At 72.1% G+C, this 54,032-nt stretch carries 49 protein-coding genes and 4 pseudogenes; 25 read left to right on the forward strand and 28 right to left on the reverse strand.

Features of this window, described 5'->3' with window-relative positions; all coding sequences use genetic code 11:
• Positions 1-386: 386 nt before the first annotated feature.
• Positions 387-791, reverse strand: a complete 405-nt coding sequence (locus tag ABTZ54_RS33100; RefSeq protein ID WP_351670660.1) for a hypothetical protein — start codon at positions 789-791, stop codon at positions 387-389.
• 643 nt (positions 792-1,434) lie between these two features.
• On the opposite strand from ABTZ54_RS33100, the gene fxsT reads away from it, so the two are divergent.
• Positions 1,435-4,104 (forward strand): FxSxx-COOH system tetratricopeptide repeat protein, encoded by a 2,670-nt coding sequence (gene fxsT, locus ABTZ54_RS33105; RefSeq protein WP_351670663.1) that lies wholly within the window; start codon positions 1,435-1,437, stop codon positions 4,102-4,104.
• 335 nt (positions 4,105-4,439) lie between these two features.
• Positions 4,440-4,934 carry a hypothetical protein gene (locus ABTZ54_RS33110; protein WP_351670666.1) on the forward strand — a complete coding sequence of 165 codons (495 nt, stop codon included), beginning with the start codon at positions 4,440-4,442 and terminating at the stop codon, positions 4,932-4,934.
• 576 nt (positions 4,935-5,510) lie between these two features.
• Here the strand turns inward: ABTZ54_RS33110 and ABTZ54_RS33115 are convergent.
• A pseudogene (locus tag ABTZ54_RS33115) lies at positions 5,511-5,732 on the reverse strand (AAA family ATPase); the annotation flags it as partial.
• Positions 5,733-5,942: 210 nt separating this feature from the next.
• On the opposite strand from ABTZ54_RS33115, the gene ABTZ54_RS33120 reads away from it, so the two are divergent.
• A complete protein-coding gene (locus ABTZ54_RS33120) occupies positions 5,943-6,662 on the forward strand; it encodes a hypothetical protein (RefSeq protein WP_351670669.1) in 720 nt (239 codons plus the stop codon).
• 8 nt (positions 6,663-6,670) lie between these two features.
• Here the strand turns inward: ABTZ54_RS33120 and ABTZ54_RS33125 are convergent, their stop codons facing one another.
• Together ABTZ54_RS33125 and ABTZ54_RS33130 are read right to left on the reverse strand one after the other, a co-directional pair.
• Positions 6,671-7,051, reverse strand: coding sequence for a hypothetical protein (locus ABTZ54_RS33125; protein WP_351670672.1), 381 nt, complete (start codon positions 7,049-7,051; stop codon positions 6,671-6,673).
• Positions 7,048-7,230 carry a hypothetical protein gene (locus ABTZ54_RS33130; RefSeq protein ID WP_351670675.1) on the reverse strand — a complete coding sequence of 61 codons (183 nt, stop codon included), beginning with the start codon at positions 7,228-7,230 and terminating at the stop codon, positions 7,048-7,050. Before ABTZ54_RS33130 ends, ABTZ54_RS33125 begins: the two co-directional genes overlap by 4 nt.
• 120 nt (positions 7,231-7,350) lie before the next feature.
• Here ABTZ54_RS33130 and ABTZ54_RS33135 point away from each other — a divergent pair, with 120 nt between their 5' ends.
• On the forward strand, positions 7,351-7,707 hold the full coding sequence (locus ABTZ54_RS33135) for a cold-shock protein (RefSeq protein WP_351670678.1): 357 nt from the start codon (positions 7,351-7,353) through the stop codon (positions 7,705-7,707).
• Between the two features lie 383 nt (positions 7,708-8,090).
• Here ABTZ54_RS33135 and ABTZ54_RS35765 read toward each other — a convergent pair whose 3' ends face one another.
• The 3 genes from ABTZ54_RS35765 to ABTZ54_RS33145 all read right to left on the reverse strand — a co-directional run bounded on the left by ABTZ54_RS35765 (position 8,091) and on the right by ABTZ54_RS33145 (position 9,360).
• On the reverse strand, positions 8,091-8,318 hold the full coding sequence (locus ABTZ54_RS35765) for a transposase (RefSeq protein ID WP_502997359.1): 228 nt from the start codon (positions 8,316-8,318) through the stop codon (positions 8,091-8,093).
• Positions 8,285-8,692: a transposase gene (locus ABTZ54_RS35770; protein ID WP_502997357.1), complete on the reverse strand. Its 408-nt coding sequence runs from the start codon at positions 8,690-8,692 to the stop codon at positions 8,285-8,287. The genes ABTZ54_RS35765 and ABTZ54_RS35770 overlap by 34 nt, the downstream gene beginning before the upstream one ends.
• A 461-nt stretch (positions 8,693-9,153) precedes the next feature.
• On the reverse strand, positions 9,154-9,360 hold the full coding sequence (locus tag ABTZ54_RS33145; RefSeq protein ID WP_351670681.1) for a hypothetical protein: 207 nt from the start codon (positions 9,358-9,360) through the stop codon (positions 9,154-9,156).
• A gap of 20 nt (positions 9,361-9,380) precedes the next feature.
• Here ABTZ54_RS33145 and ABTZ54_RS33150 point away from each other — a divergent pair, with 20 nt between their 5' ends.
• The gene (locus tag ABTZ54_RS33150; RefSeq protein ID WP_351670684.1) at positions 9,381-10,037 is read left to right on the forward strand and encodes a hypothetical protein; all 657 of its coding nucleotides are present in this window, start codon (positions 9,381-9,383) and stop codon (positions 10,035-10,037) included.
• A 247-nt stretch (positions 10,038-10,284) separates the two neighbouring features.
• On the opposite strand, the gene ABTZ54_RS33155 is transcribed toward ABTZ54_RS33150, so the two are convergent.
• On the reverse strand, positions 10,285-10,854 hold the full coding sequence (locus ABTZ54_RS33155) for a hypothetical protein (RefSeq protein WP_351670687.1): 570 nt from the start codon (positions 10,852-10,854) through the stop codon (positions 10,285-10,287).
• A gap of 635 nt (positions 10,855-11,489) precedes the next feature.
• Between ABTZ54_RS33155 and ABTZ54_RS33160 the strand changes: the two are divergent.
• The 3 genes and pseudogenes from ABTZ54_RS33160 to ABTZ54_RS33170 all read left to right on the forward strand — a co-directional run.
• A pseudogene (locus tag ABTZ54_RS33160) lies at positions 11,490-11,685 on the forward strand (transposase); the annotation flags it as partial.
• A gap of 43 nt (positions 11,686-11,728) precedes the next feature.
• Positions 11,729-12,232: pseudogene (locus ABTZ54_RS33165) on the forward strand (transposase family protein); the annotation flags it as partial.
• Positions 12,233-12,391: 159 nt separating this feature from the next.
• A complete protein-coding gene (locus tag ABTZ54_RS33170) occupies positions 12,392-12,796 on the forward strand; it encodes a type II toxin-antitoxin system PemK/MazF family toxin (protein ID WP_351670784.1) in 405 nt (134 codons plus the stop codon).
• Positions 12,797-12,894: 98 nt separating this feature from the next.
• Here the strand turns inward: ABTZ54_RS33170 and ABTZ54_RS33175 are convergent, their stop codons facing one another.
• The 3 genes and pseudogenes from ABTZ54_RS33175 to ABTZ54_RS33185 all read right to left on the reverse strand — a co-directional run bounded on the left by ABTZ54_RS33175 (position 12,895) and on the right by ABTZ54_RS33185 (position 15,847).
• Positions 12,895-14,139, reverse strand: coding sequence for a hypothetical protein (locus tag ABTZ54_RS33175; protein WP_351670690.1), 1,245 nt, complete (start codon positions 14,137-14,139; stop codon positions 12,895-12,897).
• A 515-nt stretch (positions 14,140-14,654) separates the two neighbouring features.
• A pseudogene (locus tag ABTZ54_RS33180) lies at positions 14,655-15,209 on the reverse strand (SOS response-associated peptidase).
• A 296-nt stretch (positions 15,210-15,505) separates the two neighbouring features.
• Entirely contained in the window at positions 15,506-15,847 is a 342-nt protein-coding gene (locus ABTZ54_RS33185; RefSeq protein WP_351670693.1) for a hypothetical protein, read from the reverse strand.
• 520 nt (positions 15,848-16,367) lie between these two features.
• On the opposite strand from ABTZ54_RS33185, the gene ABTZ54_RS33190 reads away from it, so the two are divergent.
• The 3 genes from ABTZ54_RS33190 to ABTZ54_RS33200 all read left to right on the forward strand — a co-directional run bounded on the left by ABTZ54_RS33190 (position 16,368) and on the right by ABTZ54_RS33200 (position 18,869).
• Positions 16,368-16,670: a transposase gene (locus ABTZ54_RS33190; RefSeq protein ID WP_502997358.1), complete on the forward strand. Its 303-nt coding sequence runs from the start codon at positions 16,368-16,370 to the stop codon at positions 16,668-16,670.
• Between the two features lie 124 nt (positions 16,671-16,794).
• Positions 16,795-17,247 (forward strand): tyrosine-type recombinase/integrase, encoded by a 453-nt coding sequence (locus tag ABTZ54_RS33195; protein WP_351670696.1) that lies wholly within the window; start codon positions 16,795-16,797, stop codon positions 17,245-17,247.
• 248 nt (positions 17,248-17,495) lie between these two features.
• The gene (locus tag ABTZ54_RS33200; protein WP_351670699.1) at positions 17,496-18,869 is read left to right on the forward strand and encodes an MFS transporter; all 1,374 of its coding nucleotides are present in this window, start codon (positions 17,496-17,498) and stop codon (positions 18,867-18,869) included.
• A 70-nt stretch (positions 18,870-18,939) separates the two neighbouring features.
• Here ABTZ54_RS33200 and ABTZ54_RS33205 read toward each other — a convergent pair whose 3' ends face one another.
• A complete protein-coding gene (locus ABTZ54_RS33205) occupies positions 18,940-20,688 on the reverse strand; it encodes a VanW family protein (RefSeq protein WP_351670702.1) in 1,749 nt (582 codons plus the stop codon).
• Positions 20,689-20,866: 178 nt separating this feature from the next.
• Between ABTZ54_RS33205 and ABTZ54_RS33210 the strand changes: the two genes are divergently transcribed.
• The 7 genes from ABTZ54_RS33210 (at position 20,867) to ABTZ54_RS33240 (ending at position 28,031) form a co-directional block, all read left to right on the forward strand.
• The gene (locus ABTZ54_RS33210; RefSeq protein WP_351670705.1) at positions 20,867-21,655 is read left to right on the forward strand and encodes an IclR family transcriptional regulator; all 789 of its coding nucleotides are present in this window, start codon (positions 20,867-20,869) and stop codon (positions 21,653-21,655) included.
• A gap of 99 nt (positions 21,656-21,754) precedes the next feature.
• Positions 21,755-22,075, forward strand: a complete 321-nt coding sequence (locus ABTZ54_RS33215) for a putative quinol monooxygenase (protein ID WP_351670708.1) — start codon at positions 21,755-21,757, stop codon at positions 22,073-22,075.
• A 248-nt stretch (positions 22,076-22,323) separates the two neighbouring features.
• Positions 22,324-22,617 (forward strand): hypothetical protein, encoded by a 294-nt coding sequence (locus ABTZ54_RS33220; protein ID WP_351670710.1) that lies wholly within the window; start codon positions 22,324-22,326, stop codon positions 22,615-22,617.
• 102 nt (positions 22,618-22,719) lie between these two features.
• The gene (locus ABTZ54_RS33225) at positions 22,720-23,757 is read left to right on the forward strand and encodes a phosphatase PAP2 family protein (RefSeq protein WP_351670713.1); all 1,038 of its coding nucleotides are present in this window, start codon (positions 22,720-22,722) and stop codon (positions 23,755-23,757) included.
• 45 nt (positions 23,758-23,802) lie between these two features.
• A complete protein-coding gene (locus ABTZ54_RS33230; protein ID WP_351670716.1) occupies positions 23,803-26,028 on the forward strand; it encodes an NADP-dependent isocitrate dehydrogenase in 2,226 nt (741 codons plus the stop codon).
• A 106-nt stretch (positions 26,029-26,134) separates the two neighbouring features.
• On the forward strand, positions 26,135-26,425 hold the full coding sequence (locus ABTZ54_RS33235) for a hypothetical protein (RefSeq protein WP_351670719.1): 291 nt from the start codon (positions 26,135-26,137) through the stop codon (positions 26,423-26,425).
• Positions 26,426-26,537: 112 nt separating this feature from the next.
• Entirely contained in the window at positions 26,538-28,031 is a 1,494-nt protein-coding gene (locus tag ABTZ54_RS33240) for a sigma-70 family RNA polymerase sigma factor (protein WP_351670722.1), read from the forward strand.
• A gap of 30 nt (positions 28,032-28,061) precedes the next feature.
• On the opposite strand, the gene ABTZ54_RS33245 is transcribed toward ABTZ54_RS33240, so the two are convergent.
• From ABTZ54_RS33245 to ABTZ54_RS33260, 4 genes are all read right to left on the reverse strand, one after another.
• A complete protein-coding gene (locus ABTZ54_RS33245) occupies positions 28,062-28,754 on the reverse strand; it encodes a CAP domain-containing protein (RefSeq protein WP_351670725.1) in 693 nt (230 codons plus the stop codon).
• A gap of 118 nt (positions 28,755-28,872) precedes the next feature.
• Complete coding sequence (locus ABTZ54_RS33250; protein WP_351670728.1) at positions 28,873-29,760, reverse strand: universal stress protein; 888 nt, start codon at positions 29,758-29,760, stop codon at positions 28,873-28,875.
• Between the two features lie 160 nt (positions 29,761-29,920).
• Positions 29,921-31,306, reverse strand: a complete 1,386-nt coding sequence (locus ABTZ54_RS33255) for an acyl-CoA dehydrogenase family protein (RefSeq protein ID WP_351670731.1) — start codon at positions 31,304-31,306, stop codon at positions 29,921-29,923.
• A gap of 156 nt (positions 31,307-31,462) precedes the next feature.
• Positions 31,463-31,921: an RrF2 family transcriptional regulator gene (locus ABTZ54_RS33260; RefSeq protein ID WP_351670734.1), complete on the reverse strand. Its 459-nt coding sequence runs from the start codon at positions 31,919-31,921 to the stop codon at positions 31,463-31,465.
• A gap of 430 nt (positions 31,922-32,351) precedes the next feature.
• Between ABTZ54_RS33260 and ABTZ54_RS33265 the strand changes: the two genes are divergently transcribed.
• The gene (locus ABTZ54_RS33265) at positions 32,352-33,263 is read left to right on the forward strand and encodes a glutathione S-transferase C-terminal domain-containing protein (RefSeq protein ID WP_351670737.1); all 912 of its coding nucleotides are present in this window, start codon (positions 32,352-32,354) and stop codon (positions 33,261-33,263) included.
• Between the two features lie 21 nt (positions 33,264-33,284).
• Here the strand turns inward: ABTZ54_RS33265 and ABTZ54_RS33270 are convergent, their stop codons facing one another.
• Positions 33,285-34,322 (reverse strand): NAD-dependent epimerase/dehydratase family protein, encoded by a 1,038-nt coding sequence (locus ABTZ54_RS33270; protein WP_351670740.1) that lies wholly within the window; start codon positions 34,320-34,322, stop codon positions 33,285-33,287.
• A gap of 184 nt (positions 34,323-34,506) precedes the next feature.
• Between ABTZ54_RS33270 and ABTZ54_RS33275 the strand changes: the two genes are divergently transcribed.
• Both ABTZ54_RS33275 and ABTZ54_RS33280 read left to right on the forward strand, forming a co-directional pair.
• Positions 34,507-34,746 carry a DUF5133 domain-containing protein gene (locus tag ABTZ54_RS33275; RefSeq protein ID WP_351670743.1) on the forward strand — a complete coding sequence of 80 codons (240 nt, stop codon included), beginning with the start codon at positions 34,507-34,509 and terminating at the stop codon, positions 34,744-34,746.
• Positions 34,747-34,825: 79 nt separating this feature from the next.
• Positions 34,826-35,200: a hypothetical protein gene (locus tag ABTZ54_RS33280; protein ID WP_351670746.1), complete on the forward strand. Its 375-nt coding sequence runs from the start codon at positions 34,826-34,828 to the stop codon at positions 35,198-35,200.
• 37 nt (positions 35,201-35,237) lie between these two features.
• Here the strand turns inward: ABTZ54_RS33280 and ABTZ54_RS33285 are convergent, their stop codons facing one another.
• Complete coding sequence (locus ABTZ54_RS33285) at positions 35,238-35,861, reverse strand: DUF6058 family natural product biosynthesis protein (protein WP_351670749.1); 624 nt, start codon at positions 35,859-35,861, stop codon at positions 35,238-35,240.
• A 98-nt stretch (positions 35,862-35,959) separates the two neighbouring features.
• Entirely contained in the window at positions 35,960-37,219 is a 1,260-nt protein-coding gene (locus ABTZ54_RS33290) for a D-alanyl-D-alanine carboxypeptidase family protein (RefSeq protein ID WP_351670752.1), read from the reverse strand.
• Positions 37,220-37,442: 223 nt separating this feature from the next.
• Here ABTZ54_RS33290 and ABTZ54_RS33295 point away from each other — a divergent pair, with 223 nt between their 5' ends.
• Positions 37,443-39,359, forward strand: a complete 1,917-nt coding sequence (locus ABTZ54_RS33295; protein ID WP_351670787.1) for an NAD-binding protein — start codon at positions 37,443-37,445, stop codon at positions 39,357-39,359.
• 34 nt (positions 39,360-39,393) lie between these two features.
• Here the strand turns inward: ABTZ54_RS33295 and ABTZ54_RS33300 are convergent, their stop codons facing one another.
• The 5 genes from ABTZ54_RS33300 to ABTZ54_RS33320 all read right to left on the reverse strand — a co-directional run bounded on the left by ABTZ54_RS33300 (position 39,394) and on the right by ABTZ54_RS33320 (position 44,352).
• On the reverse strand, positions 39,394-39,639 hold the full coding sequence (locus tag ABTZ54_RS33300; protein WP_351670754.1) for a hypothetical protein: 246 nt from the start codon (positions 39,637-39,639) through the stop codon (positions 39,394-39,396).
• Positions 39,640-39,703: 64 nt separating this feature from the next.
• Entirely contained in the window at positions 39,704-40,183 is a 480-nt protein-coding gene (locus ABTZ54_RS33305; RefSeq protein WP_351670757.1) for an NUDIX hydrolase, read from the reverse strand.
• A gap of 46 nt (positions 40,184-40,229) precedes the next feature.
• Positions 40,230-41,432, reverse strand: a complete 1,203-nt coding sequence (locus tag ABTZ54_RS33310) for an FAD-dependent oxidoreductase (protein WP_351670790.1) — start codon at positions 41,430-41,432, stop codon at positions 40,230-40,232.
• A gap of 14 nt (positions 41,433-41,446) precedes the next feature.
• Positions 41,447-42,868, reverse strand: coding sequence for an FAD-dependent oxidoreductase (locus ABTZ54_RS33315; protein ID WP_351670760.1), 1,422 nt, complete (start codon positions 42,866-42,868; stop codon positions 41,447-41,449).
• Entirely contained in the window at positions 42,865-44,352 is a 1,488-nt protein-coding gene (locus tag ABTZ54_RS33320) for an FGGY family carbohydrate kinase (RefSeq protein WP_351670763.1), read from the reverse strand. The genes ABTZ54_RS33315 and ABTZ54_RS33320 overlap by 4 nt, the downstream gene beginning before the upstream one ends.
• Before the next feature lie 330 nt (positions 44,353-44,682).
• On the opposite strand from ABTZ54_RS33320, the gene ABTZ54_RS33325 reads away from it, so the two are divergent.
• Positions 44,683-45,678, forward strand: coding sequence for a hypothetical protein (locus ABTZ54_RS33325; RefSeq protein WP_351670792.1), 996 nt, complete (start codon positions 44,683-44,685; stop codon positions 45,676-45,678).
• A gap of 67 nt (positions 45,679-45,745) precedes the next feature.
• Entirely contained in the window at positions 45,746-47,278 is a 1,533-nt protein-coding gene (locus ABTZ54_RS33330) for an amino acid permease (RefSeq protein ID WP_351670766.1), read from the forward strand.
• A 49-nt stretch (positions 47,279-47,327) separates the two neighbouring features.
• On the opposite strand, the gene ABTZ54_RS33335 is transcribed toward ABTZ54_RS33330, so the two are convergent.
• Complete coding sequence (locus ABTZ54_RS33335) at positions 47,328-48,095, reverse strand: GntR family transcriptional regulator (protein ID WP_351670769.1); 768 nt, start codon at positions 48,093-48,095, stop codon at positions 47,328-47,330.
• A 201-nt stretch (positions 48,096-48,296) separates the two neighbouring features.
• Here ABTZ54_RS33335 and ABTZ54_RS33340 point away from each other — a divergent pair, with 201 nt between their 5' ends.
• Positions 48,297-49,634, forward strand: a complete 1,338-nt coding sequence (locus ABTZ54_RS33340) for a DUF2252 domain-containing protein (RefSeq protein WP_351670772.1) — start codon at positions 48,297-48,299, stop codon at positions 49,632-49,634.
• Between the two features lie 37 nt (positions 49,635-49,671).
• Here ABTZ54_RS33340 and ABTZ54_RS33345 read toward each other — a convergent pair whose 3' ends face one another.
• The 3 genes from ABTZ54_RS33345 to ABTZ54_RS33355 form a co-directional block, all read right to left on the reverse strand.
• Complete coding sequence (locus tag ABTZ54_RS33345; RefSeq protein ID WP_351670775.1) at positions 49,672-51,075, reverse strand: FAD-dependent oxidoreductase; 1,404 nt, start codon at positions 51,073-51,075, stop codon at positions 49,672-49,674.
• Positions 51,076-51,186: 111 nt separating this feature from the next.
• Complete coding sequence (locus ABTZ54_RS33350) at positions 51,187-51,753, reverse strand: PadR family transcriptional regulator (RefSeq protein ID WP_351670778.1); 567 nt, start codon at positions 51,751-51,753, stop codon at positions 51,187-51,189.
• A gap of 33 nt (positions 51,754-51,786) precedes the next feature.
• Positions 51,787-53,811: an oxidoreductase gene (locus ABTZ54_RS33355; protein ID WP_351670781.1), complete on the reverse strand. Its 2,025-nt coding sequence runs from the start codon at positions 53,809-53,811 to the stop codon at positions 51,787-51,789.
• Positions 53,812-54,032: the final 221 nt, after the last annotated feature.

Consider the following 54,032-nt stretch of genomic DNA (forward strand, 5'->3'; position numbering starts at 1 on the left):
CTGCCCCACCCCCCCGATCTGCCCACGGGGGGGGCGGGGCACCGTGCCCGGGCTTCGCGTGGGGTCGGGGCGCGGTTGGGGCTCGCACGTGCGAGCCGCACCGGGGGGCGTGGGCAGCGATGCCGATGCCGATGGCGTTGCGGCGCCTTCGGCGGTCGGATGTGCCGCCCGGGGGCCGGCTTCGGAACGCGTCGGCTGCCCACGCCCGGGCGGGCGGGTGTAGGGCGCCTTGGCGGGCATCACGGGTGGAAGCGACGACGGCGCAAAGCACGCCGGCGGGTCGGATCTACGGGGTCACCGGCGCGGTGGACGCCGTCGGGAGTGCGGTTGCCGCGCGCCGTGAGGGGGACAGCGGATGCCCTCGCCTCGCGGCCGGCACCCGCGCGTCAGCTGCCGATGTCGAACAGCGGGACGATATGTCCGTGGGCCTCGGAGGGCAGGTACTCGTCGTTGCCCAGGTACTTGACCGAGTACCCGCCGATCTCGCCCTGGAGGGCGGTGAAGATGCCGCTGATGCTGCCGCCTTCCATTTCGGCGATTCCCCTCGCGTCGGTCTGCGAGGTGCCCAGGAGCTCACCGCGCTTGCCGGCGTACCACTCGATGTCCTGCCAGGGCACAGGCTTGCCCTTGCAGGTCAGATGCGCTCTGCCCTGCGCGGACAGCCCGCCCGCGAACTGGCCCTTCGTCGTCTCAGCCCTCAGGCTCGTCGGCTGAGGCGCCTGGGGGGCCGGGGCAGGGGCCGGGGCCGGCTGCGACTTGGTGTCCTCGGGCGAAACCCTCTTCGGCGACATAGTCACTCCATGTGATCGGATTGGACTGCCCCACACGGACAGCTACCGAATAGATCGCACATGAAGGCCTGTATCGGATCAATATTCGTTCCAGTTCACTACGATGTGTAACCGGGTGGTGAGGGAAAGCCGAGCACACTCCGGGGCGCACCACTGAGCACACATGGACCTCCACAGCCGCATGAGGCCATGCTTGTGAGACCGGCGGGCAAGCGCGCTCCACCCCCCACCACCCGCGCCCGGAACACCACACCCACCGAACAGTGCGCCCCGCCAAACAGCGCAGGCACCGGCTGCACAGGTGAAGACGAGGGCCCCCGGTCGGCCCCGAGGCCGCGTGCCAGCCGATACCTGTCCGCCGACCCCGGCGAGATCGGCACCCTGCGCGCGTAGCCCGCTCGTGGGCTGAACCCTGCCGGCCCGGCGGGTTGGCGCGGGATCGGCAGCTCACGGTCGCTTCCACGACGAGGCGAGAACCGAGCCCCCGCAGACACTCACCCGCCTTTCCCTCGTGCGTCGTTCGCCTCCCCGGGACACCCGCCCGGCGGCATCCTGTTGCTCTACGAGGTGTACGGGGAACGGGGGCAGGGTGCGGAGCGGGAGTGCGCGGCGGGGGTCGGTGGTTGCGGGTGGCGGGGCGCTGGTGGCGGCGGGGCTGGCGGTGGTGACGAACTATGTGACCGCGGCGGTGCCGGACTGGGCGAACGATCCATGGGTGGTGTGGGGGGTGTTCGGCGTGCTCGTGCTCGCGGCACTCGGGCTGCACCTCTACGGTCGGCGCCTCGACGCCGCCGAGAGCGGTCCGACGCCCGGTCGGCCGGTGCCGGTGGGCCGGATCGTCGCGGGCGCCGCCGCGCCGCTTGGCCCGCCCGCTCTGCACCAGCCGGTACGCGGCCGTGATCAGGTGATCGCGCAGTTGGAGCTGTTGCTCGACCCGGCGGCGTTCGCGAGCCGCTGGCGTCGGTGGCGCACTGCCCGGACGCGGAGCGAAGACCGGATCGCGGTCCTCGCCGGGGCTGGCGGGATGGGCAAGACGACGGTCGCCGCCGCACTCGCCGCACGAGCGCGGGCAGCCGGTGTGCCGGTGTTCTGGATCCGCTGGCAGGGCGAGCACGACCTGGCCGAACGGATGGTGCAGATCGCCGTAGCCCATGGCCTGCCCGAGCAAGCGTTGGAAGCCGCGCGGGCGGGCCGGATGAGCCTCGCCGACACCGTCTGGGAGCACCTGGGCCGGACAGGGCGACGGTGTCTGATCGTCGTGGACAACCTTGACGACCCCAACACCCTCACGCACGGCTCCGGGCCCGTTGACGAGTACCGGGGCTGGATCCGCCCCTGGCGTGCGGGCCTGCTCGCGGTCACGAGCCGGGTCACCGACCCCACCGTCTGGGGCGGCTCGGCAACGGTGCTTCGGCTGGGTCCACTGGACGAGCCCGACGGCGGCCGGATCCTCCTCGACACGGCCCTCACCGCGGGCTCACCCACCGAGGCGCGAGCGCTCGCCGAACGGCTCGGCGGACTCCCACTCGCCCTGAAGGCCGCCGCCCGCTACCTCGCCGCCCCCGGCAGCCGCCACCGCACGTTCACCGCCTACCGGCAGGCCCTGGACACCGAACTCGACATGCTCCTCGGCGCCGAACACCCCCGCGCCTCCCATCCCGGTGTCGCCCGGACGATCGTCCGGCACACCTGGGACCTGTCCCTCGACCAGCTGACCGCCGACGGCACGACCCTCGCCCGCCCCGTCCTGTGCCTGCTCTCACTCCTGGCCGCCGCGCCCGTCCCCCTGACCTACCTCACGCCCGAGCTCGTCACCGCGGCCAGCGGACACCCCGCCTCTGCCCCAGCGGTCGAGGACGCCGTCAACGGCCTGCACACCTACGGCCTCCTCGACATCGCCACCCACCCCAGCGGGGTCCCGGAACTCGGCTTGGTCGTGCTGCACCCGCTCGTCCGCGAGATCACCGCCCACACGCTGACCGCGCAACCTGGCGGCGCCGCCCGCTGGCACCACGCCGTCGCTGACCGCACCATCCAACTGATCGAGGAGTTCACCGACGTTCAGACCGGCGACCGGGCCACGCTCCAGCGGCTCACGGTCCACACCGTCGCCGTCATCGAACTGCCAGGCAACAGCGAGAACACACCGCTTCTTCGGCGCCTGGCAACGTTGGTGCGTTTCGAAAGAGGAAGGGACGCCTACACGCAGCGACTCGCTCTCGGCCGACGCGCGACGGAGGGCCTCTCACGCCTCTTGGGCCCCGATCACCCCGACACCCTCACCAGCAGGTCGACCTACGCTGCAGCGCTCGCAGACCTGAGGCGGTACCAGGAGGCAGCCGAGCTGCATCAGCAGAACCTGGAGGCCCATCTCCGCGTGGGAGGGCCCGATCACCCCGACACCCTCACCAGCCGCAGTAGGCTCGCCCTGGCGTTCCAAGGTTTGGGGCAGTACCAGGAGGCAGCCGACCTGCATCAGCAGAACCTGGAAGCCCTCCTCCGCGTGGGAGGGCCTGATCACCCCGACACCCTCAGAAGCCGCAACAACGTCGCTCACACGTTCATGGAACTCGGCCGGACGCCGGAGGCAGCCCGCCTTCTCCAGCAGATACTGCGGACCCGGGTCCGGGTGCTGGGCCAAGACCACCCCGACACCCTCGCCACGCGGACCAGCCTCGCCATCGCGCTGCTGCAACTCGGCCAGGCAGACGAGGCGGTCAGCCTTCTCAACCAAGTCCTGGATGCTCGCCTACGGGCTCTGGGCCCCGAGGACCCCCAGACCCTCACGAGTTACGACGACCTTGCCTTCGCCCTCGAACGGTGCGGTGAGTACCAGAGCGCGCTCGACCTTCTCGAGTCGACTCTGGAGACTCGTATCTGGGTCCACGGCCTCGACCACCCCGCGACGCTGACTTGCCGCAACAACCTCGCCGCCGTGCTCGTGCAGCTCGGCCGGGCCGCGGAAGCGGTCTCCATACTCCAGCAGAACGTCGACGACCTCGTACGGCTCGTCGGCCCGGATGCCCCCGGGACCCTCACCAGCCGCCACAACCTCGCCACCACCCTCTACCAGCTCGGGCAAATCCAAGAAGCCGCCGGCCTTCTCCAGCAGCTCCTGGACGACCGCGTCCGGGTACTCGGCCCCGATAGCCCCGACACTCTCACCACACGCCACAACCTCGCTGTGGTGCTGGCGAGGCTCGGCCAGGGGGAAGAAGCGGCAGAGCTCGAACGCCAGAACCGTGACTTCCGCCTCCGCGCAACAGGCCCTGACCACCCCGACGTCCTCCCCTCTACTGGGGAAGGCATCTGAACGACACTGCGGTGAAGCGACCACCGAACCCGGGACGATGGCCACCCAGCAGACGAATTCCTCAAGGCCATGACGGGCAAGGGTGGCAAATACACCCTCTGTATCACCCGGGGCCGAAACCAGTTGTCCCGTCGGATTCGCTAATATCGGACCCGGCAGCTAGCTTCCGGACACCTGCTGGTGACCTATGTGAAATACGACAAGGGTATTTGTGGGGGAGGGGAGAAGTGGATACGACTCATTCTGAATGGGAGTGGCGAGTTTCGGACCGCGTATCCCGTGAACGACTACGGTGAATAGATGACCAGGCAAGGGCATGTACTAGCATGCGATCCGTGGAAAGCGAGCAGAAGGTGATGGGTCTCCTTCGATCCTTGGATGTCATGCCTTGTACCAGCGACCTGGAGGCGCCCGAGGGTTATGACCATCAGGTCGCTGAGGAATGCGCTTCCCGGCTCCAGGTGGAACTCGCCAAGGAGTTCGGAGTCCCGTGGGACATGAATGCTGGAGTTCAAGACGCCAGCTATGGAATCGAGTTGTCCGTCCACGCTTTTGATCCGCCGCTCGCTATTCGGCTGAGCAACTACGGAAAACTGGCAGCCGCTACCACGCCGGCACTTGGTAGCCACAGGGACCTGGGGCACGCCGCCAGTGAAGGGGTTATTACAGTTGAGCAGCGCCGACTGGTCGAGAAAGTACTCGACGAGCTGGGCTACACACTGATCCCGCTCCCTTTCCTCCGCCGCCGCTACGACGGAGTCACCCGTCTCGCAGAATTCAACGGATCGGAACACGCCACTTGGTGGCACCGGTACTTCGAGCACATCTGATTCGGGCAGTCGCCTCGTACGCCTCAAGTTGGCCGATGTATCACACCGAACTGACTGCCCGGCATGGTGCCCCCACGCGCACCCCATACGCCCCTGACCTGCCCGTTCCTACGGTGTGGCGACACGGCAACGTCCCTGTCACCCTGCTCGGAAGTGGTGCACATGGCCGCCGCAACACACGCCCCCACGCCTCCCGGTTCCCTCAAGCGCATCGTCGCCGCGTCCCTCATCGAGACCACCATCGATTGGTACGACAACTCATTCGAGCAGCGCTAGGACCTGCAGCTTTCTTGCCGGCGGGGCATGAGAACCAGCACCGAACCAGCACGGGAAATCTAGGTGCTCGTTCGGGTGTTGAGAGTGCTGGGTGTTTGAGGCCTTCAGATCCGAAGGCTGTTGTCACGCGTACCTCGTCGCCGTCGTTCTTCTTGCCCCGCAGGTTGGAGCTGACGGGGTCCATGACGACGACGCACCGATGGTCGCCGACGGCGGCCTTGAGGGCGTCCAGGTCGCCTGGGAGGGTCAGCCTCGAGAGCCCGCCAAGGTGGTCCCGTACCTCGCAGATCTTGACGCGAGTCATGTCGCGCCGGCGGCGCGGAGGTACGGGATGACGTAGGGCTGCGGGTTGTCCTCGTCGATGACGTAGAGGATGTTCTGCGGTTCTCCGTAGAACTCGCCCTTCATGTCGCCCACGGTCAGCCACGCCGCGAGTTGGAACGCGAGCGTCGACTTGCCAACGCCGCCCCTGCCCGCGAGGAGGGTCATCTCGCCGAGGGGTATGCGGTTGCGCCACAGCCACTTCGTCGCCTTCTCCTTGAAGGCTGGAGGCGTCGACGGCGTTGACCTTCCGCAGTGACGCGGCTTCCTTCTCGGCCTCCTGCTGTGCCTGCTGCTGGGCCTTGATCTTGACCTTCTCGGCCGCGGCCTGCCCCGTGAGCGCGGTCAGCTCCTTCTGCTGCCCGGCGGCCTCTTCTAGTGACCCACGCCAGGCCGATAGGCTCGCGCGCCATGGTTCTACGTGTGAAGTGGCCACGGCCGGACGGCTCGGGGCCCGAGGTGGCGACCACTGAGGTCGGTGCCGATTCCTCCGCCAAGAACGTCTACCGCGCTCTCGCCAGGATCGTGGTGGCAGACCCTAATCAGCGGAGTGTGGACGAGTACGGGTACGAGGAAGCCCGGCCCGACAAGGAGCCGGACAAAGATCTCGCGAAGGAGCTAAAGAAGCTGGCGAAGGCTCTCTTGAAGCAGGGGAGGGCGTCGTACGGCTTCGTCGACAAGAACGGCGGCACCATCACGTTGGAACTGAGTCTGACCGGTCCAGCCCGGACAAGGCCCGTGGCGGAAGCTGAGTACGACGCGCTGGAGTACGTCGACCAGGTTGCCACTGCCGTCGTTCCTGCCGTCACTTTCATCGCGGGAACCGTGTTCCAGGAAACGCTTCAGCGAGCGGCCAGCGACTCCTACGACGGCGCCCGAAGGTTCTTCACGGCGCTGCGTAACCGAGTTCGCCGCTCCCGGACGGCGCCTCCAGAGCCGGAGGCGGAGCTGACCATCATGCGAAGCGAGGCTGGGCGCTGGACGCTTCGACTGCCGGGGAACCTCGACCGCGAGGCTCACGCCGCACTGATCCGCGACTTCGACACCCTTGTCCGGGAACATGGGGCCGGCGAACGGTTCACCGTCGAGTGGCGTGGTGGCCGCTGGGTCAAGAGCATCAGCAACGGGTAGTGACGGCGTCATCGTCGGAACAGGCGGCGCCACCAGGACCGGTGTGGTGGTGTGTCGGTAACGGGGACGGTGTACCAGGGGCAGTCGTGGTAGTGCCCGGCGGGGATGAAGGCGGCCCCGGCGCTGCCGCAGGTGCAGTCGGCGTCGGCCCCGGATTCGGTGCACCGGTCGTGCATCGAGCCGCAGGGCTCCGGGCAGAGGGGCCGGTCGAACCAGGTGTCGGTGCCGCCGCGCTGTGGGCAGACCGGCCCTTCGGCGCCGTCGTCGGCGCAGTCTACGAAGGGGTGGCCGCGTACGCCGCAGGGCATGCACTCGCACTCCCCGAGGCAGGGGCCGCCCTGGCGGTGGGTGACGCCGGCGGTGTGGGGCTCGCCGCAGGCGAAGATCACGCGTCCGCCTCCCACTTCTCGTTCGCCCAGTCGTACGGGTGCTTCGTACGCCACACGTCGATGCCGCTGTCGCCGCCGGGACTGGGGGCGGTCAGCCGGCCGAACGCCACGGGCAGCCCGTTGCCTTCCTTCTCGACGACGGTGCACGTGACGCGCTCCGTGCAGTGGTACTGCTGCACGACGATGCTCCAGTCGACGGGCCGCCGCCTTGTGCACGACGCCGTCGGCGACGATGTAGGTGCCGGTGTCGGGGACGGCGACGCTGCCCTTGACGAGGCGCGGAGGGCGTGGGGGTAGGCGTGCCCGAGGATGCGGGGGAGGGCGTTGACGGCGTCGGTGAGGCTGGTCATGGCGACGGCACCGGCCTGGCACCCGTTCGGATGGTTTCCGCCGTATCGCGCAGTGGCAGGATCCGGCTGATTCCCACCTGGACGATGAAAGGCGCAGGCATGCCGAATGGCACCGTGACGATGTTCAACGACGCAAAGGGGTACGGAACGATCAGATCCGATGACGGTGAGGAGTTCCCCGTCCACCACACCGAGATCATCTCCAACGACAGTTTCCGGACGCTGGCGGTGAACGCGAGGGTGGTCTTCGGCATCACGGAGGGCCCCAACGGGCGCCGAGCCGCGCAGGTCATGGTGGTGGGCTGACCTCAGGCGCCGAGCCTCTCCCTCCTCCTGCTGCTCGGATCGTCGGGCCCACCCTGGCCCGCACGGGTGTCCTGTGGGTGTGCCTGGGGGGAGGCCACGGGTCGGCTGGAGGCCGGCCCTGGTCCGCGTGCCGCCTGGCGGTGAGCGGAGCTCGCCGATGACGGCGCCGCCGTTCTCGGGTGGGTCGTCCCAGCAGGGGGCGACCTCGGTGTGGCCCTGGCAGTCGGGGCGGCGGAACGACGGATCGTCGAGCCAGGCGTCGTCGCACACGTCGTTCCCTCCTTTCCTGGGCGGGGAGTTCGGCATGATGAGCCGGTGGATGGGGACCGTTCGGCAGGTCATGACTGCCGAATACATCCATCAGAGTCGTGAAGTGCTATTGATCAGAGACTCATGGGGTTCTCGTCCAGGACGTAGCGGATGTGTGGGCCGCCGAGGTAGCCGCGGACGATGTGGGGCTGACGCTGGCGTCTGCGGAAGAAGCGGTGGGTCTTGGCGGCGAGTTCGGCCCGATCGCGGGCCCGGTGTTGCTTGGGCAGGCTGTGCTTGAGATCCGCGTTGACCAGCTCGTCGGGGTTCAGCTCGGGCGAGTACGGCGGCAGGAAGTGCAGCGTGGCCGGCCAGCCGGTCCAGGAAGCGGCACATCACCTCGGCGGTGAAACTCTCGGTGAATACCATGAAGTGCTTCCGGCCCCTGGTGCTGATCGCCGACATCGCGTTGACCGAGGACCGGTTCCCGCTCCGCCCCACCACCGGTGTCCTGCTCGACGGCCCGCTTGTCCGGCCGCTGGTAGGACAGCCCCCAACGCCTCAGGTACTTGCCCACCCCCGGCTCGGTCAGCCGTATCCGGTACCGCTTCGCGATCAGGTCGCCGATCAGCCGCCGCGTACACAGCTGGCCGGACAGCCCCACGTCGCAGGGCCGGTGACCGAGGACCGCCTGCCGCACGGCGGCCTGTTCGGCCTCCTCGAGCACCTGATGCACACCGACCGGCCTGCCACTTCGCCCACCAGATGTCGACCGCCTTCAGTGACACCCCGAAGACCGCCGCCACGTCCTCACGGTCCGTTTCCTCGCGTTCGCGCTGGTTAACCGATGCCGCAAGGTTCCGGGCGTGTCCCAGAGGGCATCGGGGAGGGGTGAACGCGCTCGGCGAATGGGGGTACGTGCTGGCGCGCCAGACAAGTTCCATCCGGTTTTTACCAATACTGCAACCAAGGGAATATGGAATATCACCCTGAGGAGCAGCTGTGCGCCTGTCTTTCCCTTCCCTGGCCGTCCGGGCCCCCTCGCGGTCGTCGCCCTGACCGTCCTGGTCCCGCTCGACGCCGACGCGTTCGCGTCGACCGGTGCGGTCGTCAGCCAGGCGGCGGTGACCGGAGAGTGCGGCGATGACATGACCTTGGTGCTGGGCCGGGAACAAGTCAGCGGGTTCGCCCAGGCGTTCACACTCCCACAGCAGCCACCGTAACGGCTTCCTGGCACTGGACCAGGCAGCGACTGGACTGGCCGATCTGGGCATTGTCGGATTTCAGGCCGATGCCGACATCGACGGCGTCATCGAATTCGCCGAATTCGTCGGGTACAGGTACATGTTCTGCAACCTCGAAATCGACTGACCGTCTTTGAATCGTCTTCGTCCGCTCATCCACGTGCCTGCTGGGGAGAGAACATGTTCCTGCTCAAACACCATTCGCGCCCGCTCGTCCACGGGGCGGTCCTACGACGCCGGCTGTCGTGGCCGTCGGGTCGTCGGGTGCCCGCCGTCGGGCTGGCCGCCGTGCTGCTCGCCGCCGGAGCCGCCTCGCCGGTGACCGCCGAAGCCGGTGGAGCGCCCGCGGCCGCGCCAGGCGTGGATCTGACCTGCACCACCTCGGCCGTGGTCACGTTCGCTCCGCCTCTGACCGCCAAGCCGCAGAACGTGACGGTCACGATTTCCGCCGGCAAGGCCGCCTCCTGCGTGGACACCAGCGGCAACGCCACGACGATCGCCTCCGGAACGTTCGCCGCGACGCTTGGCGCCACCGGGCTCAGCTGTCTGAACCCCACCGCGCAGACCACGGGAACCGCACAATTCTCCTGGAAACTGGCTCCCAGCGGAACCGCGACCACCAACGTGACCAGTCTGAGCATCGGCGCGGATGTCAATGGCGAGACGCTGCTGACCGGCCAGGCCACCGCTGGAGACCGGCTGGTCGGCGACACCTTCGCCTTCGCCGGTGATGTCACCAGCGCAAGCCTCGGCCAACTGTGCCTGCTCACCCTCGCCGGCGGTCCGCCCGTCTCCACGGCCGTCATGCGCGGCGTCAGCACCTTCACCCGGTTGTAGCCGGGCACCGGGGAGCCGGAGCGTCTTGATGGCCCTCCGATCCGGCACGGTACCGAGAAGGTGCGGGAGTTCGACCAGCGGCGTGCAGTGTCGCCAACGGCTCGCTGGGCGTCCTCATTGACTCCGGCCCCGGATGGCTCAGGCCCGGGGAGGGGATCCGCCGGCCCCCCCCTGGGCCGGTTGGCCCGTTCTCCGCTCGACGGGAAGGAACTGGCCTGGATGCCGACCGCCGGAAACGGTCAGGGGGTCACAGGTGGCTGATGGTGATGGTCGAAGGGCCGTGGGTCTGGGTCACGCCGGTCGGAGTGAGGCAGGCCAGGGGGTTGGCGGGCAGGAGTTCCACGGTGAGGGCGACGGTGGATCCGCTGAACTTTCCTGAGGTGACCGGGCCGGTGGCAACGATGACAGGAATGCCGTCGGGACGCAGGTCGACCTGGGAGGAGAAGGTGACCTGGCTCATAGCCCCCGTGTTCCAGATGATAGTGCCGGTCGCGTCGAACGACCCGGTGGTGCAGCCGAGTTCCCCCTGCCCGGTGCCGGAGAAAGAGGAAATGGCGGAGATGTTCGGGTCGGTGGTGCTGGTGCACGGAGCCGCGCTGCCGCTGAAGCTGAGGTTCGTCTGCCGGGGGGTGAGGGTGGCGCCCGGGCTGTAGTTCACGGTGGTAGCCCCCGTGGGGCACAGGGCGTCCACCGTGACGGCGGCCGCCTGGGAGCTGGTCGAGGCGCTCGTCGTCGCGGCCACCGGGGCAGCGGCCGTGATCAGCATGAGACCGGCGAGCGCGGTCACGACACCGGGTCTACGGACGAAGATCTTCATGGAGACACTCCTGGGGAACTTCAGGGCCGGGAATCCCTGGCCCGGGGGTGATGGAGCGGCCTCCCCTCCGGGGGCGGCCGTGCTCCACGCTTCACCACGGGCCCGGACCACGCGACCGCACTGGGCCAACCGCACCAACCCGGTTCCAGCCGGAGGCTTCGTCACCCCACCGTCGCGTCCCCACCGCGGCGACATGGCCGTGAACGACCCCGACCGCCATTACGCGGCCCGTCCGGGGGAAGAGGCCCGGCGCAGCCTCGTGCAAGAGGGCCGGGTCGACACCGGGCCCACGCCCACCGCACCCGCTGGAGTGAACACTCTCGGCGTACTGAATTCAGTTCGTCAGAGTGGTTCGGTGCGAAGGCGCTGAGGGATGATTGTGCTGGTCTCCGGGGATGTCGTTTCGACGTGTTGATTACCGACAAGCCCTTACTGATCATTGATGCACGAGAGCAGCTATTGGGCTGCTGGCCCATCCTCGTCGACCTTGAGCGCGGGGATGTGCGGTTCGGGACCCTGGACGAGCGGTATCTATGGAGGAACCCGAGCGCCTGACGGTTGTCCCGCAACCACAGTCACAAAACAACCCTTAGAGGTCCTAACAGAAGCCGTTGATGGTGTGACGGTCGGCTTGGATGCTCGTTGGACCGTTCGTCGCGAAGAGAAACTCTCGGCCGTGGATCGTATCCGATGAAATGTGGCTGCTGATCGAGCCGTTGTTGCCTTCCGGCATCGAAGCTGGTGGCGGGACGGCCGCGGGTGTCTGACCGGCAGGCTCTGTGCTGGATCCTGTTCGTGCTGCACACCGGCATCCAGTGGGAGTACCTGCCCTAAAGCGTGTTGCAGAAGACTTCGGAGCGGGCATTTCCTCTGTATGTGTGGGGTGTTGAGGGCTGAGTCGTTGTGGGTGGAGACGTTCACGGGGCTGCGGATGCGGCAGTTCGAGCGGTTGCTGAAGGTGGTGCGGGAGCGGGGCGGGAACGGTCCCGGTGGCGGTCGGCCGTGGTGCTTGCCGCTGGCGGACCGGGTGCTGCTGGTGGCGGTCTACTACCGAACGAACCTCACCATGCGGCAGCTCGCCCCTCTGTTCGGGTGCTCGCCGGCGACGGTCTGCCGGGTGATCCAACGGCTACGGCCGCTGCTCGCGATCGAACCGGCCTCGCGCCCGGCGGACGCGGTCGAGCGGCTGTGGATCATGGACGGCACCCTGATCCCGGTCCGTGACCGGAAGGTCGGAGCGTCCTCGCGTAACTACCGGTTCTCGACGAACGTGCAGGTCATCGTCGACGCCGACAGCAAGCTGGTGATCGCCGCGGCACGGCCGGTGCCCGGCAACACCGCGGACGCGAAGGCCTGGCGCGACTCCGGCCTGGCCCAGCACCGCATGATCTTCAGTCTTCACACACCGATGATCAACGGTGGCCGCACCCGTCTTGACCACCCGTCGGTCACGCCGTGCGAAGACGGGGCCGTATCCGTTGTGTGTCCCGCTCGGGACACGCAACGTTCGCCCGCCGTCTCGTGCCAGGAGGACCACATGCAACGCGGCGAAGTCTGGTGGGTCGACTTCGACGAGCGACGCCCGGCCGTGCTGCTGTCGGATGACGAGTCATCCGGTTTCCAGGCGATGCAGGTCGTTGCTCCAGCGGACGTCGACATCAGCGGCCTGGGCGTTGAAGTGGCGATAGGCGCCCTGGAAGGACTGCCTTTCGAAGGTGTGCTGCGGTTCGCGTTCCCGCGTCCAGGCTTTACTCCTTGCACCTGGCTGACCACCGTGGCCCGGGACGACCTGATCGAGCGGGCGGGCGTGTTGTCCTCCGCGAAGCTCAGCGAGGTCGGGGAAGCCCTTCGTGCCGCTGGACAGAGGAGGGAGTGGACCCCGATGACGGCTGCCAGGCTCCACGAGCTCAAAGATGCCCGCCGTCTCGGAGGACTCGAGTAGCGGACGCCTCTGCCGGCCAGCTCCATCTCGTCGACGACCGGCGGCGGCCCCCTCTCGACCGCACTCCAGCAACAAGATCACGATCTACAGCTGGAGTACTAGGGGCCGCCAAAAAAGGAGGCAAAGGCATCAAGCATCGGTCGGGCGGCCTTCTTGAAGAGGATGAAAAGCATCGTGATCGCAAGACCTGCCGCAAGTAGCGTCTGAGCCAATTCGGACAGTTCCAGGGCTGAAGCCAGCACAGCGCCAACAACCCCGGCCCCGAAGACCCCAGCAATTCTGAGCGGCTCGTAGTCCGGTGCGGGGTCGACACCAGCAAGAGCGTGGTCGTCGTGGTCGAGTAGCTCGCCGACCTTGCCTTCTGCGTATCTCTCCGCCACCGTGACCAGGATCCTGGTCATCTCTTTCAACGCGGGTCCCGGATCGATGTCCTGTTGCGCTTCGGCCAGCCGTAGCGCCATCACCACCTTCGCGCCGTGCAGTTTCAGTTCCTGGCGCTGGTGTCGCCTAGGCCTGCCATTGCGGGTTCGCCATGCCTTGCGGATGACGCGCTCGACGCGGTGCGTTTTCATCCTCGGCGCGTCCAGCAGAGAAGGCGTCGTTTCTGTTTCTAAGAACGCGCGAGCCGCTTGGGTCGCAGCGGAGAGCAGCACCCCGACGGGCCGGAAGCGAGCCTCTGCTAGGCGCTCATCATCCAGGCTGCGACGTCGTTGACTGCGCTGGCCATCACGGCCGAAGAAGGCGGTGGTTCGGGAGACGGCAACGCCACCGATGATCGCGCAGATCAAGAATGCAGGGCCGGCCAGGTGGTCAAGGGCGACGCCGGGGCGGTCCCACAGCAGGTCCCACCACCCGGGTGCCTGTTCGCGGAGGTCCTGCCAGCCATCGATGTCACCAAAGAGCGCCACAAACGGAGCCGCGATCCAGAGAAGTAGCTGGTACGAGCCGGAGAGGAGGCTGCTCAAGGGGTTCTCAGCGGGTGGTGGCGGCGCTGGGTTCGCTTCGGTGCGGGGCAGTTCGTTTGCCAGTGACAGAGCGAAAGGAATCAACAGCACCAGGAGGATGCGCACAGGCATCCATACCAGGAAGGCAGCACACCACCGGGTCACGGAGTTCGGCAGATCCATCGAGGGTTCCGGCCGGCCCGGCAGCACTTGAGGCAGTACTTCCCTCGCCGGGTCCAGGACGAGGCGTGCGAGCTTCGAGGCAGCCTGATGGTGCTGGCGTTGGACTTGGCCGAGAAGTTGACGCCAGGGGTCTCGCACCAACCGGCGCCACAAGGCGGTCGGAATGACTAAGAGGATCAACACGAACACGACGAGGATGGTGATTCGAACGATCATCAGGCCAGGATGATGCATTGGGTGGACGCCTTGATGCGGGTCAGGAAATCGCGTGCACGGTAGCTCTGTCAGGCCCATGGGGACGAGCCCTGGCATGGCAGATGTCGGGATGCTTCCGCCCTCAGATGGGGGCCACCGGTTCTGGTGCAGATGCTTCCCGCAGGCGTAGAGCGAGGTCGCCCGGAATCGTACGCGGAGGAAGGTCCCTTGCGTTCACCGAAGGAGGCGGTGCGCGGGGCTATGTCAACGCACCTCAGCGCTCCTGCGGAACGTTCAGATGTCGTCGGGGTTCTCCTCGGCCACCAGCTGCGTGTCGAGGTCTTTGGCCCAGGCCAGGGCTCAGGCGCGCAGTTGGGCGATCTGGTCGGGGGTGAGGCCGTAGTCGGTGTAGTCCTCGTCATCCCAATCCCACCACTCCGCGCCGACCAGTCGGTCCCGCAGGTCCCCCTTCCTGGGTGCGGGTGACGGCCCTGGACGGGGCGGGTTCGGGTCTCCGCGCCACGCACCCGGCTGCTTCAGGTGGCGGCGTCGAGGAGGTGCGGGGCGTTGTTGCGGACGCTGTTCACGGCCATGGAGACGGGCCGGACGGCCAGTTGTCCGTTCGCGGGCTGGGTGAGCAGGGCGCGCAGGCCCGCAGTGTCGGTGTGGTGGGGGTCGAGCCAGGCGTCATAGCGGTCGGGGGTGAGGGCGAGCGGCATGCGGGGGTGGACGCGTCCCACGGCGTCAGTGACCTCGGTGGTGATGATCGTTCAGGTCGACAGCCGCGCGTCGGGGTCGCCGTCGTTGGTGATGTCGGGGTTGCGCCAGTACTCGTGCAGGCCAGCCATGGCCATCACCTGGCCGTCGGCGGGGTGGATAGAGTACGGCTGCTTGCGGATCTTGCCGGTCGTCTCGTCCTTGACCGGGTTCCATTCGTAGAAACCGTCGGCCGGGCACGCGTGGCGAGCGTCTTCGGCGTGTCCGTCAGCCGCAGTACGGTGCTGAGGCTGGTCGAAGCCTTGCCCGACCCGGAAGTTCCGGCGCCGCGCGTGGTTGGCGTCGATGAATACGCGCCCCTCAAAGGCCGCCACTACGGCACCGTCCTGGTCGACGTCGAAAGCCGGCGTCCGGTGGACTTGCTGCCCGACCGGGAAGCCTCCAGCCTGGCCGCTGGGCTCGCGAAGCGGCCCTCGGTGGAGGTGGTATGCCGCCCCCTTCCGGGGCGCGGCTCGAGAGACCGTCGACCGGCGCCCGGTCAGGGGGTCCAGGTGGTCAGGGCGGCGGCGATGTCGCGGACGTCCATTCCGTTCGCGGTCTGCCTGACCAGGTCGACGGCCTGGTCAGTGCGAGACCGCGCCAACTAACCCTGTCCGTTTCTTGACTCTTCTCACGAACCGCCACGCAAGAAATCGACTCGGTTCATGAGGGCGGCAGTCTCTTCGTCCCAGTCCGGGCCGAACTGCATCAAATCTACAGCTGCCGTCTTGAGGAGTTCCGCGTCATCCGGCTTCTGCAAACAGGCAAGCCGAAACGCGAGATTCCGCGCCCAGACAGGAAGAGCCATCCAATCTTCATCTAGGAGGGTCTGCAGAGATCGATAGAGGACGTCTGGATTCTCAAAAGTCGCCGCCTCCACGAAATTGATGGCAATGAGTTCATGATCTTCTCCAATCGCGCCACCGTCTCTGGCTCGAATCAGATCGCGCGCCGCCTTCATGAAATCGAGCACCTGATCTCCACTGTCTGACGTTGGGTCAATATGTGGCGACACTATACCGATTGTCGCCACCGGACCTGCCACACGGCACCCAACCGATACTCCATCCACTGTTATCGAGTGGGCCAACCCCTCTGGCTTCCACCCCCTCCGGAATGCACTTCAAGTGCTCGACCTGCTGACCACACCAGCCCTTCCCATCTGTCGGATCAATCTACTTCGATCCCGCCTGCCACTGCAGGAAGTTCTGGCTTAGCGTCAGGTTTAACCCCACCCCCGAGGGACTTCCTAAACAGCCATTTAATCAGACCCCAGCCGCCTCGGGTGGTTGACAGGGCATCAAGCCCGCCCTCCACGTCATAGACTTCACATGACTCGAGATCAATACCATCACCCTGAACCTTCTTCCGTAATCATCCTGCAGTCCACAGCCCTTGCCCCTCCCGGAACCATCGTTCGGAAATTGTCGATTGCGTCGAATACCCCCGCGATCCAGTCCCCTGCAGCTCCAGCTCGATTCAAGGTCCATCTCGTGGTCGACGGGCACTCCGCGTATCGCTCGAAGAAGGTCCGGGACTGGCTCGCCGCCCACCCCGGCGACGTCGAGCTGCACTTCCTGCCGCCGTACTCGCCCGAGCTGTACCCCGACGAGCTGGTCAACGCGGATCTCAAGCACAGCCTGCCCAAGCAACACCGGGCCCGCGATCGGTCCGAACTCGCCGCCGAGACCCGCCGCTTCTTCCGCAGACGCCAGCGTCAGCCCCACATCGTCCGCGGCTACCTCTGCGGCCCACACGCCCGCTACGTCCTGGACGAGAACCCCATGAGTCTCTGATCAATATCTGGACCGGCAGATCACCCAGGACCGTGAGAACGAGAAGTCGAGGACGGCTCGCCAGAAGGCGATCACGAAGGGGCGAGGCCGCGCCCACTGCGTCTGGCACCTGAAGTGGCGCGACATGGATGAAGGGCGGGCCATCCCGGTGCCCACCTACATCGCCGACAAGGTGCGGGAACACGTCAGGCAGCACGGCACCGTCCGGGTGGAAGACGGCCTGAACCGCTCGAAGGGCGACTACCTGTTCTCCAACGTCGGCCGCACCACCATCCTCATGTACTCGCTCGTCGACCGGCTCTGGCGCGCGGCCAAGGGGAACGCCGGCATCACGAGGAAGATCACGCCGCACTGGCTGCGGCACTTCTTCGCCTCTGCCCGCTTGTCGAAGGGCGTGCCCGTATCGGACATGGCCGAATGGCTCGGGCACCGCGACCCGCGGATCACCCTCGAGACGTACGCGCATGTCATGCCCGACGCTCCCCAGCGGCTGCGAAGCCTCATGGACGCCGTCTTCACCAGACAGACCGAACTGACCCTGCCTCTCGAGTTCGACGCGCTCGTCGCGGCCGCCTGAGACCGGGCGCCGAACCGGCACGGGAGTTAGAAGCCCACTGTCGAAACGGGGTGAACAGTGTAAATCTGACACAGGGTGCTGGAGCCCCTGCAGAGACGACTGTCCGGCGCCCGCACCCCCGGCATGGTGCCCCCGCGCACCCCCGCCCCCCGAACTATGGTGCCCCACCACATACGCCCCTGACCTGCCCGTTCCTACGGTGTGGCGACACGACAACGTCCCCGTCACCCCGCTCGGAAGTGGTGCACATGGCCGCCGCAACACACGCCCCCACGCCCCCCGGTTCCCTCAAGCGCATCGTCGCCGCGTCCCTCATCGGGACCACCATCGAGTGGTACGACTTCTTCCTCTACGGGTCGGCCGCGGCCCTCGTGTTCAACAAGTTGTTCTTTCCCGGGTCGGATCCGCTGGTCGGGACCCTGTTGTCCTTCCTCACCTATGCCGTCGGGTTCGCGGCGCGGCCGCTCGGGGCGTTGGTGTTCGGGCATTACGGGGACCGGCTCGGGCGGAAGAAGTTGCTGGTGCTCAGCTTGCTGCTGATGGGTGGGGCCACCTTCGCCATCGGGCTGCTGCCCACGCACGCGACCGTCGGGTCCGCCGCGCCGGTGCTGCTCACCGCGCTGCGGCTGGTGCAGGGGTTCGCGCTCGGTGGTGAGTGGGGCGGGGCCGTGCTGCTCGTGTCCGAGCACGGGGACGCGCGGCGGCGTGGGTTCTGGGCCTCGTGGCCGCAGACCGGGGCGCCCGCGGGGCAGTTGCTCGCCACCGGTGTGCTCTCTGCCCTCACCGCGCTGCTTTCGGACGACGCGTTCCTCTCCTGGGGGTGGCGGATCCCGTTCCTGCTCTCCGGCGTGCTCGTCATGGTGGGGCTCTGGATCCGGCTCTCCGTCGACGAGTCGCCCGTCTTCAAGATGGCGCTCGCCGCCGCCGAGCAGCGCAAGGCCGACGCCTCCTCCGCCGCCGAGAAGATGCCGCTCGTCGCCGTCCTCAGGTACCACTGGCGCGACGTCCTCATCGCCATGGGCGCCCGCATGGCCGAGAACATCAGCTACTACGTCATCACCGCGTTCATCCTCGTGTACGCGACCACCCAGGTCGGGCTCTCCAAGCAGACCGCCCTCAACGCCGTACTCATCGGATCCGCCGTCCACTTCGCCGTCATCCCGCTCTGGGGCGCGCTCTCCGACCGGATCGGCCGACGGCCGGTCTATCTCGTCGGCGCCGTGGGCGTGGGGCTGTGGATGTTCCCCTTCTTCGCGCTCATCGACTCAGGCTCCTTCGGCAGCCTCCTGCTCGCCGTCACCGTCGGGCTCGTCCTGCACGGCGCCATGTACGCCCCCCAGGCCGCCTTCTTCTCCGAGATGTTCGCGACCAGGATGCGCTACTCCGGCGCCTCCATCGGCGCCCAGTTCTCCTCCGTCGCCGCCGGCGCCCCCGCGCCGCTCATCGCCACCGCCCTGCTCGCCGACTACGACAGCTCCACCCCGATCGCCCTCTACGTCATCGCCGCCGCCCTGCTCACCGTCGTCGCCGTCGCCTGCGCCCGTGAGACCCGGCACCGTGACCTCTCCGAGGGGGCGGACGTGAGTGCTTCCGAGGCTTCGTCCGTTCGTAGCGACGCCTGATCGTCTGCCGATGCGCATGGGGAAGGCCCCCTCTCCGTGAGGAGAGGGGGCCTTCCCTGTCGCCTGTCCGTCAGTCCTTGCCCACGCACGTCACCTTGTCCCTGGGCGTGTAGTGCGTCGAGAACGTCTGGCGCTTCACCTCGGTGCCATCGTTCTTGAAGACCCGGTCGACCTTGATGTCGAAGCCCTCCAGCGGCTCCTGGACCTCGCACTTCGCGCTCGGGTCCTTGCGTTCGGCCGGCGGCTTGACGTTGGTGCGGGGGCCCGCGACCGCCTCCACCGAGTCGTACTTCTTCGTGCCGAGGAAGCTGACCGTCACCGACTTGTCCGTCGAACTCGCCTTGATGTAGATCGGCTTGCCCGAGTCGTTGCGGAACTTCAGGTCCAGCGTGCCCCACGCGACGGTGGCCTCGCGGCCGGCCGGGTAGCGCTCGATGTAGAAGGAGTGCGCGCCGTGCTCGACCGGCTGGACGCCGGCGAAGAACAGGGCGTTGTACATCGTGGTGGCCACCGCGGAGACGCCGCCGCCCGGGGCCTTCTGGTACTGGCCGTCCATGATCATCGTGCCGTCCACGAAGCCGTTGGCCTTGGTGCGCTCGCCGACCGTGCGGTTGAAGCTCCACACCTCGCCCGGCTTCACCACCGAGCCGTCGATCAGCTCGACCGCCCGGCCGATGTTCGTCGTCCGGTACGGAGCCGCCGGGAAGTTCACCGTGAACGTCGACATCTGCTCCTTGATGCCCAGTTCGGCCAGCGACTTCGACGACAGCTCGGGCTGGGTCACCTTGGTGGCCACCGGGGCCGTACGGGCCGCCGCGCCCTCCTTGGTGAGCAGCGGCTCCACCGCCTGCCCGAAGGCCGTCGGCGACACCTCGCGGCCGGGGCGGCCGTCCTGTTCGACGACGACCTTGCCGTCCTGGACGCCGAGCCTGGCCTCGACCGGGGCGCCGGTGAACGTGTCCAGCGGGCGGGCCACGTCGGGGTCGCGCATCAGGGCGGCGGTGTCGAGGGACGAGTTCAGGCGTCCGTCGGACGCGGTCACCTTCAGGTGGTCGCCGAGTGTCGTCGCCGAGATCGCGAGGCGCTTGTCGCCCGAGGTCAGCGTGACCGGGCCCGACATGGCGGGGGAGGCGAAGTCCTTCATGAAGCGGGAGACCTCGGCCGCCGTCACCTTCGGCTGCGTCACGGAGACCGGCAGCGTCACGGCGGCCGATCCGCCGGCCGCCGGGTAGGCGCCGCGCAGGGCGTCGACCGCCGCCGCGGTGTCGAGCGCGCGCCCGTCACGCGGCTGGGTCGCGACCGCCTTGCCGTCCTTGAACGCCACGGCGCCCTCACGGACCGTGCGGTCGTGCTCCTCGGCCGTGGCGGCGACGGCCGCGCGCGCCTTGGCGTCGTCGAAGGCGACGACCGGCTCGACGTCCCGTTCCCCCGAGGAGAAGAGGCGGCCGATCACCGTGACCGGGTCCTTGGACGGGTCCGCCGCCTTGTCGGCGGTGGCCGCCACGTCGACGGTGAGGCCCGCCTCGGCCGGGTCCACGGTCGCGTCGGTGTCGCCGATACGGACCTTCAGCGGGTCCTTCCAGGCGGCCGGGGCGGCGGAGGTCAGCCGGGCCGTGGCCTCGGCGCGGCTCAGCCCGCCGATGTCCACCCCGTCGACGCGGGTGCCGGCGGATATGTCGTCCCCGGCGGTGACGAGGCCTGCCACGTACAGCCCTCCGGCGACTGCCGCGACCGCGCCGGTCGCGAGCGCCGCCTTGCGTATGTGGCCGCGGCGCCCCGTGGGGCCCGCGGTGGCGTGGTCGGTCGTGGAGCGGCGCACACACCCTCCCGGTGCGGTAAGGAGTCAAAGGTATCTGTACACCGTACGCGGAATCGGGCGTATCGGGCTATGAGCCTCATCTCACCTGTCCCCGCCGAAGGTCCCGGGCCGTGTCCGGATGGGCGTGGCCGGGCCCGTGGCGCCCGGCCACGCCCCAGGGCGCCCTTAGGCTGGAGCCGTGCCCTCGTCCCCGCCCACGCCCCAGCCCGGACCCCAGTCCGTCGACCGCGCCCTCGCGCTCCTCGACGCCGTCGCCGATGCCGACCGGCCCGTCACCGCGAAGGCGCTCGCGCGCACCCTCGGCTGCGCGCTGTCGACCGTCTACCACCTGACCGGTCCGCTGATCGCGCGCGGTCACCTCGTCCGTACCTCCGAGGGGTACGCCCCCGGGCCCCGCGTCCCCGCACTCCACCGCGCCTACCAGCGGCATCACGGGCTCGGCGGCGGCGAGGTCGGCATCGGCGAGCTCCTCGGGCTGCTGCGCCGTACCGCCGGAGCCGAGGCCTACTTCACCGCCTACCGGGACGGGCGGATCACCGTCGTCGACACCACCGCGCCCGTCACCGACACCGCTCACCCCTTCGTCCCCGGCGCCGAGGCCCGCGCCCACGCGACCGCCCACGGCAAGGCCCTGCTCGCCGAGCTGCCCGCGGCGCAGCGGCGCCGGTATCTGGCCGATCACGGCATGGCCCGGTTCACCGAGCGGACCATCACCAGCCCCGAGCGCTTCGAGGCCGAGCTCGCCCGGGTGCGGGAGCGCGGCTTCGCCGTCTCCGTGGGGGAGGCGGACCCCGCGTACACCTGCCTGGCCACCGTGCTCCCGGCCGCCCGTCGCGACGGGGTCGTGCACGCGGTCTCGGTCTCCCTGCCCACCGACGGGTTCCGGCAGCGCCACGGCGCCGTGCGCGCGGCACTCGCCCGCGCCGTCCCCCTCTTCACCGCCGCCCTCCCGGACGCGGCCCCCTAGGACCCCTAGGGCCCCCTAGGATCCCCCCGGTTTCCGGCCCTGCCGGAATTCCGCCCGCCCCGGCTGGCCGCGCGGCCGGCCGGGGCGCACCGTGGAGGCATGATCTTCATCGCCGTACGGTTCACCGCCCGCCCCGAGCACGCCGACACCTGGCTCGACCTGGTCGCCGACTTCACCCGCGCCACGCGCGAGGAGCCGGGCAACCTGTTCTTCGACTGGTCCCGCAGCGTCGACAACCCGCACCAGTACGTCCTCCTTGAGGCCTTCGCCGACGCCGAGGCGGGGGCGGCCCACGTCGCGTCCGACCACTTCAAGGCCGGACTGGAGACCATGGCCGGAGCCATCGCCAGCACCCCCGAGATCATCAACGTCGAGGTCCCGCAGCAGGGCTGGGGCGCCATGGCGGAACTCGCCCGCTGACCCGCGCGCCAAAACGGGTCCTGGACATCCGCAACGACGGGGCCCGCTCCCCGAGGAACGGGACCCCGCAGCGCCCCGCCGGCTCAGCAACACGCCCCAGGCAAGCCGCCAAGTCGCCCTCGCCAACACCCCGTTCACCCCGAACGGGGCCAGGCGCCACGCGCACGACCGCCGACGCCCCCGCCCCCCGGGCCGCTGTGGCATGATCGCGCCGACACAGCGGCACCACGCGTCCATGGGGGCAGATCATGACGTCGTACCTCGCCATACCCGGCATCGTCCTCGGTATCGCGCTCGTGATCAGCGGCGTCGCCGCGATCCGGAGCGGCTGGGTGTTCCGGTGGCAGCGGCGGCATGTCCAGCGGCCGGCCGTGTTCGGTTGGGCGCAGCTCGTGGTGGCTGCCGGGCTCTTCCTTCAGGCCGGCTCGCTCCTGGCCGACGACTCCGTCGTCCGCTCGGCCGTCTCCCTCGCCGGTCTCGGCGTCATGCTGGCCGGGCTGCTCGTCTCGGTCGGTGCCCAGATGTCGAAGCGCGCCCGCTGACGCTCGTCGGTCGGCGCCCAGATGGCGAAGCGCGCCCGCTGACGCTCGTCGTTCGGGTGACTCCAGCGGGCGCCCCCGCGCGCGCCGGGGTCGAATCGAGGCATGGCACCCTTCGACAGGCCCCGTACCGGCGGCTCCCCGCGGAGCGTCGCGACGGCCGGTGACACCTGGTGGTACGCCGCCGTCGCCGCCGAGGCCGCCGGATCGTTCAGCGCCCGCATACGCATACGGATGCGGCGCGCCTGCCTCGCCGCCGTCCTCCTGCTCACCGTCGCCTACGCCGGACTCGTGCTCACCGCGACCGGCAGACGCTGGGGGGACGCCGTGCTCGCCGGGCGGCTCGCCGACCCCGCCGTGGCCCAGTTCCTCCGCGAGCACCCCTCGCTGCGCGGCCTCGGCACCCTCTCCCTGGTCCTCGCCGTCCTGCTGCTCGCCGTCGTCGGCGCGCTGCGCAGGCGGCACGCCCTCACCGGCGTCGCCCTCGGCACCGTGGCCACCGCCCTGCTGGTCGCCCAGCTCCTCCAGCGGTACGCGCCGGGGCCGCACCTCGTCGACGCGTCGGGCGCCGCCGTGCGCAGCGGCTTCCCCAGCGGCACCTCCGTGCTCGCCGCGGGCACCGCGCTCGGGTTCGTCCTGGTGGTGCCGCACCGGCTGCGGGCCGTCGTCGTGGGCCTGGCCTCCCTGTGGGCCGTCGGCATCGGCGCGTACTCCATCGCCTCCGGCAGGCACCGCCCCGGCGACGTGATCGCCGCCGACCTGCTGGTGCTCGCCGCCTTCGCGGCGGTCGTCGCCCTCCTCGCCCGCAAGGGCAAGGTCCGCCCCGCCCCCCGGCGCCGGCTGCCCCCGCAGCGGCTCCTGGTCGCCGTCCCGCTCGTCCTGGCCGCCGTCGCCGGGCTCGCCGCCGGGGCGTATCTGCTGGCCGGCTGCCTGCCGGGCGCCGGGCCGCTCCCCGCCGACCTGCCGCGGATCGCGCACCGCTGTGGCCAGGCCCTCGCCGCGGGCACCGGAGCGGCCGTCGCCGCCGTGCTGCTCGGGCTGCTGCGGCACGTCGAGCTCGACCCGGCGGCCGCCCCGTACCGGCTCGCGAGTCCGGTTCCCGAGGACCCCTTTCCCGAGGAGCCCGATCACGAGATATCTTGATGTCGAGCAATCTCGCAGACGCAGACGTGGAGCGGAGCACACCCGGTGACTGACTCGACCATCATCTACACGCACACTGACGAGGCGCCCGCCCTGGCGACGTACTCGTTCCTGCCCGTGATCCAGGCGTACGCCTCGACGGCCGGGATCAACGTCGAGACGCGTGACATCTCCCTGGCCGGGCGCATCATCGCCAGCTTCCCCGAGTGGCTCGAAGAGGGCCAGCGCATCGCGGACGCCCTCGCCGAGCTCGGCGAGCTCGCCAAGACGCCCGAGGCGAACATCATCAAGCTGCCGAACGTCTCGGCCTCGATCCCGCAGCTCAAGGCCGCGGTCGCCGAGCTCCAGGCGCAGGGCTACGCCCTCCCGGACTACCCGGACGACCCGCAGAGCGACCAGGACAAGGACGTCCGCGCGCGCTACGACAAGATCAAGGGCAGCGCCGTCAACCCGGTCCTGCGCGAGGGCAACTCGGACCGCCGCGCGCCCGGCGCCGTGAAGAACTACGCCAAGACCCACCCGCACCGCATGGGCGCCTGGACCCCCGAGTCCAAGACCAACGTCGCGACCATGGGTGAGAACGACTTCCGCTCCACCGAGAAGTCCGCCGTCATCGCCGAGGCCGGTGCCCTGCGCATCGAGCACGTCGCCGCCGACGGCACCGTCACCGTGCTCCGCGAGTCCGTCCCGGTCCTCGCCGGCGAGGTCGTCGACGCCTCCGTCATGCGCGTCGAGGCCCTGCGCACCTTCCTCTCCGAGCAGGTCGCCCGCGCCAAGGCCGAGGACGTCCTCTTCTCCGTGCACCTCAAGGCCACGATGATGAAGGTCTCCGACCCGATCGTCTTCGGCCACGTCGTGCACGCCTTCTTCCCGAAGACCTTCGCGAAGTACGGCGAGGTCCTGGCCGGCGCCGGCCTGTCCGCCAACGACGGCCTCGGCACCGTGCTCAAGGGCCTGGAGTCCATCCCGCACGGCCTCGGCGAGGAGATCAAGGCCTCCTTCGACGCCGAGCTGGCCGAGGGCCCGGCCCTCGCCATGGTCGACTCCGACAAGGGCATCACCAACCTGCACGTGCCGTCCGACGTCATCGTCGACGCCTCGATGCCGGCCATGATCCGCACCTCCGGCCACATGTGGGGCCCGGACGGCCAGGAGGCCGACACCCTCGCCGTCCTCCCGGACAGCTCCTACTCCGGCGTCTACCAGGCCGTGATCGAGGACTGCCGCGCCCACGGCGCCTTCGACCCGTCGACCATGGGCTCCGTCCCGAACGTCGGCCTCATGGCGCAGAAGGCCGAGGAGTACGGCTCCCACGACAAGACCTTCGAGATCGCCGCGGCCGGCACCGTCCGCCTCGTCGACGCCTCCGGCGCCACCGTGCTGGAGCAGGAGGTCGCCGAGGGCGACATCTTCCGCGCCTGCCAGACCAAGGACCTGCCCATCCAGGACTGGGTCAAGCTGGCCGTCACCCGCGCCCGCGCCACCGGCGCCCCGGCCGTCTTCTGGCTGGACGAGACCCGCGCCCACGACGCGCAGCTGATCGCCAAGGTCAACACGTACCTCGCGGACCACGACACCGAGGGCCTGGACATCAAGGTCCTGTCCCCGGTCGACGCCACGACGTTCTCCCTGGAGCGCATCCGCCGCGGCGAGGACACCATCTCGGTCACCGGCAACGTCCTCCGCGACTACCTGACCGACCTCTTCCCGATCCTGGAGCTGGGCACCAGCGCCAAGATGCTCTCCGTGGTCCCGCTCATGGCGGGCGGCGGCCTGTTCGAGACGGGCGCCGGCGGCTCCGCCCCGAAGCACGTCCAGCAGCTCGTCAAGGAGAACTACCTGCGCTGGGACAGCCTCGGCGAGTTCTTCGCCCTGGCCGCTTCCTTCGAGCACCTCTCCACCACCACGGGCAACGCCCGCGCCCAGATCCTGGCCGACACGCTCGACCGCGCCACCGGCACCTTCCTCAACGAGGACAAGTCGCCGACCCGTCGCCTCGGCGGCATCGACAACCGCGGCAGCCACTTCTACCTGGCCCTGTACTGGGCCCAGGAGCTGGCGCAGCAGACCGAGGACGCCGAGCTCGCCAAGGCCTTCGCGCCGCTGGCCGAGACGCTCGCCGCCGACGAGCAGAAGATCGTCGACGAGCTGATCGCCGTCCAGGGCTCCCCGGCCGAGATCGGCGGCTACTACCAGCCCGACCCGGCCAAGGCCGCCGCCGTGATGCGCCCCTCGGCGACCTTCAACGAGGCCATCGCCACCCTCGCCTGATCAGCGAGGACCCCGCACGGGACCGGGACCGCCCCGGCCGGACATCCGTCCGGCCGGGGCGGTCCCGTCGGTGGCGGATCCGCCGTCCGGGTGTGAGTCTGGATGGATGAGCTGGGCATCATGGACGACCGCCGGTGTCTACACCGGGCGTGGCGGGGTGCTGACCGTCGAGGGCGGAGTGGTCACGGGCGATCTGACCGTGCACACCACCTTCGTCGAGCGGGAAGCACGTGTGGCCGTGCAGTACAGCGGCGCCTCCGACTGGTTCACCATGTCGGGCAGTCCGGTTCCCTGCGGATCGGAGGAGGAGAGCCGCGACCTGCACGACGCCGTCGTCGCGGCGGTACGGGAAGGGGGCGGGGCGACGGTGCCGACCCTGCCGCACCTGTCGGGATAGCGGGCCCGGGGCCCGATACCGGGAAAAGTGTTGTCCCGGCCGCCCCCGGCGGTCTCCCGACGACGGACCGCACCGGGCGGACACCGTCACCGGGTACCAGGGAGCACAGCACATGGACAGCGTCGAGCACCGCACCGCCGAGCTCGTCGAGGCGGCGCGGGCCGGTGACGCGCGCGCCGGGGACGATCTCGTACGGGCCTACCTGCCGCTCGTCTACAACATCGTCGGCCGCGCCCTCGACGGCCACGCCGACGTCGACGACCTCGTCCAGGACACGATGATCCGCGCCCTGGACGGCCTGCCGGGCCTGCGCGACCCGGCCAGGTTCCGCTCCTGGCTCGTCGCCATCGCCATGAACCGGATACGGCACCGCTGGCGCGAGCGCCTCCAGGCACCGCTGCCCGGCCTCGACGGGGCCGCCGCCCTCGCCGACCCGGCCGGCGACTTCACCGACCTCGCCATCCTGCGCCTCGGCCTCACCGGCCAGCGCCGCGAGGTGGCCGAGGCGACCCGCTGGCTCGACGCGGAGGACCGGGAGCTGCTCTCCCTGTGGTGGCTGGAGGCCGCGGGCGAACTCACCCGCGCCGAACTCGCCGCCGCCCTCGACGTGCCGCCCCGACACGCCGCCGTCCGCGTCCAGCGCATGAAGGCCCGCCTGGAGACCGGCCGCACCGTCGTCCGCGCCCTCGCCGCCGCACCGCCCTGCCCCCGGCTCGCCGAGACCACCGCCGGCTGGGACGGCCACCCCTCCCCGCTCTGGCGCAAACGCCTCGCCCGCCACCTCGACACCTGCCCCCACTGCGCCCCCACCCGCACGGGCCTCGCCCCGGCCGAGGGACTCCTCGTCGGCTTCGGGCTCGTACCGCCGCTGCTGGTGTGGGCGGGACGGGACGGAGCCGGAGCCGGGGCCGGGGCCGGGGCGATGGAGACGGTGGCGTGGGCGGGGGCGGGGGACGGGCCGGACGCCGGATCCCACGTACCGGCCCAGGGAGCGCACCGGGCCCGGCGCCTCTGGCCCGTCCCCGTGGCCCTCCTCGCGATCCTCGGCGCCGCACTCCTGCTCGTACCGGACGGCCCCGAGGCGCGTGTGGAGCGCGCGGAGCCTAGGAGGGCCGCGCCCGCGCCCCCGCCCCCGGCGACCCCGACCGTCACCCGCACCGCGACCCCGCCGCCCGCGCCGCGCCCGTCACCGAGCCCCAGCCGGAGCCGGGGGCCGCGGCCGAGCGTGGCGGAACGGGTGAACGCGCTGGTCAACGCGCATCGGGCCGAGGCGGGGTGCGGCCCGCTCAGGACCGACCCGAAGCTGGCCGAGGCGGCCCGCGCGTACGGACGGGACATGGTGGCGCGCGGCTACTACGGCCACACGACCCCCGAGGGCACGGACGCGGGGAGCCGCTTCGGGACCGTCGGCTACTCCTGGAGCGCCTGGGCCGAGAACCTGGCCCGGGGGCAGGCCGACCCGGCGTCCGTCGTGGCCGACTGGATGGCCGACCCTCCGCACCGCCGCAACCTCCTCGACTGCGCCTACCGCGACACCGGCGTCGCGGCGGTGTCCGGGCCCGACGGCACGATCTGGGTGCAGGAACTGGCCGCGCCCCTCGGCTGAGGGCTCAGGCCGCACCCCACAGTCGAGGCCTCAGGGGGTGGCGAAGTCCTGTACCCACCAAGGGCCGTTGCCGGTGAGGTTCACCCCCACGCCGACCTCCTGGAACGCGCAGTTGAGGATGTTCTTGCGGTGCCCCTCGCTGTTCATCCAGCCGTCGACCGCCTCCGCGGGCGTGTGCGGACCGCGGAAGATGTTCTCGCCCCAGGTCGACCACGTGTATCCGGCGGCGGTGATCCGGTCGCCGGGGCTCCGCCCCTCCGGGCTGTCATGGGCGTAGTAGTCGCGGTCGGACATGTCGTCGGCGTGCCTCTGGGCCGCCGTCCGCAGCTTGGCGTCGGACCGGAGGGGGTCACAACCGGCCTTCCGCCGCTCGGCGTTGGCGAGATTGAGGACCTGGTCGACGTACTGCGCGGCGGTCCCGGCCGCCAAGGGCGCCGCCTTCGCGCGCGGCGGCACCTCCTCGCGCGGCGCGGGCAGCGCGGCGCGGGCGGCGGTGGCCCACCCCGCCGCGACGGTCGGCGGGGACCCGGCCGCCGTGTCGAGCGACACCACGTAGACCCCGGTGGTGACCGCCAGCGCGGCGGCGACCGCCCCCAGCGCCGTCATCGCCGTACGGAAGGACGGAGCACCCCGCCGGGCACCGCCCGCCACCTTGCGATGCCGGCCGCGACCGCCCCGCTCCCGGGCCTTCGAGGCGCCTGCGTCGTACGCGTCGTGCTGCATGGGCTCCGCTCTCTGTTCGAGGCCACCGGACCGTCCGGCACTGGCGTCCGGCACTGGGGAGAGCCACCGGGGCGACGGCGATAACCCTTTCCGGCCCCGGACAGCGCGACACCCCTCGTCAATCCTGTGCGTCAACCTCCTGCGGGACCACTGCGACCGGGCACGGCGCGAGATGGAGCGCCGCGTGCGCCACCGACCCGATCAGGGAGCCGAGCGCCCCGCGCTTCGCCCGCCGTCCCACCACGAGCAGTTGCGCCGCGCCCGAACCCGACAGCAGCACCTGCCCGGCGCTCCCCAGCTCCACGTGCTCGGTCACCGGGACGTCGGGATACCGCTCCCGCCAGGGGGCGAGCGCCTCGCGCAGCGCCTTCTCCTCGTACGGGACGAGTCCGCCGGCCTCGTCGGCGAGAGCCATCGAGCCCGGGCTGTACGCGAAGAGCGGGGGCAGGCTCCAGGCCCGCACCGCCCGGAGGGCCGCCCCGCGCGCGGCGGCCGTCTCGAAGGCGAAGCGCAGCGCGGGCGCGCTGTCCTCGGGGCTGCCCTGCTGGCCGACCAGGATCTCCCCGGCGGGCGGTTCGGTCGAGGCGCCGTCGCGGGAGCGGACCGCGACGACCGGACACCGGGCGGCGGCGATGACCTGCTGCCCGTACGAGCCCAGGAGGTACCCGGCGATGGCGCCGTGCCCGCGCGAGCCGAGGACGAGCAGCTCGGCCTCGCGCGAGGCGTCGAGCAGCGCGGCGACCGGGGTGTCACCGATGATTCGCCCGGTCAGCGGGAGCTCCGGGTGCCGTTCGGCGACCGCGGCCTCGGCCTCGCGGAGCACCCCCTGGGCGGCCTGCTGCTGGGTCGTCGGGTCCTGGAGGAGCGGCAGGTCGAGCGGCTCCCAGCGCCACGCGTGCACCAGCCGCAACGGCAGCCCCCTGGACAGCGCCTCGCGCGCGGCCCAGTCCGCCGCGGCCAGGCTCTCGGGGGAACCGTCCACTCCCGCGACGATCTCACGACTCATCAGGCTGCCTCCGTCGGCTCGGCGTCGGGCCGGCCGGACGACCGGCCCTCTGCCTCCAGCTTGGGCCCATCGGCCGCCCGGGGAGAGGGCCGGAGGTCCCGGACCACCGTGCCGTCCGGCCCCTGTCGGGCCCGGGAGCCCGCCTTTCCGTCCGGGGGCGTTACGCCAGCAGGGTGAGGCGGGCGTGGGTGCCGTTGAGGTAGTGGTCGCCGATGTCGCGCAGCCGGTGGTCCGGCGAGACCGGGGCGGTGAGGGCCCGGACGTTGCGCCAGAAGCGGTCGAAGCCCTGACCGGTGGCGTGCGGGCGGGCGGCGGTCGCCGGGTCGACCAGTTCGAGGATGCGGGTGGTGATGTCCACGGCCGCCCGGTTGGTGACCGTCTCGGCCGCCGCGACGAGCACGGCGACGTCCGCGAGATCCTCGACGCCGAAGGCGCGTTCCTCGACCAGACCGCGGGCGAGGGCGTCCGTGGCCCGCTCGACCACCGCGGCGGCGGCGTGCGCGGCGGTCGCCAACTCCCCGTAGGCGAGCAGGAGATACGGATCGTCCCCGGGGCCGACTCCGGAGAAGGAGACCAGTCCCCGGCGGCCCGTCGTCCCCGTGGCGGCGAGGTCCGCCGCGAAGCCGTCGTCGAGGCCGAAGTCGTTCGCGAAGCCCGAGGTGAACGCGGCCCGCCCCCGCGCCCCTTCGGCGGGCGGCGCCGCCGCCTGGCTGGCCCGGCTGATGTCCCGGGCCTCGGCGAGCGCGCCCTCGGCGATGCCGAGCCCGACGTGGACCAGGAGCAGCCGCAGCGCGAGCGGCGCCAGGGTCGAGTATGGGGCGACGGCGTGCTCGTCCTGGGGGAGCGCGCCGAGCACCTGCTCCGACCCGACCGGGACCTGGTCGAAGGTGACCGTCCCGGCGCCCGCGAGGCGCTGGCCGACCCGCTCGGCGCCCGCGTCGGTGAACACGGCCGGGTGGGCCGGGTCGACCAGGACGACGAGCAGGTCACCCGTCTCCGTACAACGGGCGCCGACGATCAGCCGGTCGGCGACGGTGACACCGGAGGCGAAGGCGCGCCGCCCGTCGAGCACGTAGCCGCCGCCGCCCGCCGGGGTCAGGGTGAGCCCGGCGGGCACGGCGTCCACGCGCGGCGGCTCGACCGCCCCGGCGAGCAGCCAGCTCTCCTCGGCGGTCCTGGTGTCGAGGTCGAGCGGTCCTGCGGCGGGGCCGAGGAACCGCGAGGTCCAGGACAGGACGCAGTGGTGGGCGAGGAGTTCGCCGATGGAGCCGTCGGCCGCGGCGATCTCGCGGATCACCCCGCACGCGGTGCGCCAGTCGGCGCCGCGGCCGCTGGGCCCCGGCGCGGTGAGCAGGGCGGGCAGGCCCGCCTCCTGGAGCCGGGCCACCTCGTCGAAGGGGGCCTTGCCCGCGCGGTCCCGGGTCAGGGCGTCCACGGCGAGGTCGTCGGCGAGCTCTCTGGTGACGCGGGGCCAGATCTCGTCGTCGGCCGGGCGGTCGGCCGGCGCGGAGGTGGGGCGTATCGCTGACTTCTTCGGCGTTCTCACGTCACCTCACATGATCCCTAGTATCCCCACTGGAATAGTAGGGATAGTGGCAGAGGGTTCGCCCCGGCCCCAAGAGGCGTCCGTATCACGGACAATGACATCTCGAAAGGTGGTACGAGACGCCGCCGACCAGCGGTTTCGGGAGGAGTCGGCGGGTTACGGATTGGTCCAGGCGTCCGGATCCTCGGCGAGCGCCACGACCTCGGCCGGCAGCTTCGCCGAGGCCAGCTCCGCGAGCGACACCCCGTCGAGCACATGGCGCACGTTCGCCCGCAGCGCCACCCAGAGCGTCAGCAGCGACTCGGCGGGTCCGGTGTACGAGAGCTCCGGCGGGCGCACCCCGCGCACCGACACCAGTGGACCCTCCACGCACCGGATCACGTCCGCGACCGAGATCTCCGCCGCCGGCTTCGCCAGCCAGTAGCCGCCGTTGCCGCCGCGCTGGCTCTGCACCAGGCCGCCCTTGCGCATGTCCCCGAGGATGCCCTCAAGGAACTTGTGCGAGATCCCCTGGCCGTCGGCGATGGCTTCGGCCTTCAGCGGCCCGGTGTCCTGGGCCGCGGCGAGCTGGAGGGCGGCCCGCACCGCGTAGTCGGCCCTGGCTGAAATGCGCATGGGAGCATTATTCCGCACCCTTGACGAGGGGCGCGGACGCTCCCACACTCGTGGACGGGAAACCGAGCGAACAGGTAGGGAACCATGGGAGCCACGGACGCGGCGGAGACGGCACACGCCCCCCGCCTGCCCCGCTCCCTGCCGCTGACCTCCCGCCGCCACATCGACCTGCTGCGGGTCTGCAGCGCGGCGTAGCGCCCGTTCGGCGGAACGACGGCGAGGAGTCGCCGTCCGTGGCGGCGAGGGCCGCGGTCCCGTACCGCCGCACCTCCACCGGCTGTTCCCAGCCACCTCGCCGCGCCTCCACCTCTCCACGGCGCCACCTCTCCGCGACCCACCTCCCTCCTGCCCGTACCTCTGCTGCCTCCGGGCGCGCGCCGACGCCGTCGTGCGCCACCGCGACCCAGCACCGAGCACCCCAAGGAGAAGCATGTCCGTCATCCCCACCACCGCCCCGACCGCCCAGACCGCCCCGCCCGGCCTCCCAGCCGGCCTCCCCTCCGTCGTCCCGTCGATCGTCCCCGCCACCGCCACCCCGGCCTTCCGCGGCCGGATCGGCCGCGACGTGGGCAGCGGCCACTACGCGGCCCCGCACCGCTACCGGCTCCATCTGGCCCCCGCCGACCCCAGTTGTCTGGGTATCGCCGTCACCCACAGCCTCCTGGGCCTCGACGAGACGCTGCCGCTGACCGTCCTGCCCGCCACGCCCGACACCCCCGACGGCGGCTACGCCGTCCTGCGCCCGCTCTACGAGGCCAGCGCCCACCAGTACGCGGGACCCGCCACCGCACCCGTCCTCAGCGACGGCTGGACCGGCCGCATCGTCTCCACGCACGTGCCCGACATCCTGCGCGACCTCGCCCTGCGTTTCCGGGGCGACGGACCCGAACTCCTCCCCGAGGCCCGTCAGGACGAGATCCGGGCCGTCGCCGACCTGTGCGCGCGCAGCGTCCACGCCGCCGCCCAGCGGGCCGGTGAGCTCGGCCTCGACGACCAGGCCGCGCACCGCGACCCGCTCACCGTGCTCTTCGCCGCGCTCGGCTCCCTCGAACGGCGGCTCGCCCGCCACCCGTACGTCCTCGGCGACGCGCCCACCGTCGCCGACGTCACCGTCTGGGTCACCCTCGTCCAGCTCGACACCGTCCACCGCTGGCACCTCGACGCCGCCGCCATGGACCGCGTCGCCGGACACCCCGCGCTCTGGGCCTACGCCCAACGGCTCGCCGCCCTGCCCGCGTTCGGCCGCCACCTCGACATCGACGCCGTCCTCGCCCACCACCGCGCCCACTGCCGGGGCCGGGAGGCCGCCGGTGCCGCCATGCGGATCGTCGACTGGGGCTGACCCGGCCGGGCCGCGGCGCGATCAGCCGGTCCGCCGGCCCGCGAGCGGCTCCGTGGCGTCGCCGGCACCGGCGCGGACCCCGCGCAGGAACGCCTCCAGGGCCTCCACCGAGGTCCTGGACGGCTCCCACCCCAGCTCCCGCGCCGCCCGCCCGGTGGCGAGGAGCGGCAGGCGCAGCACCGCGTCGAAGAGCCCCGGGGAGGACGGGGCGACCCGCAGCCGCCAGGCAGTGGCCAGCGCGCCCCGCACGGCCGCGTTCGGCACCTTCACCGGGCGGGCGCCGAACAGCGCGCCGAGCGTCCGGGCGTCCACCACAGGACCGGCCGCCAGGTTGAACGCGCCCCGCACGTCCCGCAGCAGCGCGCGCACGTACGCGTCGGCCGCGTCGTCGGTGTGCAGCGCCTGGAAGCGCAGGCCGGAGAGTTCCGGCACGAGCGGAAGCAGGTCCGGCCGGAACAGGCGGCCGGGGAAGAAGCGCCCCGCGAAGATCCGTCGCTGCTCGCTCGCCGACTCCTCCTTGAACAGGAAGGCCGGCCGCATCCGCACCACCCGCGTCTGCGGATGGTCGCGCTCGAAGGTGTCCAGGACCCGCTCCAGATACGCCTTCTCCCGGGTGTACGCGGCACCCGGCCAGCCGTGCGTCGGCCAGGCCTCCGAGACCGGGGCGCCGCCCTCGGGACCGGGGGAGTAGGCGCCGACCGACGAGGCGTGCACCAGGACCGGGACGCGCGCGGCGGCGACCGCGTCGAAGACCCGTACCGCGCCCAGCACATTGGTCCGCCAGGTCGCCACCGGATCGTGCGTCGGCTGGAAGCGCCAGGCGAGATGGACGACCGCGTCCGCGTCGTCCACGTACGAGGCCAGCCGGGGCCCGGCGTCCTCCCGCGAGAGGTCCACCTCCGCCCACTCCGTCCTCGCCAGGGTCAGCCGCGGCAGGCGCCGGGCCAGACCGAGCACGGAGGCGACCCGCGGTTCCCGCTCCAGGGCGCGGAGCAGACTCGTGCCGACGTTGCCCGTGGCGCCGGTGACGACGACACGCAGCCGATCGCTGGGGTTCATGACCCGACCCTCCTGCCTTCCCCTCGCCGAGGCCTTCCCCTCTCTCGACCTTCCGCCATCGGGGACACCCCCGCATGCGGGGGAGGAGCGGCGATCACGGAGCGTGGCGCCGCGAGTCGCGTCGGTGGGCGGGTGACCCCACGATGGTGGGGCCGGGGGGCCAGGGCGTCACCAGGAGGATGGGATGCTGCTCCCCGACCGCGACACGATCGACCGGCTGCTGCGGAGCTACCGCGCCGAGGAACGGCGGAGCGTGGCCCTTCCGTGCGACCCGTCGGTCCGGCGCAGGCTGGAGGACACCACGTACACGCTCTGCGTCCTCATGGGCGTCCGCACCGCCCGCGAGGCGGTCCACGCCGCCGAGCACTACCTGGCCGAGCCCCGCCCGGTCGTCGGCGCGGTTCGACGCGGCCCTGTGGGGTAGGCGCAGGGTAGGGAGCGAGGACGGCCACGGCCCGCGGGCCGCGCCGGGCGTCCTTGTCGCCCGCTTGGAGGTGTCGGCGATGGACGAGGCACGGCTCTCGCCGCGGGAGCGGCGCATCCTGGAGGAGATCGAGCAGGGCCTGGGAACGGACCGGTCCCTCGCCAGGGGCCTGCGCACCGGCCACCCTGCTCGCTGGCACCGCCACCCGCGTCCCGGGCTCCACCACCCCGGTCTCCGTTTCCGCCGCCCCGGCGGACGCGTCACCGCCCTCCTCGGCGTCGCCGCGCTCGCCCTCTTCGTGGCCGCCGTCGCCACCGAGTCACCCGCGCTGATCTGGGCCTTCGCCGCCGTGTGGGTGGTCACGCTGGTGAGCGTGCTCCGACTGCTCCTCGGCTGGTCGCGCCGCCATCTGACCGGGGCGGAGCGCCCCCGCCCGGACGAGCCGGAGCGCTGAGCGGGGCGGCGCGCTTGCGCGCCTGACGGTCCACCCGTCACCCCCTCGGAAAGCGCTCCCGTACCGCGTCCACGCAGACGTCCCGGGACGTCGGCCCGCCGAAGCGCAGCCGGTCGTACGGGGTGAAGGCCGGCTCAAGACCGTCCAGCTCGTCCACCAGCGCGTGCAGGGCGGCCGACCACCCCGGCTCCCGCGGCCGGGGCGAGGCGACGGCCGCGGTGATCGACGCCGTCAGTTCGCCCTTGCGGCGGATCGTGGCCGGGGTGACCCGGTGCAGGCAGACGTACTGACCGCTCAGATACGCCGCCCACTCCTCCGCGCCCTCGGCGGCGTCCTCCCAGTGCGCGACGAACCAGGCGCGCAGCAGCTCCGGGCCGCCCGCCTCCTCGGTCGGCTCGAACAGGTCGCGCGGCACCATCTGCGCGCCGTCCGACCGCAGATAGCCCGGCAGCGGCAGCAGGCCGTCCAGCATCCGCCGCCGCGCCTCGTCCGCGTCCCGCCCGAGCGCGGCGCACAGCTCGTCGAGCGGAACGAACTGCGCGCTCACATAGGCGTCGTCCGCCGCCGTCATCGCGTGCACACCGTTGACCTCGCGGAACCGGCGGGCCACCTCCTCCGCGTACCCGTCCACGGCCGCGCGCCCATCCGTCCCCATGCCCATCGGTCCACTCCTCGCACGTCCCGCCCGGGACCCTCCCGGACGGCGCCCGAGCAGGCTAGGCGCCGGACCGTGCGGCGCCCGCCGAACCGTGCCGGTCCTCAGTTGCCGCGTGCCCCGAAGCGCCGCCACAGCCACAGCGAGAGCGCCGCGCCGAGCGCCGCGCCCACCAGGGCCAGGGGGAGCCCGGCTGTCCTGCCCGTGGGAGCGGCCTGCCGGTGCGGGGCGGGGGCGGGGGCGGCCGCACCGGACGGCGCCGTGTCACCGGCCTCCGGTCCCGCCCGGTTCACGTTCCGCGCGGCGGCGCGCACGGTGCCCCCTTCGTTCTTCCGGGGGGCCTTCGCCGGAGCGAGGGAGCCCACCGGCTGCACCCGGCCCGCCGCCTCGAAGCCCCAGTCGAGCAGGTCCCTCGCCTCCTCGTACACGGCGAATCCGCCGCCCCCCTGCGGGTTCATCACCGACGCGACCAGCGTGCGGGCCCCGCGCCGCGCGCCGACGACCAGGGTGTTCCCGGCGCCGCTGGTGTAGCCGTTCTTGATGCCGATGAGCCCGGGGTAGCGGGCCACCCCGTCCGCGCCCGTGAGCAGCCGGTTGGTGTTGGCGATGCCGTACGACCAGGAGCCGGCCGGGAAGTCCGCGTAACGCGTCGAGCAGTAGCGGGTGAACCCCGGGTCCTGGAGCCCGGCCCGCCCGAAGACCGCCAGATCGTACGCGGAGGACACCTGGCCCGGCGCGTCGTAGCCGTCCGGCGAGACCACGTGCGTGTCGCGGGCGCCCAGCGCGCGCGCCTTCTCCTGCATCTGCCGGGTCATCGACTCCCAGCCGCCGTTCATGGCGGCCAGGACGTGCACCGCGTCGTTCCCGGAGCTGAGGAAGACGCCGTTCCACAGGTCCGACACCCTGTACGTGTACCCCTCCTTCACCCCGACCAGGCTGCTCCCCTCGCCGATGCCGGTGAGCTCCTCGTCGCTGACGGTGTGCCGCTCGCCCCCGTCGTGGTGCGGCAGCGCGGTCAGCGCGAACAGCGTCTTCAAGGTGCTCGCCGGCGGCAGCTTCCGGTGCGCGTCACGTGCCGCCAGGACCTCGCCGGTGGCCGCGTCGGCCACCACCCAGGACAGGGCCGAGAGGGACGGCAGTTGCGGCGCGCCCCGCAGCGGCTGCACCTGTGTGCCCGAGCGGTCGAGCCGGGCCGGATCGACGAAGGACCGCGCGGGCGGGGTGGGCTCGGCGGCCGAGGAGGCGAAGGCGGGGGCCGACGCGTGCCCCGGGGCGGGGGCGGCAGCGGCCGTGGGGACCGGCAGGACGAGCAGCAGCGCCGCGGCACCGGCGGCGGCATGACGGACAGCTGGCGTGACGATCATTCAGCCACCGTAGGAACGGGGCGCGCGGCCCGCAGGCCGGAGTGCGCCGACCGGCGTAGCGGGTGTGCCGGAGGGCGGGCGCGTCGCCGTCGTGCCCGCGCGCCGCCCGGGCGCCGCCCCGGCTGTCGGAGGGGCAGGGCATCCTGGTGACGTGTCCTCATTCCCGAACCAGAGCAGGCCCGTTGCCCCGCCGGGCGCCGACGGCCCAGGCCCCGCCGAGCACATGATCGTCTGCGGCGACGACGTGCTGGCCCACCGTCTCGCGGCGGAGCTGCACGAGATGTACGGGGAGCGCGTCACCCTGCTCGTCCCGGCGCCCCTCGACACCCCCAGCAGGCCCGTGGCCCGTACGGGACGGGCCGCGGCGCTCTTCGGGCGGGTGACCGCGGCCGTCACCCGCACCACGGGTGCCACGGGCACGCCCGGCGCGGGCGATCCGCGCGGCGCGGCACAGGCCCGGACGATCCGCGTGATGGAGACCGGCGAGGCCGACGACCAGGCGCTGCTCGACGCGGGCGTGGAGCGGGCCGCCGCCCTCGCGCTCGTCCACGAGGACGACGAGCGCAACATCCGCGCCGCGCTGGCCGCCCGCCGGCTCAACCCGAGGCTGCGCCTGGTCATCCGGCTCTACAACCGCAAGCTGGGACAGCACCTGGCCACCCTCCTCGACCAGGCCGCGGCCGTCTCCGAACCCGGTCTCGACCCCGAGAAGCTGGACGCCGCGACGACCGTCCTGTCCGACGCCGACACCGCCGCGCCCGCCCTCGCGGCCACCGCCGTCGCCGGGAGCAAGAAGGTCATCCAGGCCGGCGGACTGCTTCTGCACGCCGTCGACCGGCCCCCGCCCGCCCGCGGCGAGGTCGCCGACCCCGGCCTGTGCACCCTGGCGCTGCTCTCCGCCACCGCCAGCGACCCGGCCGGCAGCGAGGGCTCCGAGCGCAGCGGCGACCAGGGCCCCCAGCTGCTGCCCGACGACGCCGCCGTCGCCGCCGCCACCGGGCGCGGGATCGTCGCCCTGGAGGCCGTCACGTACGAGGGCCCCGCCCAGGCCACCGGCTGGCTCGGCGCCTCCGCGCTGCCCGTCGGCTCGCTGTTCTCCCGGCGGCTGCGCTGGTCCCTCGCGGGCGTGGCGGCCGCCGTCCTCGGGCTCGCCCTGGCGTCCACCTTCGCCACCGGCGACCACCCGCTGCACGCCGCCTATCTGACCCTGCTCGACGTCTTCGCCATCGGCGACCCGGCGGTGGGCGAGCCGACCAGCCGTCAGGTGATCCAGATCCTCGCCGGGTTCGTGGGACTGCTCCTGCTGCCCGTCCTCGTCGCCGCGCTCCTCGAAACCCTCGGCACCTTCCGCTCGGCGACCACCCTGCGCCGCCCGCCGCGCGGTCTCTCCGGCCATGTCGTGCTGCTCGGCCTCGGCAAGGTCGGCACCCGGGTGCTCGCCCGGCTGCGCCGGATGAACATCCCGGTGGTCTGCGTGGAGGCCGACCCCGAGGCCCGCGGCCTCGCGCTCGCCCGCCGGCTGCGGGTGCCCACGGTCATCGGCGACGTCACCGAGGAGGGTGTCCTGGAGGCCGCCCGCATCCACCGGGCCCGCGCCCTGCTCGCCCTGACCAGCGTCGACATCACCAACCTGGAGGCCGCGCTGCACGCCCGGTCGATCAGCCCCGACCTGCGGGTGGCGCTGCGCCTGTACGACGACGACTTCGCCACCGCCGTCTACCGCACCCTGCGCGCCGCGCACCCCGGCGCCCTCACCCGCAGCCGCAGCGTCTCCCACCTGGCCGCGCCCGCGTTCGCCGGGGCGATGATGGGCCGCCAGGTCCTCGGCGCCATCCCCGTGGAGCGCCGGGTGCTGCTCTTCGCCGCGCTCGACGTGACCGACCACCCCCTCCTGGAGGGCCGCACGGTCGCCCAGGCGTTCCGGCCCGGCGCCTGGCGGGTCATCGCGCGGGGCGCCGCCGGGGTGCCCGCCAACCGCTCCGGCTACGGCCTGGCGTGGCAGCTGCCGCCCGGCGACGTCCTCGGCCCCGGCGACCGGGTCGTCGTCGCCACCACCCGCCGAGGCCTCGCCGAACTCCTCGGCCGCCGCCCCCGGCACCAGGAGGCGACGGACCGGAGGGAGGACGGGCGGGTGGGGTGAGCGGCGGGCGCCGTGCCCCCGCACCCGCCCCGCCTCACACGGGCCTGCCCCGATCCACCGCGGGAGACGCCCTCAGCGCCGCCACGAGATGCAGCAGATGCGCCTCGTTCCCCGAGAAGCCCGCCTCGCGCAGCGCCGCGTCGGCCTCGGCCATCGGATGGGTGAGCATCGCCGCCGCGTACGGCTCCAGGCGCGGATCGGCGAGCACCGCCTGGGTGGATTCCAGCAGGCGCAGGTAGGCCTGGGCGGCGGCGCGCTCACGGCCGGTGATCGTCGTCATGTCGGGGCTCCCTCTAGCAGCTTGCGGCGGTCGTCCCCACCACCCTCTCGTACGGGTCTGACAATCAGGTCCCTGGCCCGCCGAGGTACGCCGCGAGGCGTTCCAGGAAGGCCTGCTGACCCGCCACCAGCAGGGGCGCGGCCGCCTCGAAGCCGAACCAGCCGACCCGGTCGAGCTCGGGGAACTCCCGCACCGTGCCCGAATGAGGCGGCCACTCCATGGCGAAGGTGCCCGGCACCACCCGCTCCGGGTCGAGATCCGCCTCGACGGCCCACACGGTGACCAGCTTCCCGTTCGCCTGCCGGACCTCGCCGAGCGGGACGGCCACCCCGTCCGGCGGCGCGAGCCCGAGCTCCTCCTGGAACTCGCGGCGCGCGGCGGCCTCGGGCGGCTCGTCGGGCCCGTACTCGCCCTTGGGGATCGACCAGGCGGCCGACGACCGCCCGGCCCAGAAGGGCCCTCCCATATGGCCGATGAGCACCTCCGTACCGCCGTCGGCTGTCCTGCGGTAGAGGAGGAGTCCGGCACTGCGCTTGTCGGGCATACGGCCCAGTCTGGCGGATTCCGCACTCCGGAGGAACAAGCGGGGGCTACGCCTTGTCGAGCCGGATCACCACGGGTCCGCCCGCCGGGTCCACGGCCGTCGTCCAGCCGGTGGGCGGGCGGACCGAGCGGTGCGGGTCCACGCGTCCGGGGAGCCGGGCCGTGTGCAGGACGCGGTCGTCCTGGACGACCGTCAGGACCGGGCGGAGCAGGCGGTCGGCGGGGCGGAGCAGCAGCGCCGGGGCCGGGCCCGTGAGGCGGTTGGGGGAGGCCCAGCGCAGGGCGCCCCCGACGGCGACCGGGACGCCGGGCCCCGGCCACGGCGCGTCCGCCAGATGGGCGAGGACGGCGGCGGCGACCGCCCGGCCCTCCGTCGCGGCGACCACCGCCGGCTCCACGCCCCGCAGCAGGTTGCCGACGGCGAAGACCCCCGGCACGCGGGTGCGGAACGCGGCGTCGACGGCCGGGCCCCGGGTGGCGCGGTCGAGGGGGATGCCGCCGGTGCGGGCGAGTTCGTGGTCGGGGATCCAGTCGCCGGTGAAGACGACCGTGTCGCAGCGCAACAGCCCGGTCCGCCCGTCCGCGCCCCGCACGAGGACCCCCGACAGGCGCCCCCGGCCGACGAGTTCGAGCACCGTCGCGCCGCGCAGCGCGGGTCCCGGCAGGCGCGGCCCGCGCGTCCGCTCCGAGACGACGGCCGCCACCGTGACCCCGGCCCGGCGCAGGGTGCGCACCGCGTGCCGGGCGACCGGCTCCGAGCCGACCACGACCGCCCGCCGCCCGATCCGCTCGCGGCGCAGCCCGTACAGCTCGACGGACTGCTGGAGCTCACCGGTGCTGAACACCCCGGCGGGACGGCTGCCCGGCACCAGGCGGGCGCTGCGGGGCCGTTCGCGGGCCCCGGTGGCGAGGACCACGGCCCGGGCGGTGATCCGTTCGAGACCGGTGGGCGCGGTGACCTCCACAGTCAGCGGCCCGGCCCAGCCCGTCGCGCCGACCCCGGTACGCACCACCGCCCCGGCCCGTACGGCGGCCCGCACCGCCCGCCGGGCGTACGAGGGTCCGGTGAACGCCCCGAAGCCGCCGCGCGCGCAGTGCCGGGGCACGCCGCCGGCGGTCCGCTCCCGCTCCAGGACCTCGACCCGGCCCGCGCCCGCCGCCGCGAGCCGCGCGGCGGCGGCGAGCCCGGCGGGGCCCGCGCCGACGACCAGCACGTCGACGGTACGGTCCGCACCGCTCCAGGCGGTCATGACGTCCTCTCCGCTCACCGCGTCCCCTCCTCGAACAGCGCCCGCACCGTCGCCCCGCAGGAGAAGCCCTGGCACCGCCCGGCCCGCGCGCGGGTCCTGCGGCGGAGTCCGTCGAGGGTCGCGGGCGGCACCGTGGAGGCGAGCGCGTCGCGGATCTCGCCCCGGGTGACCCGCTCGCAGTGGCAGACGATGTCGCCGTACGCGGGATCGCGGGCGATGCGCGCGGCGTCCCGGTACGGGCGGGGGAAGGCCTCGCCGAGGTTGGGCATCGACACCGGGGCGAGGGGGCGTTCGGGCCCGAGCTCCAGGCCCGCGTCCGCGAGCAGCTCCACGGTGTGCCGGCCGAGGGCGAGGGAGGCGGTGAGTCCGGTGGAGCGGATCCCGCCGACGGTGACGTACCGCAGCGCGGGGTGGGCGGCGATCCGGTAGTCCTCGGCGCCGGTGGCCGCCCGCAGCCCGGCGTAGACGGCGGTGACCTCCTCGTCGAGCAGCGCCGGAAGGATCCGGCGGCCCTGCGCGCGCAGTCCGGCGAGCCCTTCGGCGGTGGAGCCGGTGGCGGTCTTGTCGTCGAGGTCCTCGGCGGTCGGGCCGAGCATCACGTTGCCGTAGACGGTCGGGGCGATGAGCACGCCCTTGCCGAGGGCGCCGGGAACGGGCAGCAGGATGTGCCGGACGAGCCCGCGCGCGAACTTGTCGAAGACGAGGAGCTGACCGCGCCGCGGGGTCACGGTGAAGTCGTACCGCCCGACCAGCGCGTCGAACGCGTCGGCGTACAGACCGCAGGCGTTGACCAGGAACCGGGTGCGCAGCACGCCCCGCCGGGTGATCAGCCGGTGCGGGGCGTCCGGGCCGCCCGGCCGTACCTTCTCCACGGGGCAGTCGAGGTGCAGGTCGACCCCGGAGCGCACGGCCTGGGTGGCGTAGGCGAGCGGAGTGGTCCAGGGGCAGATCACCGACTCGTCGGGCACGGCGAGCGCGCCGAGCGCGCCCGGACCCAAGTGGGGTTCGAGGACGCCCAGTTCGGCGGCGTCCACGAGGCGCGTGCCGTGGTGTCCGTTGCGTACGGCCTTGGCGGCGAGCCGGGGAAGCGCCGCGCGCTGTTCCTCGTCCCAGGCGACCAGCAGCGCGCCGACGGGCTCGACGGGGATGCCGGTCTCCCGGGCGTACGCGGCGAGCAGCCGCCCGCCCTCGCGGACGAGCCGCGCCTCCAGGGATCCGGGGACGGCGTCGAAACCGGTGTGCAGGATGGCCGTGTTGGCCTTGGAGCTGCCCTCGCCGATGTCGCCGGACGCCTCCACGAGGGCGACCCTCAGCGAGTGGCGGGCCAGCTCGCGGGCGATGGCGCAGCCCACCACCCCCGCGCCGACCACGGTGACGTCGTACGCGGTCCCCGGCGCCGAGGTGTCCGGCAGCGCCCCGCGACGGGTGACGCTCACGCGGCGGACCCCCCGGGCACGGCGGCGGACCCCCCGGGCGCGGCGACGGGCGCCCCGCCGTCGAGCAGCCGCGCCACGGCCGTACGGAAGCGGTCCAGGCGTTCCGCGGCCTCGGCGGGCGTGATCATCGGCTCGTACACGGCGGACGGCTTCCACTCCGGTACGGCCTCGTGGACGGCGAGCCCGGGGGTGTGCCCGAGCCGGGCGACGGCCGCCACGCCGAGCGCGGTGGCGTCGGGGAGCGCGGACACCTCGACGGGCCGCTGGAGGAGGTCGGCCTGCGTCTGCATGAGCAGCGCGGACCGGGTCAGGCCGCCGTCCACCCGCAGCGTGGTGAGCGGCGCGCCCAGGTCGTCCGCCGCGGCCCCGGCGAGCTCCACGACCTGGGCGGCGATCCCCTCGCAGAGCGCCCGGACCAGCTGGCCGGGGCCGGTGTCCAGGCCGAGCCCGGTCAGCGAGCCGCGCACCTCGCCCCGCCACCAGGGGGCGGCGAGCCCGGCGAGCGCGGGCACGAAGGTGACGCCGCCCGCGTCCGGGACGGCGCCGCCGACGGTGTCGAGGTCGGCCGCGCCCGCGATCACGCCGAGGCCGGTCAGCCACCGGACGGCGGAGGCGGCGGTGAACACCTGCCCGTCCAGGCAGTAGCTGGTCCGCTCGCGCAGCCGCCAGGCGACGCAGGAGACCAGGCCGGAGTCCCCGCGCCGGGGCACGGTCCCGGTCTGGGCGAGCAGGAACGCCCCCGTGCCGTACGTGCACTTGGCGGTGCCTGGCGCGGTCACGTCCTGGGCGAGCAGCGCCGCCTGCTGGTCGACGAGCAGCCCGGTGAGGGGGAGCGGCGGTCCGAAGGCGGTGGTGGTGCCGACCGGGGTGTCGCAGTCCACCACGCGCGGCAGGCGCTCCCCGCCGAGGCCGTAGACGTCGAGCGCGGGTCCGGACCAGGTGGCGGTGTCGAGGTCGAGCAGCCCGGTGCGGCCCGCGGTGGCGGCGTCGGTGACGAAGGCGCCCGTGAGCCGGTGCGCGAGCCAGGAGTCACTGGTGGTGACGACCCCGGCGCCGGTGAGGCTGCGGCGGATCCAGGCCATCTTGGGCGCGGCGAAGTAGGGATCGAGCGGGAGACCGGTGATACGTTTCAACTCGCGCTCGTACGAGGCGAGTTCGGCGCACAGGTCCTCGGCTCGCCGGTCCTGCCAGACGAGCGCGTCGGTGAGCGGCTCGCCGGTGGCCGGGTCCCAGGCGATCACCGTCTCGCCCTGGTTGGCGAGGCCGACGGCGACGACGGGTTCACCGGCGGCGGCCAGCGCCGCCCGCCCGGCCGAGACGACGGAGTCGTACAGCTCACGGGGGTCGACCTCGACCAGGCCGCCGGGCAGGGCGCGCGGGTGCACCGGGGTGAATCCGCTGCCGATCACCCCGCGTTCGGGGCAGACGACGAGGGCCTTGGTGCCCGACGTGCCCTGGTCGACGGCGAGTACCGGGCCCGTCATGCGCGCGACTCCCTGCTGCTGTGCGGTGGGTGGAGGTCCTTGATCGTGGAACCGGTCAGCCTGTCGCGGTGGGGGCGCCGCGTCAAGGTTTCGGCGGTGAACCCGTCAGTTTCCGAAACATCGCTGACATCAAGTCAAATTCAGTCGCTGGCTTGATAGTTACGGTCACGGATGAAAGTGGACCGGTCACGTCCAGCGACCTCTATAGTGATCGCCGATCACCGGCCGGGATGGCCACGGGGGACTGACCACCCCCCTCCACCCACCTCACCGAGGAACCATGTCTCCCACCCGCCACCCCGCGTGGCCCACCCCCCGCAGGGCCTCCTGATGGCCGCGCAGGGCTTCCGGCCCGTCTACCATCCGGCGGGCCACGACCATGCCCTGCGGGGCGCCGTCCAGGACCTGCGGACCGGCCGCTGGGTGGCCATGGCCAGGCTCCTCGACGAGACCTCCGGCTGGCCCGGCTGGACCCGGCGCACCCAGGTCCTCGCCGCCGTCGCGGCCGGCACCGACGTGGTCGCCGCCTGGCGGGCGGAGCAGCCCGACTCCATCGCCGCCGCCGTCATGCACTCCCGCGTCGCCGTCGAGCGCGCCGTCCGCGCCCACCGCGCCGGGCACGCCCGTACCCGCGAACTGTGGCAGGAGGCCTGGACCGCCTGCCGGGAGGCCGTCGAGCGCGCCCCCGCCGACCCCGTGCCCTGGGTGTGCCGGCTCGCCCTGTCCTTGCTCGACACCCGGCAGAGCATGGAGGAGCACCGGCTTCCGCCGCCCGCCCCGATGCTGGCCCCGGGGCCCTGGGGGCTGCTCGCCGAGGCCGAGAAGCGCGACCCGCACAACCGCGAGGCGCACCACCGGATGCTCCAGTTCGTCTACGCCCGGCGCCCCGGCCCGCTCTCCGAGGCGGTCAACTACGCCCAGTGGGCCTCCTCCTCCGCCCCCGTCGGCTCCGCGCTGCACGCCCTGCCGCTGTACGTGCGGGTTGAGCGCTACCGGCGCGACCGGGGCCACGAGCGCGCCCTCGACCTGCACTGGGTCGCCGAGGACGCGGTGCGCGACGCCCGCCGCGCCATGGACACCTGGTTCCTCTTCAGCGCCACCGAGGAGGCCAGCCTGCTCGACCTCAACCATCTGGCGCACGCGCTCTACGGCGCCCTCAAGTTCGCCGACGCGGCACGGGTGTTCGAGGCCCTCGGCCCGTACTGGACCCCGCAGCCCTGGGCGTACCGCACCGCCGTCCCCGACGAACGCGGCCCCGCCGAGGAGGTCTTCCTGCGGGCCAGGGCCCGCTGCCTCGGAGCCCCGGAGGCCCGCCCCGGCCCCTGACGGCCGCCACCCCGCACACTCCCCCCACATCCACACCGCTCGTCCCGTCCCCGTCCCGGAGGAACGCATGTCCCGCACCGCCCCCACCGACGCGATACGCAAACCGCCCCCGGCCAAGGACGACGAGGAGGCGCGCCTCAGAGAACTCGGCTACCAGCCGGTCCTCGCTCGCCGGATGGGTGGCTTCGGCAACTTCGCCATCAGCTTCTCGGTGATCTCCATCCTCTCCGGCTGCATGACCCTCTACGGCTTCGGCCTGGGCACCGGCGGCCCCGCCGTCATGCTCTGGGGCTGGGCGGGCGTCGGGCTCTTCGTGCTGTGCGTCGGCCTCGCCCTCGCCGAGGTCACCAGCGCCTACCCGACCTCGGGCGCGCTCTACTACATGGCCGACCGGCTCGGCGGCCGCCGCTGGGGCTGGTACACCGGCTGGCTGAACCTGCTCGGCCTGCTCGGCGCCATCGCCGGCATCGACTACGGCGCCGCCCTGTTCACCGGCGCCTTCCTTAACCTCCAGTGGGGCATCGTCCCCACCGCCGGGTCGACCTTCCTGATCTTCCTGGTGATCCTGCTGGTCCACGCCGTGCTCAACCTCTACGGCGTGCGCCTGGTCAGCGTGCTGAACTCGATCAGCGTCTGGTGGCACCTCGGCGGCGTCGCCCTCATCGTGGGCGCCCTCGCGATCGTCCCCGACCACCACCAGTCCGCCTCGTTCGTCTTCACCGAGTTCGTGAACGACACCGGCTGGTCGAACCCGATCTACGTCGCCGCGATCGGTCTGCTCCTCGCCCAGTACACCTTCTCCGGGTACGACGCCTCCGCCCACCTCTCGGAGGAGACCGCGAACGCCTCGGTGACCGCCGCCAAGGGCATCGTCCGCTCCATCTGGGCCTCCTGGATCGCCGGTTTCGCCCTGCTCGCCGGACTCACCTTCGCCATCCAGGACTACGCGGGCACCCAGAACAGCGCCACCGGCGTGCCGCCCGCCCAGATCCTCCTGGACGCGCTCGGCGAGGGCGGCGCCAAGGCCCTGCTGCTCGTCGTCATCGTCGCGCAGCTCTTCTGCGGCAACGCCGAGGTGGCCGCCGCCAGCCGCATGGTCTTCGCGTTCAGCCGGGACAACGCCCTGCCGGGCTCCGCGCTCTGGCGCCGGGTCAGCAGCCGCACCCAGACCCCGGTACCGGCCGTCTGGCTCTCCGTCGTGGTCGCCGCGCTGCTCGCCCTGCCGTCGCTGTACTCCGCCACCGCGTACGGGGCCGTGACCGCCATCAACGTCATCGGCATCACCCCCGCGTACGCCATCCCGATCTACCTGCGGCTGCGGGCCGGCCGGAACTTCGTCCCCGGCCCCTGGCACCTGGGCCGCTGGAGCCGGCCGATCGGCTGGATCGCGGTGGTCTGGGTGGCGGGCGTGACCGTGCTCTTCTGCCTGCCGCAGAAGTCCCCGGTGACGGTCGACAGCATGAACTACGCCGTGATCGCGCTGGCCGTCGTGCTCGTCCTCGCCAGCGTCTGGTGGTACGTCGCCCGCCGCTCGTACGGGACGCCCTCGGCGTACGGGAGCGCCCGCGAGGAGGCGGAGATCGCCGAGGGCATCGTCTGAGGCGAGCGCGGCGGCGCCGGGCGCGCGGGCCGGGCCCGTCCGGGCCCGGTCAGCCGCTGAACTCGTAGGTCCAGGAGCCCGTCCGGGCCGCGACGTCGATGTCCGTGATCTCCAGCGCGTGCCCGTGCTGGTCGCTCACCACCCGGTGGACGCTCAGCCGGGTCGCGCCGCCGGCCGGGTGCTCCGCGAGGTGTCCCGCCGGGTCCTGCGGCACCCCGACGGACTCGCGGTGGGTGGTGCGCAGCCCCGCGTGGTGCATCCAGTGGTAGAGCAGCCGCAGGTCGGGCTGCTGCTGATAGCGCTCGGCGCCGCGCCGGTAGCGGCCCAGCTGCGGGATCTCCGTCAGGGCGGGCCGGGAGAACCAGGACACCGACCGCTGGAGCGAGGCCCCGGAGGGCGCGAGCACCGCGTGCCGGTGGACCAGGGTCGGCTCGCCGGGCGCGAGCGAGAGCCGCGCGGCGAGCGCGACCGGCGGGGCCTCCCAGGCCAGCGCGGCGCGCACCAGGGCGTCGGCCGCCCGGGGGCCGCCGGGGAAGGAGCGGCGTGGCACCGCGGGCGCCGGACCCCGCTGGTCGGCCTCGGCGGCGAAGGTGCCCCGCCGGTCCGTGACCACCAGCCGCTCGTCCCGCAGCAGTTGCAGCGCGCCGCGGACGGTCTGTCGGTTGACGTGGAAGCGGTGGGCGAGGTGGCGCTCGGAGGGCAGTCGGCTGCCGGGGGAGATGCGGCGCTGGATGAGGTCGTCCCGCAGCACTGCGGCGACCCGGAGGTAGAGCGGAAGCGCCGCCCTCGGTCCGGGCTCGGGAACGGGCTCGGCCATGTCTCGGACCTCTCTGTCATGCATAATTCAACCATTGCTCGGTGTGACCACCTGAACCGTGTGGGTGAGCAATTCCTATCATTGGTCTAAACCATTCTGGAAGTCCGCTCGCCGAGAGTGGCCGAATCGAGCGTCCCGATTTGTAATGGATCGCGACGGATCAATGGAGGCAGCGGCGGTGGAAGAAGTGGGTGAGGCCGGATGACGACACCCTCCGAACGGGCCGAGAGAGGACGGGCCGCGCGCAAGCGCGTCCCCCGCTCCTCGCACGGCCGCTGGATACCCTCCTCGCAGCGCCCGGACCCCCTGGGCGTCCTGGAGCGCCAGTGCCTGGACCGGGTCCCCGAGCTCGTCCCGATCCGCTACGGGCGCATGGCCGCGTCCCCCTTCGCCTTCCTGCGCGGCGCGGCCGCCGTCATGGCCGCCGACCTCGCCGCCCAGCGCCACACCGGACTCACCGTCCAGCTCTGCGGCGACGCCCATCTGCTCAACTTCGGGGTGTACGCCTCACCCGAACGGGCGCTCCTCTTCGACGTGAACGACTTCGACGAGACGCTGCCCGGCCCCTTCGAGTGGGACGTCAAGCGGCTCGCCGCCTCCATCGCCGTGGCCTCGCTCCAGAACGGCACCAGCAAGGCCAAGGCCCACCGCGCGGCCCAGCTCGCCGCCGAGGGCTACCGCACGGCCATGCGCCGCCTCGCCGGTCTCGGCGAACTGGAGGTCTGGTACGAGCGGATCTCCGCCGACGACGTCACCGCCCTCATCCGCGGCGCCGACCGCAAACGCCTGGAGAGCCGGCTCGCCCACGCCCGGCGCCGCACCAGCCTCCAGGCCTTCGGCAAGCTCACCGAGAAGGACGACACGGGCCGCCACATCGTCGAGGACCCCCCGCTCCTCGAACGGGTCACCGACGTCGACCGGGTCACCCTCGGGAAGATCTTCAGCGACTACCGCAGCTCGCTCTCCGAGGAACGCCGGCTGCTCCTCGACCGCTTCCACTTCATCGACGCCGCCCGCAAGGTCGTCGGCGTCGGAAGCGTCGGCACCCGCTGCTTCATCCTGCTCCTGGAGGGCCGCGACGACTCCGACCCGCTCATCCTCCAGATCAAGGAAGCCGTGCCCTCGGTCCTGGAGCAGTACCTCACCCCCAGCGTCTTCACCCACCAGGGCCACCGGGTGGTCTGCGGCCAGCGGCTCACCCAGGCCGCCAGCGACATCTTCCTCGGCTGGATGACCGGGCCCGAGCAACGCCACTTCTACTGGCGCCAGTTGCGCGACATGAAGGGCTCCGCCGAGGTCGAGACCATGTCCCCGGCCGTGCTCCGCGAGTACGCGCGCCTGTGCGGCTGGGCCCTCGCCCGCGCCCACGCCCGCTCCGGCGACCGGATCGCCATCGCCGCGTACCTCGGCTCCTCCGACGTCTTCGACCGCGCCATCGCCGACTTCTCCCTGCGGTACGCGGGGCAGAACGCCGACGACTACGCGGCGCTGAGCGCGGGCATCGCGGCGGGGGTGGTGACGGCGGCGCCGGGGGTCTGAGAGGCGTCCGACGGGCGCGGCGCCGCCGTACCGGGGTCTACGCCGTCCCGGGCTCCCCGCGCCGCAGCGGCGGCTCCGCCGGTGTCTCGGGGACCGGGCCGAACAGCACCTCGCGGGCCACCGCCGGGGCGAACAGGACCGTCAGCGGCGCCGCCAGCGTCAGTGCCGCGCGGAAGGGCGTGCCCACCACCGGGTTGCCGGCGGCGCGGTCCATCACCCGGCGCAGGTACCAGCCGGTCACCTTGTCCGCGGCCCCCGACCGCACCGCGTCACCCCTCGCCCCCGGCATCGTCTTGTCGGCACCCGCCGAAATGTCCCAGGCCTGCTTCGAGGCGTCGAGCAGGGCCCGCTGCACCCGGCGCGTCGTCGGCGTGCGGCGCGTGCCCGCCAGCGCCTTGCGCAGCGCCACCGCGGCGAGCGCGGCGACCGCCATCCCCTGCCCGTAGATCGGGTTGAACGCGCACAGCGCGTCGCCGGTCGCGAGGAAACCGGCCGGGCGGCGGCCCGGAAGGTCGTACCGGCGGCGGATGTTGGACGTCTGCCGGAAGCCGTACACCGGCGACAGCGGCTCCGCCTTCGCGATCCAGTCGCTCACCACCGGATGCGGCAGCTTCCGCGCGTACTCCTCGAACAGGCCTTCGTCCGTGGGCGGTTCGTCGCCGCGCAGACCGGACAGGGTGACCAGGTGGCGGCCGTCGCCCACCGGCAGCACCACCGCGCCGTACACCTGGGCCGGGTTGGGCGCCACGTAGTAGCCGAGGGCGTCGGTCGACGGGTCGTCGGCGGGCCCGCGGTAGATCCGCGTGCCGTACGCGAGGCCCGTGTCCAGGGTCTCCTCGGGCGGTGCCTCCGCGCCGATCGCCCTCAGCCAGTCCGGTGCCCGGGTCGAACGGCCCGAGGCGTCCACCACCAGATCGGCCTCCAGCGGGCGCGGCTCCCTGCGGGCGCCCGTGCCGCGCTCGCGCAGCAGCACGCCGCGCACGCGCGCGGAGTCGCCGAGCAGGCCCACCGTCTCGGTGCCCTCCACGAGTCCGATCCGGGGATCGGCCAGAACCCGCTGCCGCACCAGCCACTCCAGCTGGGGCCGGGGGCCGGTGTAGTAGTGCGCCGTGGCCTCGGACCGGACGTACCACTGGCCGTTCTGCCACTGGACCATGTCCCGTGGCACGCCCACCTTGGGCGCGCCCAGGCCGCGCAGCTCGTCCGTGAAGCCGGGCAGCAGCTCGTCGAGCGCCCGCTGCCCGCCCTCGATCAGTACGTGGAGGTGCCGGTCCTGCGGAACGCCGGCCCGCGCGTCCGGGCCGTCCGGGTAGCGGTCGCGCTCGACGACCGTGACCCGCTCGGCGTGTTCACTGAGCACCCGCGCGGCCAGCAGACCCGCGAGACTTCCCCCGATGACCACCGCGTGACGTGTCCTGCGGTGCCCCAACTCGTCGGCCATCCTCGCCCTTTCGCGTCAATGGATGTGGATGTGGTCGATCCAGGACTGACCAGTATCCACCGTGAGGAGGGGGCGGGGAGGGGACGAAGTGCGGGCTTCGGCCAGGTTGGCTCAGTGCCGCTCCTCCGAGGGCCCGGCGGGGGCGGAGGTGTCCAGTTCCGTCAGCGCGTGGGTCAGCCATTCGGTCCAGAAGCGTTCCAGGTCGATGCCGCCGCGCAGGACCAGGTGGCGTAGGCGGTCCGGTTCCGAGGAGCGGCGTTCCGGTGGGAAGTCTCTGGCTTCGATTTCCAGGTACTCTTCCAACTGGCGTCGGTGCAGGGCCAGATGGCGTTCCAGTTCGGTCCGCAGGCCTGTTCCGCCGACCACCGCCGCCGCCCGCATCCGCAGCAGCAGTGCGGAGCGCAGCGGCTTGGGGTCCTCCGGGGTGTCCACCCAGCCGGCCAGCTCCTCGCGGCCCGCTGGCAGTACCTCGTACTCCTTCTTCTGGCCTCGCGCCGGGACCGCCGCGGGCAGGGCACGGATGTGCCCCGCCCGCTCCAGCCTGCCCAGCTCGCGGTAGATCTGCTGGTGGGTGGACGACCAGAAGTAGCCGATCGACCGGTCGAAGCGGCGGGTCAGTTCGAGGCCCGACGAGGGCTTCTCTAGCAGCGCCGTCAGGATCGCGTGCGGGAGGGACATGCACCGCATCCTAGGTTCGGCCGGCCGGGGCCCTCACAGGGTGGCGGCGAGCCGCGTGCCCTGGTCGATCGCCCGCTTGGCGTCCAGCTCGGCGGCGACGTCCGCCCCGCCGATCAGGTGCGCCGTACGGCCGGCGGCGACGAGCTCCTCGTACAGCCCGCGGCGCGGCTCCTGGCCCGTGCACAGCACCACCGTGTCGACCGGCAGGACCTTCGCCTCGCCGTCGATCGTCAGGTGCAGACCCTCGTCGTCGATGCGCGTGTACGACGCGCCCGCGACCATCGTCACGCCCCGGTGCTTCAGCTCCGTGCGGTGGATCCAGCCCGTGGTCTTGCCGAGGCCCGCGCCGACCTTGGTGGTCTTACGCTGGAGCAGGTGCACCTGGCGCGGCGGCCGGGGGCGCTCCGGGGTGCGCAGGCCGCCCCGCGTCTCGTACGACGTGTCGACGCCCCACTGGCGGAAGTACGTCTCCGGGTCCTGGCTCGCGCCCTCGCCGCCGTCCGTGAGGAACTCGGCCACGTCGAAGCCGATGCCGCCGGCGCCGAGGATCGCCACCCGCTCGCCCACGGGTGCGCCGTGGCGCAGCACGTCCAGGTAGCCGACCACGCTCGGGTGGTCGACGCCCTCGATCTCCGGGGTGCGGGGGGTGACGCCGGTGGCGACGACCACCTCGTCGTACTCCGCCAGGTCGGCCGCTCCTGCGAACGTGTTCAGGCGGACCTCTACGCCGCGTTCTGCGAGCTGCACCCGGAAGTAGCGCAGCGTCTCGTCGAACTCCTCCTTGCCCGGGACCCGCTTCGCGACGTTCAGCTGGCCGCCGACCTCGTCCGCGCCGTCGAACAGCGTGACCGCGTGCCCGCGTTCCGCCGCCGACACCGCGCACGCCAGGCCCGCCGGGCCCGCGCCGACGACGGCGATCCGCTTGGCGCGGCGGGTGGGGGAGAGGACCAGCTCCGTCTCGTGGCACGCGCGCGGGTTCACCAGGCAGGAGGTGATCTTCAGGCTGAACGTGTGGTCCAGGCAGGCCTGGTTGCAGCCGATGCACGTGTTGATCGTCTCGGCGCGGTCCGCCGCCGCCTTCGCCACGAACTCCGGGTCGGCGAGGAACGGGCGGGCCATCGACACCATGTCGGCGCGGCCCTCCGCGAGGATCTCCTCCGCGACCTCGGGGGTGTTGATGCGGTTGCTGGTGACGAGGGGGACCGAGACCGCGCCCATCAGCTTCTTGGTCACCCACGTGTACGCGCCACGCGGGACGGAGGTGGCGATGGTGGGGATGCGGGCCTCGTGCCAGCCGATGCCGGTGTTGATGATCGTGGCGCCGGCCGCCTCGACCTCCTTGGCCAGAGCCGTCACCTCGTCGAGCGTCGAGCCGCCCGGGACCAGGTCCAGCATGGAGAGGCGGTAGATCAGGATGAAGTCCGTGCCGACCCGCTCGCGGATACGGCGGACGATCTCCAGCGGGAAGCGGACCCGGTTCTCGTACGAGCTGCCCCAGCGGTCGGTGCGCTGGTTGGTGGCCGCCGCGATGAACTCGTTGATCAGGTAGCCCTCGGAACCCATCACCTCGACGCCGTCGTACCCGGCCTCCTTGGCGAGCTCCGCGCAGCGGACGTAGTCCTCCACGGTCTGCTCGACCTCTGCGTCGGTCAGCTCGTTCGGGGTGAACGGGCTGATCGGGGCCTTGAGCGGGCTGGGGGCGACCAGGGCGGGGTGGTAGGCGTAGCGGCCGAAGTGGAGGATCTGCATCGCGATGCGGCCGCCGGCCTCGTGGACCGCGTCCGTGATCTGGCGGTGCTCGGTCACCTCGTCGGGCGTCGTCAGCTTGGCGCCGCCGTCCCAGGGGCGGCCGGCCTCGTTCGGGGCGATGCCGCCGGTGACGATCAGGCCTACGCCGCCTCGGGCGCGCTCGGCGTAGAAGGCGGCCATGCGCTCGAATCCGTGCTCGGCCTCCTCCAGGCCTACGTGCATGGATCCCATCAGCACCCGGTTGGGCAGGGTGGTGAACCCGAGGTCCAGGGGGCTCAGCAGGTGCGGGTACGGGGTGGTCGGGGCCATGGGGGCGCCTCCTCGCGCGGGGTCGTCACGGACTGTTGTAGACGACCGGTGGAGGCTTGTGCAACTAGTTGCATAAGGGTGGGGCGGCTCTGTGGGCCATGCCACAGCTGGGGGGGGCGTGGGTGGTGCGGGGGCCGGTGCCGGAGCGGGGGTGGGGGTGTCCGGACTGCGACCTTCACTTCGCTTCGCTCGTTACGGGCGCCGCCACGTCCGGACAGATC

It is taken from the genome of Streptomyces sp. NPDC094032 (genome assembly GCF_040303965.1).
Classification (GTDB): domain Bacteria; phylum Actinomycetota; class Actinomycetes; order Streptomycetales; family Streptomycetaceae; genus Streptomyces.

Bases quoted from the DNA above. Each gene is read 5' to 3' on its own strand.
- ABTZ54_RS33100 (WP_351670660.1), bottom strand. From the start codon at position 791: ATGTCGCCGAAGAGGGTTTCGCCCGAGGACACCAAGTCGCAGCCGGCC.
- ABTZ54_RS33120 (WP_351670669.1), top strand. From the start codon at position 5,943: ATGGTTCTACGTGTGAAGTGGCCACGGCCGGACGGCTCGGGGCCCGAG.
- ABTZ54_RS33150 (WP_351670684.1), top strand. From the start codon at position 9,381: ATGTTCCTGCTCAAACACCATTCGCGCCCGCTCGTCCACGGGGCGGTC.
- ABTZ54_RS33155 (WP_351670687.1), bottom strand. From the start codon at position 10,854: ATGAAGATCTTCGTCCGTAGACCCGGTGTCGTGACCGCGCTCGCCGGT.
- ABTZ54_RS33170 (WP_351670784.1), top strand. From the start codon at position 12,392: ATGCAACGCGGCGAAGTCTGGTGGGTCGACTTCGACGAGCGACGCCCG.
- ABTZ54_RS33175 (WP_351670690.1), bottom strand. From the start codon at position 14,139: ATGATCGTTCGAATCACCATCCTCGTCGTGTTCGTGTTGATCCTCTTA.
- ABTZ54_RS33195 (WP_351670696.1), top strand. From the start codon at position 16,795: ATGGATGAAGGGCGGGCCATCCCGGTGCCCACCTACATCGCCGACAAG.
- ABTZ54_RS33200 (WP_351670699.1), top strand. From the start codon at position 17,496: ATGGCCGCCGCAACACACGCCCCCACGCCCCCCGGTTCCCTCAAGCGC.
- ABTZ54_RS33215 (WP_351670708.1), top strand. From the start codon at position 21,755: ATGATCTTCATCGCCGTACGGTTCACCGCCCGCCCCGAGCACGCCGAC.
- ABTZ54_RS33220 (WP_351670710.1), top strand. From the start codon at position 22,324: ATGACGTCGTACCTCGCCATACCCGGCATCGTCCTCGGTATCGCGCTC.
- ABTZ54_RS33225 (WP_351670713.1), top strand. From the start codon at position 22,720: ATGGCACCCTTCGACAGGCCCCGTACCGGCGGCTCCCCGCGGAGCGTC.
- ABTZ54_RS33235 (WP_351670719.1), top strand. From the start codon at position 26,135: ATGAGCTGGGCATCATGGACGACCGCCGGTGTCTACACCGGGCGTGGC.
- ABTZ54_RS33240 (WP_351670722.1), top strand. From the start codon at position 26,538: ATGGACAGCGTCGAGCACCGCACCGCCGAGCTCGTCGAGGCGGCGCGG.
- ABTZ54_RS33245 (WP_351670725.1), bottom strand. From the start codon at position 28,754: ATGCAGCACGACGCGTACGACGCAGGCGCCTCGAAGGCCCGGGAGCGG.
- ABTZ54_RS33250 (WP_351670728.1), bottom strand. From the start codon at position 29,760: ATGAGTCGTGAGATCGTCGCGGGAGTGGACGGTTCCCCCGAGAGCCTG.
- ABTZ54_RS33260 (WP_351670734.1), bottom strand. From the start codon at position 31,921: ATGCGCATTTCAGCCAGGGCCGACTACGCGGTGCGGGCCGCCCTCCAG.
- ABTZ54_RS33265 (WP_351670737.1), top strand. From the start codon at position 32,352: ATGTCCGTCATCCCCACCACCGCCCCGACCGCCCAGACCGCCCCGCCC.
- ABTZ54_RS33270 (WP_351670740.1), bottom strand. From the start codon at position 34,322: ATGAACCCCAGCGATCGGCTGCGTGTCGTCGTCACCGGCGCCACGGGC.
- ABTZ54_RS33275 (WP_351670743.1), top strand. From the start codon at position 34,507: ATGCTGCTCCCCGACCGCGACACGATCGACCGGCTGCTGCGGAGCTAC.
- ABTZ54_RS33280 (WP_351670746.1), top strand. From the start codon at position 34,826: ATGGACGAGGCACGGCTCTCGCCGCGGGAGCGGCGCATCCTGGAGGAG.
- ABTZ54_RS33285 (WP_351670749.1), bottom strand. From the start codon at position 35,861: ATGGGCATGGGGACGGATGGGCGCGCGGCCGTGGACGGGTACGCGGAG.
- ABTZ54_RS33290 (WP_351670752.1), bottom strand. From the start codon at position 37,219: ATGATCGTCACGCCAGCTGTCCGTCATGCCGCCGCCGGTGCCGCGGCG.
- ABTZ54_RS33295 (WP_351670787.1), top strand. From the start codon at position 37,443: ATGATCGTCTGCGGCGACGACGTGCTGGCCCACCGTCTCGCGGCGGAG.
- ABTZ54_RS33300 (WP_351670754.1), bottom strand. From the start codon at position 39,639: ATGACGACGATCACCGGCCGTGAGCGCGCCGCCGCCCAGGCCTACCTG.
- ABTZ54_RS33305 (WP_351670757.1), bottom strand. From the start codon at position 40,183: ATGCCCGACAAGCGCAGTGCCGGACTCCTCCTCTACCGCAGGACAGCC.
- ABTZ54_RS33310 (WP_351670790.1), bottom strand. From the start codon at position 41,432: ATGACCGCCTGGAGCGGTGCGGACCGTACCGTCGACGTGCTGGTCGTC.
- ABTZ54_RS33320 (WP_351670763.1), bottom strand. From the start codon at position 44,352: ATGACGGGCCCGGTACTCGCCGTCGACCAGGGCACGTCGGGCACCAAG.
- ABTZ54_RS33325 (WP_351670792.1), top strand. From the start codon at position 44,683: ATGGCCGCGCAGGGCTTCCGGCCCGTCTACCATCCGGCGGGCCACGAC.
- ABTZ54_RS33330 (WP_351670766.1), top strand. From the start codon at position 45,746: ATGTCCCGCACCGCCCCCACCGACGCGATACGCAAACCGCCCCCGGCC.
- ABTZ54_RS33335 (WP_351670769.1), bottom strand. From the start codon at position 48,095: ATGGCCGAGCCCGTTCCCGAGCCCGGACCGAGGGCGGCGCTTCCGCTC.
- ABTZ54_RS33340 (WP_351670772.1), top strand. From the start codon at position 48,297: ATGACGACACCCTCCGAACGGGCCGAGAGAGGACGGGCCGCGCGCAAG.
- ABTZ54_RS33345 (WP_351670775.1), bottom strand. From the start codon at position 51,075: ATGGCCGACGAGTTGGGGCACCGCAGGACACGTCACGCGGTGGTCATC.
- ABTZ54_RS33350 (WP_351670778.1), bottom strand. From the start codon at position 51,753: ATGTCCCTCCCGCACGCGATCCTGACGGCGCTGCTAGAGAAGCCCTCG.
- ABTZ54_RS33355 (WP_351670781.1), bottom strand. From the start codon at position 53,811: ATGGCCCCGACCACCCCGTACCCGCACCTGCTGAGCCCCCTGGACCTC.